The organism is Pseudoclavibacter sp. RFBG4, assembly GCF_002931515.1.
In the GTDB taxonomy this organism is placed as follows: domain Bacteria; phylum Actinomycetota; class Actinomycetes; order Actinomycetales; family Microbacteriaceae; genus Pseudoclavibacter.
In genome coordinates this window covers 53,408-102,672 of the sequence record NZ_PSYC01000043.1, presented here as the reverse complement: position 1 = coordinate 102,672, position 49,265 = coordinate 53,408, and the positions used below count along the sequence as shown (strand labels likewise).

The window sequence follows — 49,265 nt, the reverse complement described above, 5'->3', positions numbered from 1 at the left end:
GTACCGCCCGCTGACTGCTCATCGCTCATCGCTCATCGCCGATCGCGGACCCCCAGCAGATCGTTGCCAGTCGAAGTGCCGCCGTGCCGAATCACTGCCAGCGGAACGGCCTCTCTGGCGGAGACGCGAGCGGCACTTTGACCGGCACTGGTCGTCGAAGAGGCGAGCCCGGCGGCACTTCGACTGGCAACGATCTGCTGGGGGTCCGCGATCGGCGATGAGCGATGAGCGATGAGCAGTCAGCGGGCGGTACTCGGCATTCCGCGTTCGGCGGGCGACGTTCTGCGGTCTGCGGGCGACGTTCTGCGGTCTGCGGCCCGCTTCGTGCGTTCGGCGCACTGCGGTCGGATCTTCGGCATCAGGCTGAGGGAGTGGACTTTCTGCCCCCCCCGAGGTCCGCCGCAGGCTCGGGCATACGTTTCAGGCGGATGCGCCAGACTCAGCGCATGGAATTCCTCGACGTCCTGCGGCGCCGCAAGACCACCAACGGCCCGTTCCTCCCCGACCCCGTCAGCGAGGAGCATCAGCGCCTCCTCATGGAGGTCGCCGGCCGTGCCCCATCGCAGCTGAACAGTCAGCCTTGGCGGTTCGTGGTCGTCGAAGCGCGCGAGACGATCGAGGAGATCGCCAGCATCAGCGGCGAGAGCATGACCACGGCCATGAGCAACGGCACGTTCTTCGAGCGGTACAAGCCGTACTTCCGCTTCAGCAAGCAGGAGATGGAGGAGCGGCGAGACGGGATGCTGTTCGACAAGCTCCCCGCGCCCCTCCGGCCCTTCACGAGCCAGGTGTTCACGAAGCGCGGCCAGTTCCTCATGAACTCGCTGCGCGTCCCCAACACGCTCGGCGAGGAGAACCGCAAGCTCGTCGCGGGCTCACCGCTGCTGCTCGGTGTGATGCTCGACCGCGCCGAGTATCGGCCGGGGGAGCTGTCCTCGTTCTACTCGGTGTTCAGCATGGGGGCGGCGATGGAGAACATCTGGCTCACCACGGGTGAGATCGGGATGGGCATCCAGTTCGTGTCGTTCCCCATGGAGGTGCCGGGGCAGTGGGACAAGATCGTCGATCTCCTCAAGGTGCCGGACGAGTTCGAGCTCATGGCCGTCTACCGCCTCGGCTACCTCCCCAAGGAGCAGCGCCGCCCCGCCATCGATTGGTCGTCGCATCAGCGCAAGCTGCCCTCGCAGTACGTTTTCCGCGACACGTGCGAGACGCCGCAGCGAGGGTGGGACGAGGCCGCGCCGACGACGTAGGCTTTGCGCCGACTCTCGGGATGGAGAAGTCACTTCGTTCGGGGAAGTTCTCCAGCACGAAGTGACTTTTCCATCCCGAGAGTTTGGGTGAGCGGATGAGCGGGCCATGCGCCGGGTCAGCCGGGGCCCGGGCCGCTGCTGGCATCGGGGGCAGGTCCAGCGCTGGGTGAGTGGACTCGTCGCGCTCGTCGCGCTCGTCGCGTTCGTCGCGCCGCGCCGCGCGGTCAGGCGGTGCTGGAGTTCGCCAGAGCTGTCCGCGCCACCTCTCCCGCGAGCACGAGCTCGGCGACGGCTTCCATCTCGGGGCTCAGGAAACGGTCGGGACCGGCCCCTTCGGAGACGGCGGAGACGAGGCCGAGGACGGCGCCGGTGGCCCGGCCAGGCTCGAGGGGAGCGCGGAGCTGGAGCGCGCGGGATCCGGTGAGTACCTCGATGGCGAGCACCCGCCCGAGCCCGTCGACGGCGCGGCGCAGCTTGCGCGCTGCAGCCCAGCCCATCGAGACGTGGTCCTCCTGCATGGCCGATGACGGGATCGAGTCGACGGACGCCGGCACCGCGAGCCGCTTGAGCTCCGAGACGATGCCCGCGGCCGCGTACTGCGCGATCATCAGGCCCGAGTCGACGCCGACCTCGTGCGCGAGGAACGGCGGGAGCCCACGGTTGCGGGACGGGTCGAGGGCGCGGTCGGTGCGGCGCTCGGAGATGCTGGCCACGTCGGCGACCGCGATGGCCAGGAAGTCGAGGACGTACGCGACGGGCGCCCCGTGGAAGTTGCCGTTCGACGCGACCCGACCATCCAGCGTCACGACCGGATTGTCGACGGCGGATGCGAGCTCCCGCCCGGCGATCAGCGCGGCGTGCGCCACCGTGTCGCGGGCAGCGCCGTGGACCTGGGGTGAGCAGCGCAGCGAGTAGGCGTCCTGCACGCGGCCGTCCTCAGGCCCGCGGTGGCTGGCGACGATGGGGGATCCGGCGAGGAATCGGCGCAGGTTCGCGGCGGACTCGCCCTGGCCGAGCTGCGGGCGCAGCGCCTGCAGATCGGCGGCGAAGACGGCATCGGTCGCGAACTGGCTCTCGACCGACATCGCGGCGGCCAGGTCGGCCGTCGTGAGCAGCATCCGGATGTCGTGGATCGCGAGCAGCAGCATCCCGAGCATCCCGTCGGTGCCGTTGATGAGCGCGAGGCCCTCCTTCTCGCGGAGCACAAGCGGCTCGATGCCGGCGGCCGCAAGTGCCGAACCCGCATCCACTTCGGTGCCGCTCGCGTCGCGCACCGTGCCCTCACCGGTCGCGGCGAGAGCTAGGTGCGAGAGCGGGGCGAGGTCACCCGAGCAGCCGAGGGAGCCGTACTCGCGCACGGTCGGGGTGATGCCAGCGTTGAGCATGGCGGCATACGTCTCGACGACCACGGGCCGCACGCCGGTTCGCCCCGTCGCGAGGGTCTGCAGGCGCAACAGCTGCAGCGCTCGGACCACCTCGCGTTCAACCTCCGGCCCGGTACCAGCCGCGTGCGAGCGGACGAGGCTCGCCTGCAGCTGCACGCGCCGCTCGGGCGCGATGAACTTCGTCGCGAGCGCGCCGAAGCCCGTCGAGATGCCGTAGTGCGGGTTCGGGTCATCGGCGAGGCGTTCGATGAGGTCGCGGGTGCGAGCCACCTCGGCGAGCGCGGCCGGTGCGACGTCGACGCGCGCGCCATGCCTCGCGACAGCGACGACCTCCGCAGGCTCGAGCGGGTGAAGGCCGAGGGTGACGGGCCCGAGCGGTGCGGCCTGGCCCGAGCCGAGCTCGGCGGGGTTGGACGAGGTGCGGCCTGCGGCGGATGCGGGTGTGCTCATGACCTCGATTCCACCCCACCCGTTGCGCATTGTCAGCGCGGGGAGGACACTCGGTGTCTGTGATCCCAGACAGTAGGTCCGCGCTGGCCGGCCAGTTCGTGCGTGCGCTGCCGACGGTCGACTCGGTGTCCAACATGAGTGCTCATCCGGTGCTTTCTTGCCCTAGCCGGCGTTCCGGGCCGTCTTTTGCACTGATGTCGGTCACGGCTGCCCGGGAGTTGTGCCTGGCGGACGCGACGAACCCGGCGGAGTCGCCGGCGCGCCTGACCAACTTGAGTGCAATAGCTGCCGTCCGAGGGCGTTTGGCGCGGGTCGGGCCGCTTTTCGCACTGATGTCGGACACGCGCGCGGCCGAGCGGAAGTCGCTCGAGGGCATTGCCGGGATGGCCGCGTGACGGCGGCAGGCGGCAAGGCTGCTGCCGGCCGCGCCCAGGTGCCGGCGGCCGAGCAGACGCTCGCCATCCTCAGCTTCCTGAGTCGCCAGCGGGGGCCGGTTGCTGCGAGCACGATCGCGACACAGCTCGGTATCCCGCGCTCGAGCGTCTACCACCTGCTGACGACGCTGCTCGAGCACCGCTTCGTCGTGCATCTGCGCGGCGAGCGTCGCTGGGGTCTCGGCACGGCCGCGTTCGAGTTGGCTGGCGGATATGCGCGGCAGGAGCCGCTCGCGCGTGTCGGCCACCAGGTGGTCGCCGACCTCGTCGACCAGGTGGGGGAGAGCGCGCACCTCGCGGTGATGAGCGGCCGGGATGTGCTCTACATCGTCGACGAGCGCGCACCACGTCGGCCGGTTCTGGTCGCCGACGTGGGGGTGCGTCTGCCGGCGCACCTCACCGCGTCCGGTCGCGCGATGCTCGCGGCCCTGCCGCAGAAGCAGGTGCGTGCGCTGTTCCCGGATGCGTCCTCATTCGCGGATCGCACGGGCCGCGGTCCGAGGACTCCGCGTGAGCTGCGGGCCGTGCTCGACGGGGTCCGCAGCGGGTCGCCGGCGTCGGAGAACGGCGAGGTGTCGGTGGGGATGCGCTCGATGGGGATGCCAGTGCTCGACCACACTGGGTGGCCGGCGGCTGCGATCGCGGTCACCTGGTCGGAGGATCGCCCTCAGGATGAGCCGAGCCTGCGGCTGCTCCTCGAGGGGTCCGCGGCCGAGATCACCCGCCGCATCTTCGGCGGGTAGCCCGGCCGCGGGGACTCAGGTGAGGTGCGGCGGGTTGCTCGTGTCCGGTTCGTAATCCTTGGTCCCGAGCGGGTGCCGTTTGCGCTGCCGCGCGCTCTTGATGATCGTGATCAGGCCGTAGCCGCCGGCGAATCCGCCGACCCAGGTGAGGGCGTGCAGGTAGGCGGGTCCGCCCATGAGGTCTGCGATGACGGCGATCACGCCGAGCGCGAGTCCCGCGATGAGGTATCCGAGGGCGAGAACTTCTTGTCGTGTCATGTTCGTCTCTTCAGGCCAGGGAAGCGGATGGGGGTCACGGCGACGGAGCCGACCGCTTCAGTTGCCAGTGAATATACCTCCTGCGCCGGGCCCCGACGGAGTTTGGACGCGCTGAGCCGTCGGGGTGTGAGGATGGGGCGATGACACGCATCCTCATCACCGGTTCCACCGACGGCCTCGGATACGCGACTGCGGAGTCGCTCCTCGATCAGGGGCACGAGGTCATCGTGCACGCGCGGAGCGCGGCTCGGGCGGAGGCCGTGTCGGCGCTCACCGACCGCGGCGCGGATCTGGTGATCGCCGACCTCGCCGACCGCGGCGCGGTGCTCGACGCGACCGACGAACTCAACGAGGGGCGGGCCATCGACGCGGTCATCCACAACGCCGGCGTGCTGACGGGGCCGAGCCTGCTGCCCGTCAACGTTGTCGCGCCGTATCTCTGCACGGCTCTCCTGACGACTCCGAGCCGGCATGTCTACCTCAGCAGCAGCATGCACCGAGACGGCGTGGCACAGCTCGCGGGGCTCGACTGGTCGGGTGGTTCCGTGACGGCGAGCTATTCCGATACGAAGCTGCTCGTCGCGGCCTTCTCGGCGGGCGTCGCCGAGCTGTGGGCTCCGCGCGTGCTCGCCAACTCCGTCGACCCCGGCTGGGTGGCGACGAAGATGGGCGGGTCAGGGGCGCCAGATGACTTCGATCTCGGCCATGAGACGCAGGAGCGTCTGGCGGTCGACCCGAGCCTGCAGGTCACGGGCGGCTACTGGCACCACGGCGCCGAGCAGCAGCCGGCGGGCGGTGTGCGTGACGCGGACTTCCGTGCGCGCCTCATCGCGGAGCTGGCCGAGGTCACCGGGGTCGCCCTGCCGAAGCGCTGACGCGCGCACGGGCAGACTCGATCTCGCGCAGACGCGGGCCCGCGCATCCGTAACCAGGAAAGGAGGAACCTGGTGGATGCGGGGGCCCGCGCGGATCGTGCGAGTGCGGTGCTCAGCTCGCCGGTGGAGCAGCCGACGAGCTGGGCACTGCTCGGAGCGGAGTGATCTAGCCGCGGCCCTGCACTGCGTACGGGTTGAGGATGGCCTCTTCGGTTCCGGGGAGGATGCCCTCTTCGGTCGCGGTGGGGCGTCCGGCGTCCGGCGGGAACGACTCGGTCATCGAGATCGGCATGGCGCCGTTGCGGTAGAGGTTGTTGGAGCCGGTGGAGGGCTTCCAGTCGTTGGGCTCCCAGTCGGGGACGTAGTTGCGGTAGCCGCCCGTGTTGACCTCGATGCGCATGCCGCTTGGGTCGCGGAGGTAGAGGAAGCTCTGCTCGCCGATGCCGTGGATGGAGGGGCCGTACTCGATGGGGATGTTGTTCTCCATGAGCACGTCGGCGCCCTGGAGGAGCTCCTCGCGGGTGTCGACCCAGTACGCGTAGTGGTTGATGCGGCCGGGGCGCGACGAGCTGTCGAGGACGACGCCGAGGTCGTGCGACTTCTCGTTGGTGGTGAGCACGGAGAAGACCGTGACGGGGTGGTCGTCGAGCACCGTGTAGGCCATGATGCGGAAGCCGAGGACCTCGTTGTACCACTTCGCGAAGCCGCGAACGTCGGAGGCGGCGACGGTGACGTGGTCGAGCTGGCGAGGGCCGACGGCGTGCTTCGAGCGCTTCTCGGGGCGGTCGGGGAAGACGGAGGCGTGCTCGGCGTCTGCCTGGTACTTCTCGACGTCCCAGTAGAGCTCCATCGTGTGTCCGTACGGTCCGGTGAAGGTGTACGACTTGCCGTGGCCGACGCTGCGGTCTGCCCATTCGCCGTTCACGCCGGCGGCTTCGATGCGCTTGGCCGCCTCGTCGAGTGCCTCGGCGCTGGAGGTGCGCCAGCCCATGACGTTGAGGGCGGCCTCTGGGCCTTCGGCGATGACGAGGCTGTAGGTGTAGTAGTCGCCCCACGAGCGGAGGTAGACCTTGCCGTCTTCGCGTGCGACGACGCGCAGGCCGAATTCGTTCTCGTAGAACGTGACCGAGGCTTCGACGTCTGGCGTCGCGATCTCGATGTGCGAGAGGTGGGAGAGCAGTTTGATCATCGTCGATCCTTTTCGTCTGGTGCGGTGCGTCTGTGGCGGTTCTCGGCCGCGGCTTGCCTGTGCCGTCTCGGGCACAACACCACTTTCGTTCCGAACCCACATATCAGGGAAGCTGAAGTTCATGATGGCGAGCATCATCGATGTGGATGGTCCGCCCGCGGCTACCATTGCGGCATGTCCGGTGGCGGTGGTGACGAGCGCAGCGTGGCGCAGAAGCTGTTCGCGATCGTCGACGCGTTCGCGGCTCGTGAGGAGCTGACGCTCACGCAGGTCGCGGCGGCGGCGAACCTGCCGGTGTCGACGGCGCACCGCATGCTCGCATCCTGGACCGAGTGGGGCGGGCTCGAGCGCACGGACTCGGGCACCTACCGGGTCGGCATCAAGCTGTGGCGCCTCGGGGCGCGGCGGACGACGGTCGAGCGCTTGCGCGCCATCGCGCGGCCGTATCTCGAGGATCTCCTGGAGGCGACGGAGGAGAACGTGCACATCGCGGTGCGGGATGGCCTCGGCGCGGTGTACCTCGAGCGCATCTCGAGCCCGAACGCGGTGCGGGTCATCTCGGATGTCGGCACGCGCCTGCCCCTGCATGCGACGGGTGTCGGGCTCGTGCTGCTCGCGCATTCGCCCATCGAGGTCTTCGACGAGGTCGTCGCGTCGAAGCCGCGGCAGTACCTGCCGAACACGATCACCGAGGAGAAGGCGCTTCGGCGGCGGCTCGCGGAGATCCGGGCGACGGGCCTCTCCAGGTCGGTCGAGGAGATGACGCCTGGTGCGTTCTCGATGGCCGCTCCGGTGGTGGATGCGCACGGCGAGGTCGTCGCGGCGGTGTCGATCATCGCGCACGTCGAGCGGCTCGCCGAGCCGCAGTTCGCACTCGGGGTGCGGATGGCGGCGCGTGGGATCTCGGGTGCGCTCGGGCGTTAGGGACAGCCCCCGACGGGAGCTTTGTGGTGCACATGCTCGGGCACGACGGGGCGTGCACCACAAAGCAGACCGGGAGTTAGAACGCCGTCAAGACGTTCTTGAGATGCTCGACGCGAGGCGGCTCGGCGAGGTGTTCGCCCACGAGGGCTCGCCATTCCTGGAATTCGGGAGAATCCCGGAAGGTGACCATGTGGTGGTCGACGGACTCCCATCGCACGATGAGCCGGTATTCGGTGGCGTCCTCTGCGACAGATTCGAGCGCGAAGGTGCGCGCACCGGCAGTTCGCTGGAACAAGGGGGCTGCTCTTGCGACGGCGCGCTCGAACGCCGCCTGGTGTCCGTCATGGACTCTCAAGGTCGCGACTTCGGTGACAGAGTCGAGACCGGAGGGGCCAGCGCTGTCGGCCGATTCCCCGTCGATTCGCCCGTGCTCACCGCTGTCGATGAGCGTGCGTGTGGAATCGATCGATCCGTAGGTCCAGAGGATTCTCATGGGCTCGGTGGCCGAGATGTTCTCGAAGTGGTGGGGAATGTTCGCGGGCACGAAGGTGGTGTCAAAGGTGTTGAGCTCCGAGCGTTCACCGTCGATGTCGACGATGGCGCGGCCTTCGATGACCATGACGGATTCGGCGACGTTGTGGGTGTGGTGGCCGATCTGGGCGCCGGGGTCGAAGATCGTCATGCCGTTGAGGAAGGAAGTCGCGCCTCGGCCGTAGGTGACGAGGGGGATGGTGCGTGCACCACCGCCGCGATTCTTTGAGGGCAGCTCTTCCGGTCGAAAGACATGGGGCTGGTAGGAGCTGATGGGGCTCATTCGCTGACCGGTCCGATCCAGATCGTCTTGACGTTCACGAACTCGCGGATGCCGTATCCGGAGAGCTCGCGCCCGTAGCCGGATCGCTTGATGCCGCCGAAGGGCAGGCGCGGGTCGGAGGCGACCTGGCCGTTGATGAACACGGCTCCCGAGTCAACTCGTCGTGCGGTGGCTCGAGCAGCGTCGACGTCGCGAGAGAAGATCGTCGCCCCGAGCCCGTATTCACTGGAGTTTGCGAGCTCGACGGCCTCATCGATGTTGGCGACGCGAGTGACGGAAGCGACGGGGCCGAAGGTCTCTTCGTCGAACGCGGCGCTGCCCGGCTTGACGTGGTCGAGGATCGTTGGCGGGTAGAAGTAGCCAGGGCCGTCCGGGATCGCGCCTCCGATGAGCGCCGTTGCCCCGGACTCGAGCGTGCGCTCGACCTGCTCGTGCAGAGCGTCTCGGAGGTTGCCACGTGCCATGGGGCCGATCTGCGTTTCCTCGCGGCGAGGGTCTCCAACGACCAGAGCAGCAGCTTTCTCGGTGAAGAGTCTCACGAACTCGTCCGCGATGCTCTCGTCCACGAGGAAGCGCTTCGCGTTGACGCAGGACTGCCCGGTGGTGTTGAAGCGGGAGCTGACGGCAACAGTGGATGCGGCCTCGAGGTCTGCATCTGCTGCCACGATGAAGGGGTCGGAGCCGCCAAGCTCGAGGACCTGCTTCTTGAGGACGCTGCCCGCCTGCGCGGCGACGAGTGCGCCGACTTCGGTAGAGCCGGTGAGGGTGACCGCGGCGATGCGCTCGTCCTCGATGATGCCCTTGACCTCGGACGCGTTGATGATGAGCGTCGAGAAGAGTCCGGCTGGGGTGCCGGCCTCGTCCATGATCTTCTGGATGACGAGAGCACTGCCGGGGACGTTGTTGGCGTGCTTGAGGATCGCGCCGTTGCCAGCAGCGAGGGCGGGCGCTGCGAAGCGGAAGAACTGCCAGAACGGGTAGTTCCAGGGCATGATCGCCAGGACCACGCCGAGCGGATCGAACTCCACGCCGGAGGTTGTGGCGTTCGACTCGATCTCCTCGAATGCAAGGTACGACGCCGCGTGCTCGGCGTAGTAGTCGAGGGTCTTGGCGGACTTGAGGATCTCGCCGCGCGCCTCAGCGATGGGCTTTCCCATCTCATCGGTGATGAGTGCCGCGTATTCGTCGACACCGCTGCGAAGTGTCCCGGCGATGCGAGTGAGCAGCTGCGTGCGCTCTTCGAGGGGTGTCGTCCGCCAGGTCCGCTGCGCGGTGACCGCTGCGGTTAGAGCGCGGTCAACGTCCTCAGGGGTGTGCAGCGGGTAGTCGGCAATGTTCTGGCCGGTCGTCGGGTTGATAGCGGTAGGCATTGTTCTCTTCCGTTCTTCTTTGAAGTGAGTTAGCTGCGGTGGGGGAGCGCGATGCGCGCTTCGCTCGCGAGTTCCGCCAGGTCGTCCCAGGTGTTCGCGGGGAGGATGATGCCGCCAGCAGCGGCGTTCGCTGCTGCCGATTCGTCCTCGATCTCGCCGGGGTAGTAGATGCGTTCATGCCCCTGCGCGAGCGGGGTGTCGTGGACCTCGTCGATCATCTGCTGAACCCTGGATTGGAACTCGTCCGGGGAGCCCAGGGTTGCGACGTCGATGGCGAGGAAGAGGTGCCCAGCCCCGGAGGGCTTGTCCGCCTCGTACGGCCCGTGGACGCTCCGGCCAACTTTGCTCCCCGTGAGCGCGCCGGAAAGCACGTCCATCATGAAGCTGATGGCGTATCCCTTGTGGCCAGCCATAGGCAAGATCACGCCGTGTACGGCTTCGCCAGCGTCAGTGGTCGGAGCACCGTCCGGCGTGAGCGCCCAAGTGGAGGGAATCGGCTCTTCCCGCTGGCGGGCAAGGTAGATCTTCCCGCGCGCCACGGCGGTGTTCGCGATATCGAGCGAGATCACACCGTCGCCATTCGGTGCCGCGATCGACCATGGGTTGGTGCCCACACGCTTCTCGCGGCCACCCCACGGCGCCATCGCCGGGGACGCATTGGTGGTCAGGATGGAGACGCAACCGTCGTGCGCCGCGCGGCGGGTGAAGTACATGGCCGTCCCGAAGTGGTTCGAATTGCGAACGCCGACGGCGCCGATGCCATGCACGCGAGCCCGAGTCACGGCCTCCTTGCGTGCACGCTCAGTCAGGACCTGTCCAACTCCATCGTGCCCATCGATCAGGAGGAGACTGCCCGTGTCCACGAGCGTCGTGGGGGTTGCGGAGGCCTGCATCGCTCCGGTTCTCAGGCGAGCCACGTACCAGGGAAGGCGCAGCAGCCCATGCGACTGATGCCCCCACATATCGGCCTGCACCAAGCTGTCCGCGACCAGATCAGCGTCGGCTTCCTTCAAGTGGTGGAACTGGAGCACACTCGACGCGAAAACACGCCACACCGCGGCTTCAACGCGAACTCCCTGGGGGCTTATCGTCTGCATTCTTCGACCTCTCGGAACCAGCACCATCGTTGGTGCATGAGTTAGGGTACACCTTCAGGTATACCTAGCAAGAGGGAGAGTACATGTTCAGCGTCTGGGTCACGGTTGAAGTGCAGGAACAACACGTCAGCGAATTCCTGGCAGCGATCAGGGAGAACGCGGAGGCCTCCGTGCGCGACGAGGTCGGCTGCCTGGGTTTCGATGTCATCGAGATCGACCGAGAGGCTCGTCAGTACGGGTTCTACGAGATCTACCGCGACGAGGTCGCCTTCACCCTCGAGCACCGTCGTGCGGCGCACTATGCGACCTGGAAGGATGTGGCGGCTCGAGCCCTCGTCCCCGGCTCGCAGGTCATCACGACTGGCGACCGCTTCGTTGCGATCACGAGTCGCTGACGGCGATCAGCCGTCGATGTCCACCATCGCGTCAGGGCGGGTGGAGTCGAGCAAGGCGGTGAAAATCGCCTGATCCACGTGGAAGAGGTGGTTCATGCAGGCGGCCGCGGCTTTGTCTCCGTCGCCCTGCGCGATGGCGCGGCACATCTCGATGTGCTCTCGTACGGACTCCGCGAGACGGCCGACGTCGGCATGGGCAATTCTCCGCAGGCGGGAAGCGTGCGGTCGAAGCTCCGTGATCGCTCGAGCGAGGTAGTCGTTCGAGGTGAGCGACACCACGGTGTCATCGAACTTGCGGGTCAACTCGGCGAAACGGGCTGCGAACTCCGGGGAGTATGGCTCGTCCACGAGCTCGGCGAATGCCGCTTCAAGGTCGAGAAATCGCACGCTCAGCGCCGGGTCTTTCACTTGCCGTGCAGCAATCGCCTTCATCGCCGCCGGCTCAAGAATGCGTCGATAGTCGAACAGTGCTCGGGCGCTTCGCAACGAGAGCCGCGTCACCGTCGGGGCGCGTCGGGGCTCGATCTCGACGAGCTGATCCACTGCCAGCCGCCGGAGTGCTTCACGTACCGGCGTGCGTGAAGCACCGGTGTGCTCCACAAGCATCGCCTCGGGCAACGCCTGCCCAGGGGTGAATGTCCCGTTCTCGATGTCCTCACGCAGGTGGCGATACACGCGCTCGGTCTTCGCAAGCTGCTCCGGCACCGCACCGGCAGATGAATCAGCTGAACGGGGTTGCGTGATTTCGACCATGGGTACATATTAGGTTCTCAATAGGTATACCTGTGTGTATATACTCCGTGTACCTAGCCTGGCTGGGTTGTGTTGAGCAACCGCAGGCGACCTAGAGTCCCCGTATCGACAATGAGGAGCAACGATGCTCGTAGTCCTCGGCTTTCTGATGATCGCCGTCTTCATGTACCTCGTGATGAGCAAGAGGGCGACCCCCATCGCCACGCTCATCCTCGTCCCCCTGATCTTCGGGGCGTTCACTGGGGCTGGCCTCGGCATGGGTGACATGGTGATCGAGTCTTTGCTCAAGCTCGCACCAACCGCGGCACTGCTGTTCTTCGCAATCATCTTCTTTGGGACGATGATCGACGTCGGCCTCTTCGACCCACTGATCCGACTCATCCTGCGCTTCGTGAAGGACGATCCGGTGCGTCTGGTCATCGGGACCGCGCTGCTGACGAGCATCGTCTCGCTCGATGGGGATGGCTCCACCACCTTCATCATCGTCACCTCGGCGTTTCTGCCTCTCTACCTGCGTCTTGGGCTCAGCCCTGTCGTGCTCACCGTCGTCGCGGCACTTTCCAACGGTGTCCTCAACACCGTGCCGTGGGGCGGTTCGACTGCTCGCGCCGCGGCGGCCCTTGGGGTGTCGCCGATCGACATCTTCGTCCCCATGGCCCCTGCGATCTTCGCGGGCGTCGTCACCGTGCTGGTCCTCGCATACTTCCTGGGCCGTTCCGAGCGCAAGCGCATCGGCAGGCTGTCCCTGCCCGGCGAAGGCGGCGGCGTGTCACCCTCAGTCGACAAGAACTCCAGCCGGCAGCTCGTGCACAGCATCGCCGCCGCAGAGGGAATGCCCAAGACGGGCTCATCGGTGGTCATCGAGAACGACTTCGCTCGTGAGGTCACGGAGACCGGCACCATCCAGACCCGCCCCAACGCACGTCCGAGGCTGATCTGGTTCAACCTCGTCCTCACCCTGGCCGTCATGACGCTGCTTGTCATGGATGTCGTCGAGCCTGCCGTTATCTTCATGGCCGCCGCCGGTATCGCCCTTGTCGTGAACTTCCCGAAGATCAAGGAACAGTCCGCGCAGATCAAAGCTCACGCCGACAGTGTGATCAGTGTCGTCGGCATGGTCTTCGCCGCATCCGTCCTCACCGGCATCATGAACGGCACCGGCATGATCACCGAGATGGCCGCGTGGCTCGTCTCGATCATCCCGGACTGGATGGGATCGTTCATGCCCGTCATCGCGGGGCTGCTCAGCATCCCGCTCACGTTCATCATGACCAACGACGCGTTCTACTTCGGAGTGCTTCCGATCCTCGCGGAGACGGCGAGCCACTACGGGATCGCTCCCGTCGAGATGGCGCGCGCTGGGCTCGTTGGACAGGCGCTGCATCAGTCCAGCCCACTCGTGGCTTCCTTCTTGCTGCTCATCGGGCTTGCGAACGTCAACCTCGGAGACCACTTCAAGAAGGTCATCGTGCGGGGCATCCTCGTGGCGCTCGTGATGCTCATCGTGGGCGGCCTGATCGGTGCGTACCAGCTCTTCTGAAGACTGCTGCGGAAGCGAGCCACCGGTGCTTGGCGCGCCGGTGGCTCGTTCTGGTTCGAGCTGCAGTTCGCACTCGGGGTGGGGAGTTCTCACCTTGTTGCCCTCCGTGAACGTAGCTAGGCTAACTACATGACTTCCCTCGCTCCCACCTCCGCCTCTGAGAAGTCAGCCAAGCGCTCCACTTCGGACCGCTACTGGGACGCGTACCAGCGACGCACGCTCCCGAAGGAGTTCCTCGCCCTGTCCGTCATCGGCGCGACGCTCAGTGTCGGCTGCATCGCCGCCGTCTCCGCGTTCCTCTGATCGGGCCGGTGACCACAGCTCATGACTGACGTCTCAAGGAACCGCGAACAGAACTCGACGACGCGTGAGCGCCCCTCCGCGACTCCAGGGGACGAGGCCTCGGAGGCCGTCGACGAACTCCGCCGAGCGGAGGCGCGCCTCGGGCGGCGCCGCCAGGCGACCGGTGAGCTGAGCGAGACCCACCGGTCCGCGATGCGGTTCATCCTCGAGCGCACCGGCGAGGGGAAGCGAACGAGCCCCGGCGAGCTGGCCGACTGGCTCGACGTCACGAGCGCGTCGGCGACGATGCTCGTGCAGCGCCTCACCGAATCGGGCCTCGTGCGGACGGCGCCAGACCCGGATGACCGTCGACGCAAGATGATCGTTCCCGTCGACACCGACCTCGATGCCGACGAGATCGACCCCGTCTCCGGCCAGATCCGCAGCCTCTCAGAGGACCTCTCCCCGCAGGAGGCGAAGCTCGTCTCGCTGTACCTCGACCGCGTCACCGCGGTCGTCGACGGGGAGTCGTCGAACAGCTGACGCTTGGAGGCTGACCTTCGGCGCACGACCTCCGCATTCGGTGGCACAAGGCGGCAGCAGGTGACGGCGGACACCACGACGCCGCCCGAGGCCATCGCGATGACAGCTTCGGGCGGCGTCGAGGTATCCGCGGTGGATGCCTACGCTTCGGCGTCACCGCGGATCGGGAAGGAGACGCGAACGAGGCCTTCGACGGCACCGTCTGCGCGCACGAGCGTCACCGTGTCTCCGTCGACGCGGGAGGTCGCGCCGACGACCTCCGCCCCCGCGAGGTCGAGCCGATCGGACAGCGCCTCGAGGGCGACGGTCTCGCCGACAGGCAGATCCACGAAGGCGTTCGCGATGCCACCCGTGCGCGTCCACCGCACCCACGGAGTGTCGCTCTCTGCGCCGAGCATCGGATCCAGCGGGCGTGAGCCGAAGACGGCGTCTCCGTGCACCGCGTTCCAAGCCCCGAGCGTCTCGAGCGTGTGCCGCTGCAGCTCTGGCACCTCGCCTGAGGCCGTGAGTCCGATGTTCAGGAGGAAGTTGCCGCCGCGGGACACGATGTCGACGAAGTTCCGAATTGCGTCGACGCCGCTGAGCGAGTTCGACTCGTCCTCCAGCGTGTTGTGCCCGAACGAGAACCCGACGCCACGGCAGTTCTCCCAGGCGCCGTCACCTTCCTGGGCGCGTCCCTGCTCGTACTCGCTGGTCCGGAAGTCCCAGTGGGTCTCGCCCCACCGGTCGTTCGAGACCCCATCCGGACGGCTTGCGTAGAACTTCTCGAAGATGTTGACCAGGCTCTTCTCGCCTGGCGCCTTGCCAGCATCCGGCCACTCGATGTCGCCCCACAGCACCTCAGGCTGATACTTCTCGATGAGGTCCACGACGTGGTCGTGCGCGTAGTCGGCGTACTCCTTGTCGACGGGGCGTCGGTCTCCCTCGATGGGGCCATCGATGACGGCGGCGTCGGTGAAGTGCCAGTCGAGTCCGCCCGAGTAGTAGACGCCGAACCTCACGCCGCGAGCCTCGGCGGCGTCCTTGAACTCCGCGACGAGATCGCGGTGGGGGCCGCGCTGCACGGTGTTGCGGTCGCCGGTTCCCGGAGCGTCCCACAGCGCCACGCCGTCGTGGTGCTTCGTGGTGGGGACGAAGTAGCGAGCCCCGGTCGACTTCACGAGGTCCATGACCGCCCCCGCATCGAAGTTCTCCGCCTTCCACAGGTCGATGAACGCGTCATACGGGGCGCCGTCGAACACCTCCTGCTGATGCTGGTGCGCCGTGCTGCCCTCGATGCGCACCGTGTTGTAGTACCACTCGGCGTAGGGGTTGTGCCGGAACCAGTACTCCTCGTCGAACGTCCCGAGCGGACCGATCGGCTCGGCCCAGGCCGGCACCGAGTAAGGTCCCCAGTGCACGAAGATGCCCAGCTTCGCATCCTGGTACCACTCGGGTGTCTCGCGTTCGAACTTCTTGTAGGCCTCTGGGCGGACGGGCTCTGACTTGAACATTGCCATGGGAAGCGGCTTCCTCTCTGAAGCGGTTGCTGTTGCCTGGTTGGGTTGGGGGAGGGCCGTCGGCGGGTGACGGGAGTCGCGGTCAGCGGCCGCCCATGCCGGACGTGACGACACCTCGGACGAGGTGCTTCTGCAGCGCCACGAGCAGGACGGTCGTCGGGAGCATCGAGATGACGGACGCCGCCATGAGCAGATGCCACTGGGTGCCCTGCTGGCCGAAGAACTGCTGGAGTCCGAGCGGGATCGTCCCGAGGGCGCTCACATCGTTGACGATGATGAGTGGCCACAGGAACGAGTTCCAGTACGTGATGAAGGTGAAGACCGCGAGCACGGCGAGCGTGGACCGGGAGAGGGGCAACATGATGCGGAAGAAGATCGTCACCGTTCCGGCGCCATCGAGGCGGGCTGCGTCTTCGAGCTCCTGCGGCACCGTCATGTAGAACTGGCGGAGCAGGAAGGCACCGAGCGCGGTGAACGCCCAGGGGATGATGAGCGCCTCGTACGAGTTCACCCACCCCAGCGAGCGCATGAGCACGAATGCCGGCACGATGATGACCTCCTGCGGGAGCATCATGGTCGCCAGGAACACGGCGAACGTGGCGCCGCGTCCCTTCCACTTGAGCCGAGAGAACGCGTAGCCGGAGAGCGCGGCGACCGCGAGCGTGAGCGCGGTCCCGAGCACGGCGACGATCATGCCGTTCATCAGGTACTGGCCGAAGGGGGCGTACTCGAAGACCTCGACGAAGTTGCCCCATTCGAGGGTCGAGCCGAAGAGGCTCGGGGGAGTGGAGAAGATCTCGTTCGGCTTCTTGAGGGATGACCCGATCATCACGAGAAGCGGCGAGATGAAGATGAGCGTGACGATCCCGAGCAGCACGTAGCCGATGGCGGAACGGATGCGTTGACCTGCTCGGCTCGGTACTGCGGCCCTGCGTCGGACCTGGGTGGTGCCGCTACTCATAGTGCACCCACTTCTTCTGGCCGATGAACTGCACGGCGGTGATGACCAGGATCATGATGAACAGCACCCAGCCGGCTGCGGCGGCGAGCCCGAGCTGCTGGAACGTGAAGCCCTGGTTGTAGATGAACTGCACGAGCGTCAGCGTCGAGGTTCCGGGCCCTCCCTTCGTGAGGATGTAGGGCTGGATGAAGACCTGGAACGACGTGATGAGCGTCATGATCGTGGCGAAGAACACCGACGGCGAGATCAAGGGCAACTGGATGCGCCAGAAGATCGTCCAGGGGTTGGCGCCGTCGAGCTGTGCGGCTTCGATCTGGTTCTCGGGCACCGAGTCGAGGGCAGCCGAGAACACCAGCATGTTGTAGCCGAACCCCTGCCACACGCTCATGACGACGATCGCGGCCATGGCCCAGTTGGGATCGGCCAGGAAGTTCGGCAGCTCGATCCCGAAGAGGGTCTGCGACGTCGCGTCGAGCGTGCCGCCGGGCTCGTAGATGAGACGCCAGACGACCGCGTTGGCGACGATCGGCGTGACGGTCGGCAGGAAGAACAGCACCCGGAAGAACTGACGCCCCTTGATCCGCGGCGACAGCCATGCCGCCATGCCCATCGAGACGATGAGGTTCAGCGGCAGGTAGAGGACGACGAAGAGGAGCGTGTTGCCGAACGCGGCCCTGAAGGTCTCGTCGGCGAACAGGCGCTGGAAGTTGTCCATGCCGGTGAACGTCGGGCTGCCGATCATCGGCCAGTCGTGGAAGCTCATGACGAGCGCGATGACGATGGGGGTCAAGGTGAAGAGCCCGAGCCCGATCGCGTGGGGGGCAGCGAATGCCGGCCCCCACAGGTTCGGGCGCTGCCTGCGCGGCGGCGCCGGCTCCCGCTTCGCCTCGGTGGTCAAGGGAACCGCGGGCGTCGTCGCCTCCGGTTCAGTGGTGAGCGTCATGATCCGAGCTGCGTCGCGATCTCGGGCAGGACTTCATCCGCCGGCTTGTCGCCGTTCACCATCTGCGGCCCGTACTGCACGAGCAGCTGGTTGAACTGGTCGCCCTTCGCGGAACCGGGGAGGGGGATCGCCGTCTCGAGCGCCGCATCCATGGCCTCCTGGAGGCCGTCGATGCCGGCGTTGTCGAACCACACCTGCTGCGCGGCGGTGCGTGCCGGGAAGGCGCGGCCCTGCTCAGCGAGCGAGGTCAGCACCTCCTCGGAGGTCATGCCTGCGATGGCAGAGAGGGCGGCTTCCGGGTCTGCGCACTCCGAGGAGATGCCGAAGCCGCTGCCGGCCGAGAAGGTGCCTCCGCCGTTCGGGCCGGCAGGCAGTGTCGCGACGCCGATCTCGAAGTCCGTCTTCGCGTTGAAGTCGAGCAGCAGCCACGGGCCTCCGACGACGGAGGCGGCTGAGCCATTCACGAAGGCGTTGTCGTCCGCGGTGTTGTCCGGTCCGTTGGCAACTGTCGCGCGACCGTCCTGGACTGCTTCCGCGATCCATTCGACTCCTTCGCCGAAGGCTGAGTCGTCGAAGGTGAACTCACCGTTCTCATCGAGGACGCGGCCTCCGTTGTAGGCGAGCACGCTGCTCTCGAGGAAGAGGTCCTCGACCGTCGAAGCGAAGCCCACCTGGCCGGCGTCCTTGAGCTTCGCGGTGGCCGCGTCGAACTCGTCTGCGGTCCAGCCGGGCGCCGGGTCGGCGACGCCCGCCGCGGCGAAGGCGTCCTTGTTGTAGAAGAGCACCATGGGGCCTGTGTCATAGGGAATCGCGTACTGCTGGCCGTCGACCTGCATCGCGTCGAGGGCGCCCTGGTCGAATTCGGCGAGGTCGATGTCGGAGCCCGCGATGAGGTCGTCGAGCGGCAGGAGGCCGCTGTTGAACTGGTTGATGCGGAGGCTCTGCATCGAGACGATGCACGGGGCGGCGGAGGTGCCGAGCTGCGTGGACAGCTTCGTCCAGTAGTCGGCGAATGGTGCTCCCTGCAAGGTCACGTTCACCCCTGAGGCGGCGGCTCCTGCTTCGCCGACGGCCTGCCAGGCTGTCTGGTCTTCCGTGGATCCGATCCACATCGACCAGACGAGCCCGTCAGCGGATTCGGCAGAGTCTCCCGACGCGCATCCTGCGAGGGCCAGCGACCCGATTGCCAGGACGGCGGCGGCAGTCTTCGTGCGTCTCTTCATCGTTATCTCCTTTGATGTTGCGATGTTGGGGCGTGCGGCCCCGAAGCTTCGCCTGAGGCGATCTAATCATCCGATGTTTAGATGGTCAAGAGTGAGTTTGGGTCAATTCTCTGGATGGAATGCGGGTAAACATCGGTTCAACTCGCGGCTGGCGACACGCGGAGTCCGGCCATCCCGCCGTCGACCGCGAGGCTCGTGCCCGTTGTCGAACGTGCGGCCGGACTCGCGAGGTAGGCCACGGCCTCGGCGACCTCGTCGGCGTCCACCAATCTGCCCTGTGGCTGCCTCGCCTCGAGCGCGGCGCGCGCCGCGTCGGGATCGGCGGAGTCGGCGAGCAGCCGCTGAACCCACGGTGTGTCCGCGGTGCCCGGGTTCACTGCGTTCACGCGCACCCCGTCGGCGAGGTGGTCCGCGGCCATCTGCAGCGTCAGCGCCAGGAGCGCCCCCTTCGTCGCCCCGTAGACCGCGCGCTGTGGGAGGCCGGCAGTCGATGCGATCGAGCAGGTGTTCACCACCGCTGCGCTGGGCGAGCGGCGCAGGTGTGGCAACGCGGCTCGCGTGACCCTCACTGCCCCGAGCACGTTGATGTCGAACGCGCGGTGCCACTCTTCGTCGGAGTTGGTCTCGATCGTCCCGACCGTGCTGATGCCGGCATTGTTGACGACGATGTCGACCCGCCCGTGCTGCTCGACGACCCACTCCACGCCCGCCCGCACAGCCGCGTCGTCGCCGATGTCGACGACGGCGCCTCCCTCGCTCGGCGCGAGATCGAACGGCACGGCGATCGCCCCAGCTTCCTGGAGTCGCGTCACGATCGCGGCGCCGATCCCAGAGGAGCCGCCGGTCACGATCGCGACAAGGCCCTGCATGGATCCGCTCACACGATCACCTGCCGCTGCGTTCCGAGGCCATCGATGCTGAGCTCGACGACGTCGCCGACCTGCAGATACGGGAACCGTCCGGAAAGAGCGACCCCTTCCGGAGTGCCCGTGAGGACGACATCGCCCGGCTCGAGCGTGAGGTATTGGCTCAGCGTCCAGATGATGTGCGGGACATCGAAGATCATGTCGGCTGTCGAGGAGTCCTGCCTCGGCTCGCCGTTGACGAAGCTGCGAAGGCGCAGTGCTCGGAAGTCGACTTCGTCCGGAGTCACCAGCTCAGGCCCGAGTGGCGAGAACCGAGGGGCGGACTTGCCCTTGCTCCATTGCCCACCCGGGGCTTCGAGCTGCCAGGCCCGCTCGGAGAGGTCGTTGCCGATGAGGAAGCCGGCGACCGCATCCAGTGCTTCGTCGCTGCTCTCGAGGTAGCTGACGCGCTTCGAGATGACGACGCCGAGCTCGACCTCCCAGTCCGACTTCTGTGAGCCCCGCGGCAGGGGCACGTCGTCGAACGGCCCGGAGGCCGTGTTGGGTGTCTTGAGGAACATGACGACATCGCTCGGGGGTGCGGCGCCTGACTCTGCGGCGTGGGCTGCGTAGTTCATCCCGACGCAGATGATCGCCGATGGGCGCGCGACGGGAGTGCCCACGCGGAGTGCTTCTGCTCCGTCGAGCTCGGGGAGCTCCCCGGCCTCGTGCGCCGCTCGGACGCGAGCGATGCCACCGCGCTCGAAGAACCCGCCGTCGAGGTCTTCGGTGACCCCTCGCAGGTCGAAGTCCGTGCCGGCCGCGCGAAGGACGGGGATCTCTGCCCCCTCGTCACCCAATCGAAGAAAACGCATACATACGCTCCAAACATCTGAAGATTACGACCTCGGAGGGCCTACGACGCGGCTACTGTAACACTTGACGCGGTATTGATCCGATGTTTACAGTTCTCGGCAAGGAGGAACAATGAGCAAAGTTCAGTCACTGACGACTGTCGACGTCCGGTTCCCGACGTCTCTGACCGCTGACGGCACCGACGCGATGAATCTCGACCCCGACTACTCGGCGGCGTATGCGGTGATCGAGACCGACGCCGCAGACGGCCTCGCGGGCCACGCGTTCGCCTTCACGATCGGCCGCGGCAACGACGTGCAGGTGGCCGCCATCCGGTCGCTCGAGCAGTACCTCATCGGGCGGGACGTCGAAGAGCTGCTCGCCGATATGGGCGCCACCTACCGAGGGTTCGTGTACGACTCCCAGCTGCGCTGGCTCGGCCCCGAGAAGGGCGTCATGCACATGGCCATCGGCGCCGTCGTCAACGCCCTGTGGGACCTCAAGGCCAAGCGCGCCGGTGAGCCGCTCTGGCGGCTCCTGTCGCGCATGTCGCCAGAGGAGCTCGTGCAGCTGGTCGATTTCCGCTACCTGTCCGATGCGTTGACCCGCGAGGATGCGCTGCAGATCCTTCGAGCCTCCGAACCGGGGAGAGCAGAGCGGGAGGCGACCCTCCTGCGTACGGGCTACCCGGCCTACACGACGACCCCCGGATGGCTCGGCTACTCCGATGAGAAGCTTGCGCGACTCTGCAGGGAGGCGCTCGAAGACGGCTTCCCGCAGATCAAGCTCAAGGTGGGCGGAGACCTGGATGACGACATCCGGCGGATGCGCATCGCCCGCGAGATCTGCGGCCCCGACTTTCCCATCGCGATCGACGCGAACCAGCGTTGGGACACGCGGGATGCCATCGAGTGGATCACCGCGCTCGTTCCCTACGGGATCGCCTGGGTGGAGGAGCCCACCAGCCCGGACGACGTCCTCGCACATGCCGCCATCTCCCGCGCCATCGCCCCCATCCCCGTCGCGACCGGCGAGCACGCGCACAGCCGGGTCATGTTCAAGCAGTTCCTGCAGGCCGATGGCATGCAGGTCATGCAGATCGACGCAAGCCGTGTCGGAGGCGTCAACGAGAACATCGCGAACCTCCTGCTCGCCGCGAAGTTCGGCGTGCGTGTCTGCCCGCACGCGGGCGGAGTGGGGCTCTGCGAGGCTGTGCAGCACCTCTCGATGTTCGACTTCGTCGCCGTGAGCGGCACGATGGAGAATCGGATGATCGAGTTCGTCGATCACCTGCACGAGCACTTCGTGAGCCCGACTGTCCTCGAAGACGGGCACTACGTCACCCCGCTCGCCCCCGGCGCCGGAACGGAGATGCTCTCGCAGACCCTCATCGACTACGCGTTCTCTTCAGAGCCGGTCGTGGTCGCGTGATCGACCGGCTGGGCTTCGGGGCCGCCTCGCTCGGCAATCTCTACCGGGAGGTCAGCGACGAGCAGGCCTGTGCGGCTCTCGCGGCGGCATGGGACGAAGGCGTTCGGGTCTACGACACGGCGCCGCATTACGGGCTCGGCTTGTCCGAGCGAAGGCTCGGGGCGTTCCTGTCCGGCCTTCCTGCGGACGAGTACGTGCTCTCCACGAAAGTGGGGCGTCTCCTGGTGCCCAACCCGGATTTCGATGGCGGGACAGACGAAGCCGATGGGTTCGCTGTGCCCGCCGACCGCATCCGCCGGTTCGACCCGTCGAGGTCGGGCGTCGAGCGAAGTCTCCATGAGTCGCTCGAGCGGATGGGCGTCGACCAGGTCGATGTGGCCTACCTCCACGACCCCGACGTCTATGACCTCGACGCCGGCATCTCCCAAGGGCTGCCTGCTCTTGTGGAGTTGCGCGAGCAGGGTGTCGTCACGGAGGTCGGCATCGGCGTCAACGACGTCGGTGCGGCGCTCCGGGCCGTCGAGGAGAGCGACATCGACGTGGTCATGATCGCCGGCCGCTACACGTTGCTCGAGCAGCCGGCAGCCAGCGAGCTGCTGCCTCGTTGCCTCGCGCGCGGCGTGAGGGTGGTGACGGCTGCGGTCTTCAACTCCGGACTGCTTGCGACGGAGACCCGCGCGGCTGATGCGCACTACAACTATGGGGCTGTGCCAGAGGAGGTCGCCGCACGCGTCGACCTGCTCGCGCAGGTCTGCGAGAGGCACGAGGTGACGCTTCCCCAGGCCGCCATCCAGTTCCCCCTCCGCCACCCTGCAGTCTCGACGGTGGTCGTCGGCACCTCGCGGGCTGCCGCCGTGCGCGAGAACGCACGCCACCTGCGAGCATCCATCCCCGAAGAGCTGTGGCTCGAGCTCGAGCGGCTCGGCCTGATTCCTGCTCCAGCATTCGAGCGCTGACGCCGATGACCTGATGGCGGTGCCGGCTGGCACCGCCATCAGGTCATCGCCGCAGTCGATAGGCCCGCACCGCCGTCTCCGTCCCGACCTGCAGCCACTCGGCGTCCGACATTCGCGCGCGCACGAACTCCAGCCACTCGGCTGTCGTGAGTCCGGCGGCGCCGACGGCACTCACCGGCCAGTCGCTCCCGAACATGCAGCGGTCTGGGCCGAAGACAGCCAGCGCTGTATCGACGACTCGTCCGACCCGAGTGGTGAAGCTCGCCTGCGAGCTCGGGCCAGCCTCGGCAGACAAGCCGCTCAGCTTGACGGAGACGTTCGGCAGGGCGGCGAGCCCGCGCAGGCCGCGCTCCCAGGACGCCCAGCTCGCGTCGCGCTCGTCGTCGGCGAGCGGGGGCTTGCCGACGTGGTCGAGAATCACCGGTAGCGAAGCGGCGCGGGACACCGCGTCCGCCAGCTCCTCGAGCTGCCACCAGCGCACGCACGCATCGAAGCTCGCACCGCGCCGGGCGAGCACGCCAAGGCCCGAGACGAGTGCGTCTGACGCCGCGGCGCCACGGGGGAGGTCCTGCAGCAGGTGACGAACGCCGCGATAGAGCTCGAGCTGCCCGAGGGCGTCGAGGTGTGCCTCGAGTGCGGGGGCTCCGCGCAGGAGGTCTGCGTCCGCGACGATGCCGGAGAGCGCCGGCCAGCTCGGCGCAAGCGACTGCACCCAGCTGGCCTCCGTCAGCGCGTCTTCTGGGGCGGCGCCAGCCTGCACGAAGACGGCCGCGCGCACGTCGCCTCGCTGAGCGTCGTACTCTGCGGGCAGTCGCGAAGCGGAGAGGTCCGGCAGTGCGTCGAGCCAGTCGAACCGCACCCGTGCCCGGTCCCAGACGTGCACGTGCGCATCCACCGGCCCTGAACCGCGGACTCCGCTCATGTCAGCTGCGCCGCTTCTGAGTCTCGAGATCCCACATCAATTCGAGCGGCGAGTACCCGTCTTCGCCGTCGGGGCCTCGGAACAGTTCGACGAAGCGTCCGATGTCTTCCTGCCAGCGCGCGTTCGCGGCATCTCTGTCGAGTGCTGCGTTCGCCGCTTCCCAGTCGTCGCAGATCACGTCGTGGAACAGCCGATGCCCTGAGCGGTAGATGGTCCAGCTGCGGATTCCGACGCGGTCGAACGTCGCGACGAGCTCTGCGGGAATCACCGCATGGCTTTCGCGATACCGCTCGATGGCGCCCGGCTTGATCTCCGAGTGCAGCGCGACTCTCATCGGGCGTCTCGCAGCCAGCGCTCGACACCGGACACATGGGCGAGCGTGAGTGCCGCAGTGAGCTCCGCGTCTCCTGAGCGGAGCGCGTCCAGAATGGCCCGGTGCTCGTCGATCGTCCGGGCAACAGCCCCGGCCTGCGTGATGCCCCGCCAGACGCGGGCTCGCACGGTGCGGCTCGACAGCGAGTCGATGAGGCTCGTCAGGTACTTGTTCCCGGTGCTCTCGACGATGTGGCGATGGAATTTCAGGTCGTGCTCGATGAGCCCCTCGACCTCGGTGCCGTCACCGATCTCACGGAGAATCTCCTCGAGGTTCTCGAGCTGCTCGGGCGAGGCCTCCCGTGCGGCCACGGCCGCGGCCTGCGGCTCGAGCATGCGTCGCACTGCGAGGATCTCGAGCACGCTGTCATCCTGGTGCAGGTCGACGACGAAGTTCATCGCCTCGAGCAGCAGGCGCGGCTCGAGACTCGTGACGTACGTGCCGTCACCCCTCCGCACATCCAGGACCCGGATGACCTCGAGCGCCTTGACGGCCTCGCGAAGCGAGCTGCGCGACAACCCGAGTCGATCGCTCAGCTCCTTCTCTGGTGGGAGTTTGGACCCAGGCACGAGATCGCCGGAGACGATCATCTCCTTGATCTGCAGGATAGCTCCGTCGGTGACTGCCATGATCGGAGTGTAGCCGCATTCATCCGATGTCTGCTAGCTCGACGTGGGCGCGGTGTCCAGTGGCGCGAGGTGGCGCCCCGCGTGATCCGTCTCGGGGTGCGGATGAGAGGAGCGCCCCTCCGCAGACCAGCGGAGGGGCGCTCTCAAACGATGAGTTCAGGCGTTGACGGCGGGCTCAGGCGCTTTTTCGCCGAGCCAGGAGTCCAGCACCGAGCAGGAGCAGCGCACCGGCGGCCCCGAAGGCGAGCCATGGGAGGTCGGCGCCGGTGGTTGCGAGCTCGGAACCGCCGTCGGCCTCCGCGGAGCCCGGTGCGGATGGAGTCGCGCCTGGTCCCTGGCCCCCGGTGCCGGTCGTCTCCGTCGGCTGGATTGAGATCGGCGGCAGCGCGGTGGCGGTAGCCGTCACCGTTGGCTGCGAAGTGGCCGTGGGGTCGATCGTCTCCGGCGGAGTCTCCGACGCTGCTCGGAGCAGCAGCACGGAGAGCGTCGATCCACCTTCTGGCCATTCGTCCCGTGGCAGGTCGCGGTTCTGACCGAGGCTCTCCCACCGGAGGACGTATCGGCCATTGTCCGTGTTGCCGCCTCGGTCCTGCTGCACGTTCACCTGCAGTCCCGGATACGTGCCGGCGAGCTCTGCGACCTGCGCCGGGTACGGCGGGGTCGACACCTGGGTCACCGGCTGTTGATCTCTGTCGATGATGATGCTCATCGGCTCGCCTGAGCACAGGTAGTTGACCTGCACGTCGCCGTCGGACAGCACCTCGGAGCCCAGCATCTGCACCTCGAAGACGAGGCTGCCGCCGCCACCGAAGCTCCATCGCCCCTCCCAGTCGGACACCTGGTCGATCTTCCAGGCTGGGTCGGAGGCGGTGCGGTCTGGCGTGGCCGTGAAGACCTGCGAGTTCCCCGCTTCGTCGTACTTGTGGTAGCTGATCAGCACTTCATCGTCGGCAGTGAAGCCGATACGCGCGTTGCCGTTGAGGAGCCCTGCGTAGTCTGGAATCGGGTCGACGACGTCGCCGGCTCCATACGTGAATGGGGTGGTGAGCGGCTCGCCCTTGCTGTCCTGCCAGGTCACGAGGTCGTCGCTGCTCGCGTAGCTGAGCATGCTGTTCGTGGCGGCGTCTGGGGTATCTCGCCAGACCCAGAGCAGGTGGAACTTGCCGTCGGGGCCCAGCGTGGGGCCCTGATAGTAGGAGTTCCAGGTGCCTTCCGGGTTCTCGGTCGTACCGGCGCCGTCGAAGAGGGGCTGGTCGATCAGGCGCGACCATGACTGCGTCGTCTCGTCGAACAGGTTGAAGTAGGTGACACCCGAGCCCGAGCCGCCGTTTCGGTGGCTGAATACGAGGCTGCCGTCCTTGCGGTTGACGAACTCCGGGTAGGTCACGGAGTCTTCTGTCGCTGGGTCGACCATGGTCGGGACCGCGGTCAGGGTCGTCACGTCACCGGATGCATCGGTGCGGTAGTAGTTCAGCGCGACATCGTGCATGTTGCCGGCGACGTGGAGCGCACCGTCGCGGTCGAGGCCCAGCGAGATGTAGTTGTGGCTGTCCCACTCGAGCGTCTCTGGGAGGGGCTGGTAGATCCAATCGCCTGCGCTGGTCCCGTCGGCGTGGAGGGCACGCTGAGCGATGACCATCTCGCGGTCGTCGGTGTAGAAGCCGACGTATTGGCGATCGTCCTGGGTCAGGAGGTCCTGGAGGACGTACATGCCCGCCCAGGTGAGGCCGAGCTCCGATTCCTCGACGACGGTCTCGGAGGTGTCGGCGAAGTCGTATGGTGCGCCCTGGTCGTCGCAGACGAGCGGGCCGGGTGTTGGGGAAGTCGTCGCGGACGCGCTCGCCGATGGCAGTGGGGAGGCGCTTGCGCTTGCGCTTGCGCTTGCGGTGGGGGTGGAGGTCGCGGTCGCAGTGGGTTCTGCGGTTGAGGAAGCCGCGGGTGGTGGGGTGTCGATCGGGCCGGTTGTCGCCTGCGCGGGCGCGGCGAGCAGCGGCAGGCCGATGAAGGCGGCAGTGAGAACACTGGCGCTCGATAGCAGTGGGAGGCGGCGTGTGCGTTCAGCCATTGGGGCGGGACTCCTTCGTCTCGTGGTTCCTCGACTGTATCGTTTCAATCGTTGGGGCGGAAGGCCGGAGTCTCGAAAACAGGCCTATTGATCCGATGATTCTTTGAAGTGTGCAGTGTTCACCTGCAAAAATCGCACGAAAGCGGCCTTTCTGCCTCCCTGAGGTATGACCTCTCGCCGTGAGGTGTTGGTGTCGCGCCGCGCACAGAAAGAGCCCGCGGAGTCGGCTTGGACGTCCAAATCGAAGCCGATCCCGCGGGCCGGGCCGGCCGCTCGCAGAAGCGGCCGAGTCGTGAATTCTGTTGCGGCTAGCGGGTCTTCCCGAGCACGTGGATTGCTCCCGTGGTGACGCCGACCTCGAGCTTCTCGAGGGTCACCCCGCGGGTTTCGGGAACCTGTGTGATCGTGAAGAGCAACGCGACCGCTCCGATACCGGCGAAGAGGAAGAACACCCCGCTGATGCCCATCCCGGCGATCAGGCTCGGGAAGTAGAGCGCCAGGAAGCCGTTGGTCATCCAGCCGAAGAACACGGACACGCCGATACCGAGGCCGCGCATGTGCAGCGGGAAGATCTCCGCCAGGTACACCCAGACGGCGACGTTCAAGAAGGTCTGCATCGAGGCGACGAACGCGACGACGAGGATGAGGATCACGAACGGGCGGGCCGGGTTGCCGACCGGAAGCAGGAGCGACGCGGCGCCGATGAGCAGGTGGCAGGTCGTCGTCAGCGTGAGGCCGATCGCGAACGTCTTCCGGCGGTCCACGCGATCCATCATGTACAACGCGATGAACCCGCCGATGACGGCGACCACGCCGGGCGCGATGTTCGCGATGAGAGCGGCATCCGCTTCGAAGCCCGACTCGATGAGCACGACCTGGCCGTAGTACATGATCGAGTTGATGCCGGTCAGCTGCTGCATCATGGAGACGCCGATGCCGATGAGCAGGATGCGGATGAGCCACTTGTTCGTGAGCACCGCGCCGAGACCCACCTTCGCTTCGGTCTGCTCCTCCTTCGCGACCTGCTCGACTTCGCCGAGCTCGGCGATCGCACGCTCCTCGGAGCGCACCGTCTTGAGCACGGCGAGCGCTTCCGCGTGGCGCCCCTTCTCGACGAGCCAGCGCGGAGACTCGGGCATACGCAGCATCCCGAAGAAGAGGGCGATGGCGGGGATCGCGCAGACGGCGAACATGATGCGCCAGACCCCGTCGATGTGGCTGAGCGTGTTGCCGAGGATGGCGTTGATGACAAACGCGGAGAGCTGGCCCGTGACGATCGCGACCTCGTTGCGGCCCGTGATCGAACCGCGGATCTCGAACGGCGCCAGCTCTGCCAGGTAGACGGGCACGACGGTGGATGCGCCGCCGACGGCGAGCCCCAGCATGACGCGCCCCACGACGAGCAGCGCGAAGTTCGGCGACGCGACGACGACGACCGTGCCGAGGAAGAACAGCACGGCGAGGATGATGATTGTGCGGCGGCGGCCGATGGCGTCCGAGATGCGTCCGCCGAAGAGCGCGCCGAAGGCGGCGGCGAACACGAGGGAGCTGGTGACGACGCCCTCCGTGAAGGCATCGAGGCCGATCTCCGCGGCCATGGGGCGCAGCGCGCCGTTGATGACACCCGTGTCGTAGCCGAAGAGCAGTCCGCCGAAGCAGGCGACGATCGAGATGAGTCCGAGCCGCTTGCGGTACGGGCCTGGCGTGAGTTTGGGCAGGGTCGTCTCTGACGCTGATGCCCCATGCGTGGAAGTGATGAGAACTCCTTTGTCTCCGCGGTTCGTCGCGCTCCTGGCTGATCTCTGCGCGATTCTGACCGGGTCTCCCGGCCGATTGGAGGCAACCTTATACGTACTAGACGTCGAGCGCTAGTACGTAATAGTCTGTGCGTGCTGGGCGCACCCAGCAGCACAGTGTCGTGTCGGCACCGCCGTCCTCAGGAGAAGCACCATGTCCAAGACCCCCCTCATCCGTGTCGCGCTCATCGGCGCCGGCCGCATCGGCAGCAACCACGCCGCGCTCATCGCCCGCGACATCCCGAACGCCGAGCTCATCGCCATCGCCGACCCCGTCGAGGGGGCCGCGGCGAAGCTCGCCGAGACGCTCGGCGTCGAGCAGTCGTACACGGACGTCGCCGAGCTGCTCGCGCGCCCAGACCTCGACGCGGTTGTCATCACGGCCCCGCCCCGCTTCCACACGGCGCTCGTCGAGCAGGCCGCCGCGGCAGGCAAAGCCATCTTCTGCGAGAAGCCGACGGGTGTCTCGCTCGAGGAGCTGCGCCGCGTCGAGGCCGCTGTCGATCGCCACGACGTGATCTTCCAGGTCGGCTTCAACCGCCGCTACGCCAACGGGTTCCCCGAACTGCGCTCCGCCCTCGACGCGGGAGCCCTCGGCACGCCGCAGCTGCTGCGCTCGGTGACCCGTGACCCGGGCCTCGCGAACCCCGCGGCGATCCCGCCGTTCACGATCTTCCTCGAGACCCTCATCCACGACTTCGACACCCTCAACTTCTTCAACCCTGGCGCCCGCGCCACCCAGGTCTACGCGGTCGCGGATGCGCTCGTCGCGCCGGACTTCAAGGACAAGGGCCTCCTCGACACCGCTGTCGTCACGATCCGCTACGACAACGGCGCCATCGCAACGGCGGAGGCGAACTTCTCCGCCGCCTACGGCTACGACACCCGTGCCGAGGTCTTCGGCAGCGCCGGCATGGCGACCGCGGGTGAGCTGGCGGCGTCGAGCCTGCGCCTCTATGGCGCGGCGGGCGCATCCTTCGACACGGTGCGCGCCGACACGCAGCTCATGCGCGCCGCCTACACGGGCGAGCTGCAGGCGTTCGTCGACGCCGTCGCCGGCGTCGAGAGCCCCCGCCCCGGCACGGAGGCCGCGCTCGAGGCCATGGTCATCGCGCTCGCCTGCATCGAGTCGGTCAAGACCGGCGCACCCGTCGAGGTCGTCCGATGAGCGGGGCCGTCGCCGGCGCTGGCTCGGGTGCTGGCTCGGGCGCCGCCGAGTCGCCATTCGTGCTCGCCGCCTGCGCGGAGATGCTGTTCCTCGGCCTCCCGTTCGAGGAACGGGTGCGGCGCATCGACGAGGCCGGCTTCGAGGTCGAGATCTGGCGGTGGTGGGAGAAGGACCTGGATGCGCTCGTCGCGACCGGCGCGACGTTCGGCTCCATGTCTGGGTACATCCGCGGCGAGCTCATCGACCCGGACGGGGCCGACGCGATCGTCGCCACGGCGCGCGAGTCGCTCGAGGCAGCCCAGGTGCTGAATGTGCCGCGACTCGTGATCCACGGGACGGGCCTCGACGACAACGGCCTGCCCGTGCGCCCGAGTGCGCACACCACTCCGGCTGATTGGCTCGCCGCGCTGCGCACGCTGGAGCGCCTCGCGAAGCTCGGCGAGGAGTACGGCAAGGTGTTCACGCTTGAGAACCTCAACCACGCCGTCGACCACCCCGGCGTGCCGTTCAACCGGGCGAGCGACACGATCGCGCTCGTCGCCGCGGTGGACAGCCCGCACCTCCGGCTCAACCTCGACCTCTACCACGCGCAGATCGGCGAGGGAGACCTGGTCGACCTGTGCGGGCGCGCGCTGCCGTACATCGGCGAGATCCAGGTCGCGGATGTGCCCGGGCGCTGCGAGCCGGGAACGGGCGAGATCCACTACCCGCGGGTCGCTCGGGAACTCGACGAGCTCGGCTACCGCGGGGTCGTCGCGATGGAGGCCTTCGCGTCCGGTGACTCCGACCTCGCGCTCCGCAGGTTCCGGGAGGCCTTTAGCATCGAGGTATGAGCGACGTTGACGCACGAGACGCCCGCCGCCCGGCGAGACCGGGCGGCGGCAAGCGCGTCACGATGCGCGACGTCGCCGACGCGGCTGGCGTCTCGCAGCCGCTCGTGTCGATCGTCATGCGTGACGTGCCGGGTGCGAGCCCGGAGTCTCGCGCGCATGTTCTCGAGGTCGCGGCCCGTCTCGGGTACCGACGAGACGAGCGGGCGAGGATGCTCAAGCAGGGCCGTTCGCGCCTCGTCGGCATCGTCTTCCACGCGGCGCAGCCGTTCCACGGCGAGCTCATCGACGAGCTCCAGCTCGCGGCCCGGTCTGCCGGGTACAACGTGTCGCTCGCCGCGGTCACGAAGCGGCGGGGCGAGGCGGATGCGATCGAGGCGCTGCTGGGGGAGCGGGTCGAGGGGCTCGTCCTGCTCGGAGCGTCGCTGCCCGAGGAGCAGCTCGACCGCATCGCCGAGGAGGTCCCCGTCGTCACGGTCGCCAGCCAGTACTCGTCGGCGTCGTTCGACAGCGTGTCCATGGACGACGCGCGCGGCATGGAGCTGGCGGTGCGACACCTGCACGAGCGCGGGCACTCGCGCATCCTGTACCTCGGGGCGCCTGGCGTCTCGGGTGACGAGGTGCGCACGGCCACGTTCCTCGCCGCCACGACTGCTGCCGGACTCGGCGACCAGGTCGCGATCGTCGCAGGCGGAGCTTCCGAGGCCGCCGGCGCGAAGGTGATCGAGGAGGCGCTGGCGCGCTACCCGGACGCCACCGCGGTTGTCGCCTTCAACGACCGGAGCGCGCAGGGCGTCGTTGCCCAGGCGCGCCTCCTCGGCAAGCGTGTTCCCGAGGACCTGGCCGTGGTCGGCTTCGACGATTCCGAGCAGGCCGAGCTGCCGTACCTGCACCTCACGAGCCTCGCGCAGGACCCGGCGCAGCTCGCATCCGCGGCCGTCGAGATGGTGGTGGGGCGCGTCGACGCGAGCGCCGAAGGCGAGCAGCCGCGGAGCGGGGAGCACCGCATCCTGCCGACGAGGCTCGTCGTGCGCAGCAGCAGCGGCGGCACTGGCAACTCGGTCGAGCGGTCGAGGTGACGGATCGTCGGACGCCGGGTTTCGACGGGGCGAGTCCGTCCCGACCCAGAGGTTCGCTGCCCGGGCTGCGCGACGCGGCCCGCCGTCAGTACTTCTCGCTCGGCACCGGCGAGCTGGCCTCGGTCCTGACCTTCACGCTGCTGGGCGTGTGGGTCGTGCCACCCATCTTGCCGTCGGGCAGTGACGTCGCCGCGTTCTGGTCGGCGCTCGCACCCCTGCTGCTTGTGCTCCTGCACGGTGGTGCGTACTGGCTGCTCGCCCGCCGCTGGGTCGGCACCTCCAGGATGCCCGTCGGGCTCGCGCGCACATTCTGGGTGTTGAAGTGGCTGAACCTCGTGGTGCTCGTCGGCGGCCTCGTCGGCATCGTCGCCTGGTGGCCCAGCTCCTGGCTGTCCGCGGTGCTTGTCCTGTTCACATGGGCGTTCGGGGCCGTCGAGTACCTCAACTACTTCGTCGTGCGGCTGAGCTACCCGGCCCGGGCTTGGCTGCCAGAGGTGCGACGCTTCCGGACTCCGCGCTTGGTGAGGGATATCAGGCAAGCCACGCATCGGTAGGCTTCGCGGATGCCACTCGGTCGCGGATTTCGTGTGCTCTGGAGCGCGAACGCCCTGTCGAACCTGGCAGACGGCATCGCGTTCGTGTCCATGCCGCTGCTGGCCGCCTCGGTCACCGACGACCCGCGCCTCGTCGCGGGCTTGGCGACGCTCTACGCCCTGGTCCGCCTCCTGGTGGCGCTGCCCATCGGCGTCTGGGTCGATCGGGTCGACCGCCGGACCCTGATCATCGCTGCGAACGTGCTGCGCGGCTGCGCCCTGCTGGGGCTTGCACTCGCCATCCAGCTCGGCTTCTCCTCCCTCATGGTCCTGTATGCGGCGATGGCCGTGGTCGCGACGTTGGAGAGCGCGGCCGACAACGCCGCGTCGGCCATGCTGCCGTCGCTCGTCGACCGCGAGCGGCTCGATTCCGCGAACGGGAGGGTCGCGGCGGCGCAGCTCGTCGCGGACGAGTTCGCTGGCCCTCCCCTCGGGGGATTGCTCTTCGCCCTCGCCGCAGCAGCCCCTGTCTTCGCGATGGGTGGGCTGTGGGCCGTCGCTGGCCTCGTCGCCCTCGCGCTGCCGATTCGGCGACTGTCGAGGCCAGGAGTGGATGCGCGCGACGCACGAGGTTCGGTCTCCGTCGAGGTGCGCGAGGGCATCGCCTGGCTGGCACGCCACCGCGTCGTCGGCAGCCTTGCGCTCATCGGAGCGCTCGCGAGCGTCGGCTACATGCTGCCCTTCTCGATTCTCGTGCTGTTCGCCGAGGAGCGCCTCGGCCTGGACAGCACCGGATACGGCCTGCTGCTCGCCGCGTCGGCTCTCGGCGGCTTGCTCGGCTCCTTCCTCGCAGCCTGGCTTCGCACGTGGCTCGGCTACCGATGGACGATCGTGGCAAGTCTGGCGTTGGGGGCGCTGACGCTCGGTGGGCTGTGCCTCACGACGAACCCGGTCGTCGCCGGCGTGCTCTTGGCGCTCTACATCCTGCACGCGACGGTCTGGAACATCTGCTCGCAGTCCCTCCGCCAGCGCCTCATCCCCGACGAGCTGCTCGGCCGCGTGGGCGCCAGCACGCGCGTGCTCGGCCTCCTGGGGCTTGCCATCGGGGCGACGATGGGCGGGCTCCTGGGGGCGATCGACCTCGCAATACCGGTCGCCGCCGGGGCCGGAGTGTTCGTGGTCTGCAGCCTGGTTGCTGCTGGCGCGCTGCGGGGCGGTGTGTCCGATCGGCGTCCGGGGAGTTCCTCTCAGGCATCCGGAGAGCCGATGCGTCGATAGGGTCGCCCTATGTGGGAGACGGATCGCGACTGGCCCTGTTCTAGGAGTGCTGCCGTTCTTGCCAGGAGGGGTCGGCGATACCGGTCAGGACGCTGAGCACCGTGCGCTCGGCGAGCTTCGCGTCGATCGGCTGGTGGCCGAAGAACGCTCGGTAGTAGAGCGGCGCCGCGAGGAGGTCGAGGGTGAGCTCCATGTCGAGTTCCGCCCGAAGGTCTCCTCGCTCGATGGCGTGCTCGAGGACTGACCTGGTCGTCGCGCGGCGAGCCTCGAAGTACTCGCGGAGGAACAGTTCGCGGAGCTCCGGGTCGGCCTCCAGGTCGGCGAGGAGTCCCGGGAGCGCGCGGGTGATGGGGGAGTTGCTGAACCCGTCGGCGATGTTCGAGATGCCGCTGACGAGGTCGCAGTGCACGCACCCGGTGTCAGGAGTCGGTGTCGTTCCGAGCACCGAGATGAGCGTGTGCACGACGACGCCGGGCAGGCTCTTCCAGCGCCGCCGAAGCGCGGGCTTGCTCGTCCCGGCGGCTGCCGCGACGTTCTCCATCGTGAGCGAGCGGTACTGGCCGGTCTCGAGGAGGCCGATGACGGCCTCGGTCGCCCTGGCGTCGATCGTCGCGTCGCGGGGGCGGCCGTGCGGCAGTGATCGGGTCTGGGGCGCGGTGTGCGGCTCTGGTTGCGGCATTGCCTCACCGTACCCTACATTCATTACGTTCCGGTGTGGAATGTAATGAATGGGAGTGCGCATGCAGCAGGATGAATCGCGTTCGACGGCGGGGGCGACGACACCCTCAGGGGTCGAGGCCGGAGGTGTCTTCTCGCCCCGTCTGCGCGGGTCGACGATCGGGATCCTCGTGAGCGTCGGGGCGGTGGCCTTCGAATCGCTTGGGGTCGCGACCGTCCTCCCGACCGTCGCCGAGGAGCTGGGGGGCCTGCGCGGATACGGCTGGGGGCTCTCGGCGCTCATGCTCGCCAGCATCGTCGGCACCGTCGTCGCCGGGAGCGACATCGACCGGAGGGGGCCCGCGCGGGCAGTGTTGGTCGGAAGCCTGGTCTTCGCGCTCGGCTGCCTGCTCGCTGGTCTCGCCCCCGGGTGGGGAGTGTTCGTGGCCGCGCGAGCGCTCCAGGGATTCGGGGTCGGAGCGATCATGGCGTACGCCTACAGCCTGGTCGGCCTCGCGTATCCGCCTCGGCTCCAAGCTGTCATGTTCGCGTTCCTGTCGTCAGCGTGGACGATCCCGTCGCTCCTGGGCCCGGTCTTCGCCGGGGTGCTCACGACGGTGCTCGACTGGCGCGTCGTGTTCTGGACCATCGCGCCGATCACGATCCTCCTCCTCCCGCTCGTCTTGCCGGGTGCGCGCCGGGTCTCGGCAGGCCCGAGGGTGCGGAGTGGCCGGTTGTTCTCCGCGCCCGTCTGGTTCTCGGTGCTCCTCGCGGCCGGGACGGGGGCCGTGCTCTTCGGCCTCGAGGTGGATGCGCTCCCGTTGATGCTCGCGCTGCTTGTCGTGGGCCTGGTGGCCGCGGCCGTGGGGTTGCGCCGCACCCTGCCCGTGGGATCTTTCCGTGCGCGCCGTGGTGCGCCGGCCGGGGTCGTCGTGCGCTTCATCCTGTGCGGCGTGTATTTCGGGTCGGAGGCGTTCCTGCCCCTCGGGCTCACGAGCATCCACGGCCTCGACGTCACGATCGCAGGGCTGGGTCTCGCGGCCGGCGCGCTCGCCTGGACTGCCGGTTCGTTCGTGCAGGCGCGGATCGATGCGGCCAGGCCGGGGCAGCGCGCTCGCTCGACGAGGCTCGGGATGCTCGTCCTGCTGGGTGGCCAGCTGCTCATGGGGGTGGCTGTCGCGCTTCCGGCGGTTTGGCCGGGCTGGGCCGTCGTCGGCTGGGGCATCGCGGGAATCGGGATGGGGATCGCGTTCAACGCGTCGACGGCGGCAACCATGTCGGCCACGCCGACCTCGGCCGCGGGGAGCATCAGCGCGAGCCTGCAGCTCGCGCAGACCCTTGCGACGGCGGTCATCGCCGGACTCGGTGGGGCGGCCGTCGCGCGGCTCGGCGCCACGACGCCCGCGTTCCTCGCGGTTTTCGGGTCCACCGCCGCACTCGCCCTGATGGGTGTGTGGGTCGCGGGGCGCCTCAAAGGGCAGGCGGCCGAAGCCGGGGACCGACGCCAGTAGGAAGAATGGGGCGCCGCGCTGTCTGGAGAAGACCACGCGGCGCCGCGTTCATCTCGCTACCCCGGCGAGGCGCGCGCGATGTGCACCGCGAGGAAGGCCACTTCCTCGTCGGGAAGCTCCACGCCGTGCGTCTCGCGGATGAACGTTCGCACGCGTTCCGCGGTCGCGATCGCACGAGGGGCGCGCTCGCTGAGGTTCCGGAACAGGAAGTCGTCGCCGCCGAGCAGCTGGCCTGCGAAGAATCGCTCCGCGAAGAACTGCAGGTGCGTGAGGAACCGCGAGGCGTGGAGGTCCTTCCTGGAGACCCGGACGGCGGAGGTCATCGTCACGATGCTCGTGACCTTCGCGACCAGGTCGACGACGCGCATCGAGTCGACGCCGAGCTTGCCCGTGTCGGCGTTGACGAGGTGGAAGGCGACGTTGGCTGCCTCCTCCTCGCCGAGCCGCACGCCGAGGCGTCGTTCGACGTCGTCGAGGGCACGGACGCTCACGGCGTGGTGGTCCGGGTAGACGGTGCGCACCTCCCAAGCGAGCCGGTTCGTGAGGGCGATCCCCTTCCGGTAGCGCTCCACTGCGAAGTGGAGGTGGTCGGTGAGGGTGAGGTACACGTGCGGGTCGAGGGTGAGGCCCGCTCGACCGGCATCCGCAACGATCTCGCGGGTCAGCTCGACGTACTCTGCCGGGATCTGCGCGAGCAGCTCGACGAGGTTCCGGTGATCCGAGTCAGGGAGGGAGATGAACTCCTGGTCCGTGATCGTCGCCGAAACCTCGTCGCCCGGCTTCTGTCCGTACCCGATGCCCTTGCCCAGCAGGACGCGCTCGACGCCGCGGTCGTCGACGACGAGCACCACACTGGAATTGAGGACCTTCTTGATGGCGGGCACGGTGGTCTCCTTTGACGCCGCTTGGAGGGGAAGGGGCTAGCTGAGGTCTGCGCCGTTGGACTCGATGACCTGGCGGTACCAGTGGAACGAGTCCTTGCGTCGGCGCTCCAGTGTGCCATTCCCGAGGTCGTCGAGGTCGACGTGGATGAACCCGTACCGCTTGCTCATCTGCGACGTCGACGAGCTGACGAGGTCGATGGGCCCCCAGCTGGTGTAGCCGAGCAGGTCGACGCCCTCGTCCACAGCCTGGATCATCTGCTCGAAGTGCGCTCGGAAGTACTCGACGCGGTAGTCGTCGCGGATCCGTCCGTCCGCATCGACCGTGTCGCGCATCCCGAGCCCGTTCTCCACGATGAAGAGGGGCTTGCGGTAGCGGTCGTAGAGGTCGAGGAGGGAGATGCGCAGCCCGATCGGGTCGATCTGCCAGCCCCACTCGGACGAGCCGAGGTAGGGGTTCTTGACGCCGAGGACCGTGTTGCCGGGCGTGCGCTCAGCGTCGGGGTCGACGGATTCGGTCATCGACATGTAGTAGCTGAACGACACGAAGTCGGCGGTGTGCTCGCGCAGGAGCTCGACATCGCCGTCCTCGAACGGCACGGTGACGCCCAGCTCCTCGAGCTGGCGGAGCACGATCGGCGAGTACGAACCGCCGGCCTGCACATCCGAGCACATGTAGAGGAGGCGCTCCTTCGCACGCGTCGCGGCGACATCGTTCGGGTGGCAGGTGCGCGGGTAGGTCGTGAGCATGGTGATCATGCAGCCCATCTGCGCGTCCGGGTGCAGCTCTCGCAGCATGCGGGTCACGGACGCGCCGGCGATGAACTGGTGGTGGAGGGCCGTGTAGCAGGCCTGCGTGATCGAGGTGCCCGTCACGGTTTCCTCGATGATGCCGCCCGAGGTGAACGGGTGGCGTTCCATGCCGTCGATCTCGTTGAACGAGATCCACCGCTTCACGATGTGCCCGAACCGTTCGAAGCAGGTGCGGGCGAAACGCTCGAAGAGGCCGATCGTGGCCCGGTCGAGCCAGCCGTTGCGGGTGACCGCGAGCTCGAGGGGCGCGTCGAAGTGCGACAGCGTCACGAGGGGCTGGATGCCGTGGCTCTGCATCTCCTCGAACAGGTCGAGGTAGTAGGCGATGCCGTCCTCGTTGGGCTCGAGCTCCTCACCGGTCGGGTAGAGGCGCGACCAGAGGATCGACACCCGCAGCACGCTGAAGCCCATCTCGGCGAACAGGGCGAGGTCTTCCTTGTAGCGGTGCACGAAGTCGATGGCGCGCCGCTTCGGGAAGTACGTGGGGTCCGGGTCGCGCTTGGCCTCGGCGATGCTCTCGAGGGTGACGGCGTGCAGCGCGGCGAAGTCGTCGTTGTTGGCGTTCGGGTGGCGGCGGAGCACGTCGGTGACGACCCAGCCGCGGCCATCCTCGCCCCAGCCGCCTTCGGCTTGGTTCGCGGCGATTGCGCCGCCCCAGAGGAAGTGATCAGACAGTGCCATGTGCGGTCTCCTTGACGTTGGTGAGTGAGATGAGGGATGCGCCCCGGTTGACGTGCTGGCCGGTGTCGAACTGCGCGTCGCCCCCGGCCGTGTTGACGACGACGATGGGGGTGATCGTGTCGAGGCCGGCCGCGGCGATGGCGTCGAGGTCCGCGTCGATGACGGGCTGGCCCGCCTCGACCCGGTCGCCCTGCGTGACGTGCGTCGTGAAGGGGGCGCCTTCGAGGACGACGGTGTCCATGCCGACGTGCACGAGCACCTCGACACCGTCGTCCGTGCGGATGCCGATCGCGTGCTGCGAGTCGAGGAGGGACGTGACGGTGCCCGACACGGGGGCGACCACGCGCCCATCCGTGGGGCGGATCGCGACGCCGTCACCGAGCACACCCGTCGAGAAGACCCCGTCGCCGAGTGAGGCGAGCTCGACGACCTCGCCCTGCATGGGGGAGACGATCGTGAGCGCGCGAGGCTGCGACGCACTCGCTGCGGTATCCGTGTCCGCGTCCGCGCTCGCATCCGCATGCTCGTCGGTCTTGCCGAGCACGCGCAGGGTGCCGGAGTCAGAGTCCTTCCACAGCACGACGCCGACGATGAACGACACGGCCGCGCCGATCACGAGGCCGATGAGGGCGTGGATGAGATTCCATGGGTCGAGGGCGTCGATGAACATCGAGAAGCTCGCGAGGCCGGGGCTGACGATCGCGAAGGTGTCGACGAACGTGATGCCGAGGTACGCGCCTGAGGTGATGGCGCCGGCGAGCACCGCGATGAGGGCGCGCCGGTTCTGGAGGGTGACGCCGTAGAGGGCCGGCTCGGTGACGCCGAACAGTGCTGAGAAGCCCGCGGAGATCGCTGTGGCGCGGAGCACCTGGTTGCGGGTGCGGACGGCGACGGCGAAGCTCGCACCGGCCTCGGCGATGTTGTGCGCGAGGGAGGCGGTCAGGTAGAAGCTCTCCTTGCCGTACGTCGCCATCGTCGTGATCGTCGGCGGCAGGAGCGGCTTGTGCATGCCGACCGAGATTAGGAACGGCAGGATGGCGGCGAGGAGCGCGACAGCGATCCACCCGAAGGTGTTGTGGAAGTTGAAGAGCAGGCCGGCGAAGAGGTCGCCGATCTCGAACCCGAACGGACCGATGAGGAACACCGTCGCGGGAGCGACCACGAGGTAGCACATGAGGGGCACGTAGAAGGTGCGGATGGGCGGCCACGAGAACTTCGTGAAGAAGCGCTCAGCGCCCCAGAGCAGCAGCACCGCGAGGATCGCGGGGAACACCTGCGCGTTGTAGTTGACGACGGGCACGGGGATCCCGAAGAGCGCCGCGCCGCCATCCTGGGTCACGAGGGTCGTGAATCCGGGGAAGAGGAGCAGCGCGACGGAGCCGAGTGCCACGGGCCGGTTCACGTCGAGCTTCTTCGCGGTCGTGTAGGCGACGAGCAGCGGCAGGAACGCGAACACGGCGTCAGGAACGGCGGAGATGAGCGCGTACGAGTCGCTCTCCCGGTCGATCCAGCCGAGGGCGGCCGCGAGGACGAGGAGCGACTTGAAGATTCCCGCGCCCGCGATGGCGGGGATGATGGGCACGAAGACGCTGACGACGAAGTCCAGCACCTTGGAGCCGACCCGCTTGATCGTCCACGGGGTCCGGGGCTTCTCGGCCGCCGGAGCGGTCGGCGACCCAGAGCGGAGCTTCTCGACCGCTCGGTAGTACTCGAGGACCCGCCCTCCCACGATGATCTGCGTCTGGGGGCCGCGGACCACGCCGAGCACGCCGGGGATGGACTTGAGTGCCGCCTCGTCGACGGGGCTGTCGTCGCTGAGGGAAAACCTCAGGCGGGTCGAGCAGTGCTGCAGGGCAGACACATTGCTGCTCCCGCCGACGTGCTCGAGGATCTCTGCCGCCTCTGAGCTGATGTTCATGTTGTGCTCCTCCATTGGAACTCGGGGGACAGCTTCCGGGCAACAAAAAAGGACCCGACCGTAGCTCTGTAGAGCAACAATCGGATCCTGCCTGCATGACCAGTCACATGTCCGTTGCATGAATGTACACGGATCCTGGAGCGGTGTCCACCGGCGGTTCGGAGGTACACTCGGGCTCAGCAGGGTGTGTGCGTCGCACCCGCGCGCCAGGTGACCTTCGGGGCCTTCGCGATCCGACCGGTGAGCGATATCTGGAGTCCCCTTGACGAACATCCGCCCCAGGGAGCGTGCGCTGGCTGCGTTCGCGGCCATCGCCTTCGGCTTCGTGATCGCCGGCGCCAACAGCATCAACCCGCTGCTGCCCATGCTCCGGGTCGAGGTGCCCCTGAGTCCGCTCGGTGTGTCGCTGACGTTCGTGGTCTACGTGTCGGCGGCGGTTGCCACCCTCCTGGTCGTCGGCTTCTCGCGGCTGCGGGTGACACCCGGTGTAGCCGTGGTCGCGGCCCTGCTCATCGCGGCGCTCGCGAACCTGCTCCTCGCGTCCTCGAACGAGGTGCAGCTGCTCGTTGGGCGGGCAGCGACCGGGGTCGCGGTCGGGCTCGCGACGGGCGGTGCGGCCGGTCTGGTGGTGGATGCGCTCAAGGGCCGTGGGCGGGGGCTGGCCGCGACGGGGAACCTCGTCGGCGCTGTCGTCGGCACCGCGATCGCCCAGGGGGTTGCGGCGCTCGAGACCGTCGCCGGGGCGATGTCGATGTACGTCGCTGGCGCCGCGATAGCGCTCCTGCTCGCACTGGCGCTTGTCCTGTTGCTTCCCCGGGGCGTGCCACGGGCTGCGCGCAAGCGTGGAGTCGGGGCTCCGACTTCCCGTCGGCTGACGCGCGCCGACGTCCGGACGATCGCGCGCGCCGCGGTGGTCTGGACGGGGCTCAGCGCTGGTGTCGTGTACGCGCCGACGGTGTTCTCCGATGCCGCGATGCCGCTGGCGCAGTTCGGCGGCAGCGTCACCATGCTGGTTGCCGCGGCCGTCGCTCAGCTCGTGAGCGTGCCGCTCGGTCGGCTGCTCCCCGCAGCCAGCGGTCACCTCGCGTTCGCCGTCGGCTGTGCGCTCGCGGTCACGTCGGTGCTGCTCTCGAACAACCCGCTCGCGTTGTTCGCGATGGCGCTGCTCGGTGCGGGAGGGGCTGTGGCCTACCGGACGTCGCTGGTGCATCTGACGCGCGGAGCGGCCCCGAGTCAGCAGAGCTCGCTCGCGTCGAAGTTCGCCGTCGCCACCTACGCGGCATCCGCGTCGACGGTGCTGGCGATCGGTGTGCTCGGGAGTGCGATGCGGACCGAGGTCGTACTCGCGGTGTTCGCGACGCTGCTGAGCGTCGCGGCCCTCTGCATGCATCTGGGTGCGCCCCGGTTCAGAGACCTCGCCGACGGGCCCACCGGCAACGGAGCGCTCTGAGTCCTGGCGACGTCGGCCGCCGCGCGGCCAGCGCCTACCGGGCTGCCGCGCTGTTCGTCGCCAGTCCGATCAGCTGGGAGTACGTCGCGATCGCCTCGGCCTCCGTGATCGCCCCCTTGATGGTCGAGGCCGACAGGGACTCGCCCGCGCCGACAAGGGCGATGCAGAGGAGGTGGAGTTCCGGGTCGGGCATGAGGACGTGCGGCCGAAGGATCGCCTCGAACATCTGGACGCCCGTCTCCTCGAGCTCGCGGTAGATGCTGGCACGTTCTTCGTTGCCCGCCATCGCAGCCCCGACGGCGAAGAACTCGCTGCTCGCATCAGTCGCGCACCGGATGTACGTCTCGGAGAGGGCGTCGATCGTGGGCTCGTGGGCGAGGCCGTCCTTGGCCATTCCCTCTTGGAACGCCCGCTTCCGCTCCGCGTCGATCCACCGGTACAGGGCAGTCAGCAGCGACGAGCGTGACTCGAAGTGATCGTAGACGACGGGCTTCGACACGCCCCCGTGCTGGGCGAGGGTGCCCAGCGTCAGGGCGTCTACCCCGTCCTGCCGCACGATGGCCAGCGCCTTCTCCAGCAAGTCCTGGTGGCGAGCGTCCCAGGGGAGGCGACGCTTCCGTGGTTCCTCGAGAGCCGGTGTTGCTTGGGTCGTCATTAAGCTACCTTCAGTAGGTTACTGTTGCTACAGAAAGTAGCTTACCGAGTTGCGGGTGCCAGCAGGTGGCGTCCAGCTCGCCGATGAGAGGAACCGCCATCACTTCGCAGCCCGTCCACTCAACTCCTCATGCCGACAGTGATGCCGAGGCCGATGGGGCGTCGAACTCAGCGTCGAAGCGGGCGGTGCCTCCTCGCGTCTTCATCTTCGGCATCTCAGGCAGGGTAGGCCGGCTGCTCGCGGCCCGCCTCCAAGGTCAGGGCGTGCCCGTTTCGGGTCTCGTTCGGACGCGGCAGCAGGCTGCAGCGCTCGAGCGGGCCGAGGCGTCGCCGCTGCTCGGTGACCTCGGAGCCTCCACCGCAGACGAGCTCGGGGCGATGATCCGCGACTGCGATGTCGTCGTGTACGCCGCTGGCTCGAATGCTGGCCCCCAGCGCGTGACGGACGACATCGACCTCGCCGCCCTCGGTCGCGTGGCGGAGGCGGTCGAGCGCGTCCGAGGGGTGCGACTCATTCTTCTCTCCGTGCTTCCCGAAGCGTGGCGTGAACGAGCGTTGAGCGACGACGAGGAGCACTACTTCGCGGTCAAGAAGCGGGCAGAGGTGAGCCTGACCCGACAGGATGTCGATTGGGTGATCCTCCGCCCATCGCTCTTGACGGATGACGCTGGAGACGGGGAGGTCTCCCTCGGGCCCGCAGAGGAGCACGGTGAGATACCCCGCGAGGACGTGGCCGCTGTCCTCGAGGCGCTGGTGCTCGAGCCGTCCATCAGGCGGCAGATCCTAGAGTTGAACGAGGGGCAGACGCCGGTCACCGAGGCTGTTCGCGGGTTCGCGCGCGACGTCTGAGATCTGGACTCACCGAGGCAGGTGGGTGTGGTCGCCTAGCGGCGCCGGAAGTCGCCGGCGACGGGGCAGTCGAACGGGTCGCGAGCGTGCAGCCCCACCCGGTTGAGGTACTCGATCACGATGCGGTACGACTCCAGGAGCGAGGTCTCCGTGTACGGCACGTCCTGCTCTTCGCAGTAGGCACGCACGATCTCGCGAGCGCGGGCGAGGTGCGGCCTCGGCATGCTCGGGAAGAGGTGGTGCTCGATCTGGTAGTTGAGTCCGCCCATGAGCGCGCTGGCCCACCAGCCGCCCCGCACGTTGCGGGAGGTGAGGACCTGCCTGCTGAAGAAGTCGAGCTTCACGTCGGCGGGGATGAGCGGCATTCCCTTGTGGTTGGGCGCGAACGACGCCCCCATGTAGACCCCGAAGACCGCCATCTGCACGGCGACGAAGGCGAACGCCATGCCGAGCGGGAGCATCCAGAAGATCGCGCCGAGGTAGATCACGAAGCGGACCGCGATCATCGTCAGCTCCACCCACCGACCCGTGATCTTCTCCCTGGCGAAGAGCGACTTGATGGACCGGAAGTGGAGGTTGTAGCCCTCGAACGTCAGCAGCGGGAAGAACAGGTACCCCTGCTTGCGGGTGATCAGCGCCAGCAGACCCCGTTGCTCGCTCGCCGACTCCTCCGTGAAGGAGATCGTGTCGAAGTCGATGTCGGGATCCTTCCCCTTCTTGTTGGGGTTGGCGTGATGACGGGTGTGCTTCGTCATCCACCAGCTGTAGCTCATCCCGACGATGCCGGCCGCCAGGAAACGACCGAGCCGGTCGTTCGCCCGCCCCGAGGTCAGGACCTGGCGGTGGGAGGCTTCATGCGCGAGGAACGCGAACTGCGTGAAGATGACCCCGAGGGCGGCAGCGATGAGCAGCTGGAACCAGCTGTCTCCGAGCAGAATGAACCCAGCGATCGCAGCGGCGAGCGCGACGAGAAGGCCTGCCGCGAGGGCGCCGTAGAACCCGAGCGTGCGATCGAGGAGCCCCTGCCCGCGGATCGCCTTCGAGACTGCGCCATAGCTCTGCGTGATCCGGGGAGTCTTCTCTCCCTTGGTCGTCCGGCGAACTGCGCCGTAGCTGCTTGGGGTGAGTTTTGACTCAGGCGACTGCACGGCCGGCTCCTTGCTCGGTCGGCACGAGGCGTCAGGCGACCCTCGTGACATGGCTGGCAATTCCGAGCAAGGATTTTAGTAGAACGGTGACGGCGGAGCTAACCGGTCACTCCGCGTTGGCGACTTCAGGCACGGACAGGGCCCACGCGTTCATGGCGTCGAGGACCGTCCGCAGCTGCTCACCGACCTCGGTCAGCTCGTAGACGACCCTCGGCGGGATCTCCGGGTAGGACGTCCGTGTGACAAGCCCGTTGGCCTCAAAGCGCCGCAGCCGGTTCGTGAGCGTGTGCGCACTGATGCCGGGGAGGCGGTCCTTGATCTCGGTGAATCGGAGGGGGCCGTGGAGCAGTTCCCGCACGATCAAGGTGGCCCATGGCCCCTCGAGAAGTACGAGGAATCGGGCGACACCGCACTCGGGGAGATCGTCGCATCTTGACATGAGTTTGAGCATATCCCTTTAGTGCAGTTGACGTAACCGATGCATCCTGTGCACTAATGGACGTATGACCTACTTGATTCATGGCGCCACTGGTGCCCAGGGCGCCCCCGTCATCGCAGCCCTCGCCCAGGCCGACCTCGATGTCACTGCCGCGGTTCGCACACCGAGCTCCTATGCCGGCCCGGGAACGGCGGTTGCCGTCGACTTCACCGACGCCGCCTCGCTGGCCGACGCGTATCGCAGAGTTCAGGGGATCTTCGTCCACCTGCCGATCGGATCGCCTGCCGACCAGCTGTCGGCAGCGAACGCGGTCGCCGACGCCGCCGAGGCGTCGACTCCGGCCCGAGTCGTGGTCTCCACGAGCGGGTACACGCTGGAGGACCCGGAGAGCGCGCTCGCCGTGCTGGTGCGCAGGCTCGAGGAAGCCGAGATCTCGACCGCCATCGTGCAGCCCCGCCTCTACCTCGAGAACCTCCTGCTGCCGTTCGTCGTCGAGTCGGTGCAGGAGCGTGGCATTCTCAGCTACCCCATCCGTGCGGACTACGCGGTCTCCTGGAGCTCCCACCTCGACGTCGCTGACGTCGTCGTCGGACTGCTGCAGGACGACGCGATCACCGGAATCGTCGGCGTCGGCGCCCTCCCCGGTCTGCTCGGCGACGATCTCGCGCAGAGTTTCGCAGCGCACCTTGGTCGTCCGGTCAGGTTCGACAGTCGTGATCCGGATGCGTTCGGAGAGGACCTCGCGCGTGTCATCGGTCCCGGTGCTGCGCCCGTCGTCGAGTCCTACAAGTGGCGAGCCACGCAGCCCCACGAGGTCATCGACGAGGCGACGAGCGCGCAGCGGCGCCTCGGCATCACGCCTCGCTCCGTCACAGAGTGGCTGGGGCAGCTGGGCGTCTAGTCCAGGCGTCGCCTCCAGGTCGGGCGGCTGGCCCAGCCTATCCGTCGCTGAGGCCAGCCGCCCCAGGTCCTTCTCGGTCAGCGCTTCTTCGGCATGACTAAGACAGGGGCTTTGTGCGTCGGAGTTCGACGAGCGCGCGTGCGCTGCCCTCATCCGCGATCTTGCTGGCGCCGTCCGCACGCCAGCCCTGTCGCTCGTAGAAACCGATCGCCCGCTCGTTGCCAGTCAGCACCCACACGTAGGCGTCCGAGTGGCCGGCTGCGCGGAGTTCTTGTTCGGCGCGCCGGATGAGCGAGGCGCCGACCCCCGTCGACCAGTGGTCTGGATGCACGTACAGGCCACCGAGCTCCCCTCGGTGCCCATCGTCGGGGTCTCTCCCGGGCCCGAGTGCGGCCCAGCCGACGATGCGTTCCCCGTCCTCGGCGACGAGCAGCCGATGCGGGCGCACGGCGTCCTGGTCCGTCGCATCGCCGCGCAGGGAGGCGGCGATCCACCGTGTCCAGCCGGCGGTGCGCTGCTCGACGCTCAGGGCGGCCAGCACCTCCGAGGGGACGAGGCCCGCGTAGGCCGCTCGCCACGAGTCGACGTGCACGATGGCGACTGCCCGCGCATCAGCTTCGGTCGCCCAACGCAGAGTGCCGCCTGTCATGCGATCACGCTATCGCTGATCGGGTCACCGGTTCCGAGGGGACGCTCTGCGAGCGTGCTCGGCCAGATAGGCGTGGCCCACCCAGGAAATCCTGCGCAAACGAACCACTGCGGACGGTGCGCTTCTCAGGCCCTCCAGACGCCGACATCGCGCCAATCGCCGGGAAACCCCATCTCACTGACATCCCGCCCGGGCAGCGCCGCGAACCCGCGCTCGACTTCCGACGCGACCTTGAGTGCCCAATTCGAGTCGGGCGCGGCAGCTGTCAAGATCTGCGCGATGACCGCGAGCGCTCCGTAGAGATCTTCGCTCTGTCCAGGAGGAAGGCTCTCCAACTCTTCGATGGTCCTCATCGCCCCTGTCGCAGCCGGGACGAGGGAGCGGTTCCAAAGGCGTCCATGATGGGCAGAGATATTGCGGACGACCGTCAGCTGCTCGAGCCACCGGGCGAACGGATGATGCTTGACGGCTTTGCCGCGTTGCCTGTGCGATAACCGGTCAAGTCGGAGACGAATACCCATGCCTTCAGCCACATCGAACTGGTCTGTTGCGCGCATTCCGTCGTAGAGCATCGATACGTCCGAGAAGTCGAGGACGTCGACGAGCACCCAGATCGGAATCACCCCAGCGTGATTCTGCATGTGATGGTTGATGAACATCGATCTGCGGGCCGCCCGCTTCACCCGTTCGTGCGTCTTGTCGACCCACGACGAGTGGTTGAAGGCATCCCGAAACAGGGACTTGTCCTCGTAGGACAAGGGGCCGTAGCGCCCGAGGACGTAGCTGACCTGACTGCGGAGCGCTACTTCGACCCGCTCGAGCCCGACGTGTACAAGAGAGCGAAGTTTGCGGTCAAGCTCGTACAGTGCCGCAACCTCTGAGAACTTGGTCCCCGGTTGGAACTGATCGGATCGTGAGGGCGCGCCCTCAGCGGTTGTCTCGAATCGACGCGACGTGTACCAGTACCCGCTCAACCGGTAGTAGTTGATCGACTTCAGCCACTGCTCGGGGTTGCCGTCGAGCTCCATGCCCCGGCTCTTGAGGAGCTGAGCCTGCTCTCCGATCGTGAGGTACTTCTTCGGTGAAGGTGACACTCTCGGCATCCTCTCGGACAAAAAAATCCAGCCCACACCGGTGGACCGGGCGGGCTGAACGATTGCACCTAACTTAGCAGGGTTCGGCAGGGAGGCGTTAGCGCCCAGATACGCGAGACCCGTGGGTTCCGAATCGTCTCGGTGGCGGGATGCTCAGCGCAGCACTCCGCAGGCGGTGACCACGCGAAGCAGGACCTGTCCTTCGGTTCCAGCTGGGTAGCTCAGGAGGTACGACCCGGTCTCGTCTTCGATCAAGGTGTGCGAGCCAGTCGCAGGCCATGTGGAGCCGTCGGCATACTCGACCGTCTCACTCGCGGTGCCCGTGGAGGTCACGGCGTCGCCATACTCCTCTTGGAGTTTCGTGACGGTGTTCACGAGGTCGGTGGACGAGAACGTCGTCGCCCACACCCAACGACCGATTCTGGGTTCCTCGCCGGCGCAGGCTGAGACGTTGGGATCAGCTTCGATGAGCCCCGTTGCTTCCGGGAACTCCGCGACCATCCCCTCGGCCACCTCCAGCGATGCGTCGCGTACCTCGTTGAGGGAGAGCTTGAACTTCGGCGGCTCCGGTTCCGTGGGCGCAGTGGGCGAGCATCCAACGAGTGCTGCGAGCACGAGGGGGACGAGCAGCACTGGAGTGAATCGACGGAGGCGCATACCGGCATTCTCCTCCAGAGTTCGGATCATCGGTCATCGGCAGAGCTGTCGAGCTGGGCCAGATCGGGCCGGGTGCGCGTCGGATCTAGTGCTGGCCGGGCAGCGCCCACCGGCGGCGGAGGTAGTCGGCGACGAAGATGTTGCCGAGGAGCGGCAGCGCAGCGAAGATGATCACGCCGACAACCCACGCGCCTGTCCCGCGGAAGACGAAGATGCCGATGGTGGAGACGGCGATCACGGCGACAGACGCGAGGATGCCGTTCCTGCGCACTCGCGACGACCAGTGCTGGCTCGCGCCGATCATGATGAGTCCGGCCACCCAGCCGAGCACCGGCACCAGGTACCAGCCGGCGATGAGGGCGATGGACATGATGATCGGGTACGCGCGGCTCGGCCCGGTCCCTTCGGGCGAGGGCGTCTCCGCCATGGCGTCGGCTGCGATCGTGCTCGGTGCCCCGAGCTCTCGGATGCGGACTCGAGTCTCGTCGGCATCGAGGCCGCGGAGCGTGTCCGCGATGTCGTTGAGCACCTCGTCCCGGACCTGGGGTGTCCCATCGCGAAGCGCTGCTTGGAGCTCCTTCAGGTAGCTGCCTGCGATTTCGTTCTGCGATTCGAAAGGCTTCATCGGTCTCCTGCTTCCGTCTGGTCGCGTGAGCGGATGCTGTCGCTCGCGGTCGTGGTGGTGGTCGTTCGTGATTGCGTGACTTCCTCCACGGCGGAGGCGAACGGCGCCCACTGGGACCTGAACTGCTCCAGCTCGGCGTGTCCCTGACTGGTGATGGCGTAGTACTTCCGGGGTCGCGCCGAGTCGGAGTCGTCGGCGTGCGCGGCGATCAGCTCGCGTTCGCGCAGTCGGGTCATCAACGGGTAGAGCGTTCCGATGCTGCCGATGAGCCCGAGGGAGACCAGTCGTTCTGAGATCAGCCACCCGTACATGGGCCCCTGTTGGAGGAGTCCGAGGACGCAGTACTCGACGACGCCCTTGCGAAGTTGCGCACCGACTGAGGTTGTCATGCATTGCACTTTACTTTGTAATGCAAGGTATTGCAATGCATGTTGTCTGATGCAGGCGCCCCGGACCGCAGGAACGTGGTCAGCGCAGTTCGCGCGCCCGGTAGAAACGTGCAGCGAGACCGGTGCCCACGGTGATGCCGATGACACCGACGGCGGCGCACGCCGCGACGATGCCCTCGAGGGGCAGGGCCGAGAAGGTGTCGTCGCCGAGGATGCCGGTGGCCTGGCCCACCCAGGCTCCGCCCGCGATGACGACCA

General features: G+C 67.6%; 51 protein-coding genes (1 of these 51 cut by a window edge). 20 read left to right on the top strand and 31 right to left on the bottom strand.

Annotated elements, in window-relative coordinates:
• Positions 1-446: 446 nt before the first annotated feature.
• Positions 447-1,253, top strand: coding sequence for a nitroreductase family protein (locus C5E10_RS16255; RefSeq protein WP_104332521.1), 807 nt, complete (start codon positions 447-449; stop codon positions 1,251-1,253).
• Positions 1,254-1,477: 224 nt separating this feature from the next.
• Here the strand turns inward: C5E10_RS16255 and hutH are convergent, their stop codons facing one another.
• Positions 1,478-3,088, bottom strand: coding sequence for a histidine ammonia-lyase (hutH, locus tag C5E10_RS16250; protein ID WP_104332520.1), 1,611 nt, complete (start codon positions 3,086-3,088; stop codon positions 1,478-1,480).
• A gap of 53 nt (positions 3,089-3,141) precedes the next feature.
• On the opposite strand from hutH, the gene C5E10_RS19230 reads away from it, so the two are divergent.
• Both C5E10_RS19230 and C5E10_RS16240 read left to right on the top strand, forming a co-directional pair.
• Positions 3,142-3,483 (top strand): hypothetical protein, encoded by a 342-nt coding sequence (locus C5E10_RS19230; protein WP_104332509.1) that lies wholly within the window; start codon positions 3,142-3,144, stop codon positions 3,481-3,483.
• Positions 3,480-4,265, top strand: a complete 786-nt coding sequence (locus tag C5E10_RS16240) for an IclR family transcriptional regulator (RefSeq protein ID WP_258071183.1) — start codon at positions 3,480-3,482, stop codon at positions 4,263-4,265. The genes C5E10_RS19230 and C5E10_RS16240 overlap by 4 nt, the downstream gene beginning before the upstream one ends.
• A 15-nt stretch (positions 4,266-4,280) precedes the next feature.
• On the opposite strand, the gene C5E10_RS16235 is transcribed toward C5E10_RS16240, so the two are convergent.
• Positions 4,281-4,523, bottom strand: a complete 243-nt coding sequence (locus C5E10_RS16235; RefSeq protein WP_104301148.1) for a hypothetical protein — start codon at positions 4,521-4,523, stop codon at positions 4,281-4,283.
• A gap of 140 nt (positions 4,524-4,663) precedes the next feature.
• On the opposite strand from C5E10_RS16235, the gene C5E10_RS16230 reads away from it, so the two are divergent.
• The gene (locus C5E10_RS16230) at positions 4,664-5,398 is read left to right on the top strand and encodes an SDR family NAD(P)-dependent oxidoreductase (protein WP_104332508.1); all 735 of its coding nucleotides are present in this window, start codon (positions 4,664-4,666) and stop codon (positions 5,396-5,398) included.
• A 166-nt stretch (positions 5,399-5,564) separates the two neighbouring features.
• On the opposite strand, the gene C5E10_RS16225 is transcribed toward C5E10_RS16230, so the two are convergent.
• Positions 5,565-6,587, bottom strand: coding sequence for a VOC family protein (locus C5E10_RS16225; protein WP_104332507.1), 1,023 nt, complete (start codon positions 6,585-6,587; stop codon positions 5,565-5,567).
• Between the two features lie 174 nt (positions 6,588-6,761).
• Here C5E10_RS16225 and C5E10_RS16220 point away from each other — a divergent pair, with 174 nt between their 5' ends.
• A complete protein-coding gene (locus C5E10_RS16220; protein WP_104332506.1) occupies positions 6,762-7,511 on the top strand; it encodes an IclR family transcriptional regulator in 750 nt (249 codons plus the stop codon).
• A gap of 76 nt (positions 7,512-7,587) precedes the next feature.
• On the opposite strand, the gene C5E10_RS19320 is transcribed toward C5E10_RS16220, so the two are convergent.
• The 3 genes from C5E10_RS19320 to C5E10_RS16205 are packed head-to-tail and all read right to left on the bottom strand — an operon-like array spanning position 7,588 to position 10,819.
• Positions 7,588-8,325: a cupin domain-containing protein gene (locus C5E10_RS19320; protein ID WP_219820389.1), complete on the bottom strand. Its 738-nt coding sequence runs from the start codon at positions 8,323-8,325 to the stop codon at positions 7,588-7,590.
• On the bottom strand, positions 8,322-9,695 hold the full coding sequence (locus tag C5E10_RS16210; protein WP_104332505.1) for an NAD-dependent succinate-semialdehyde dehydrogenase: 1,374 nt from the start codon (positions 9,693-9,695) through the stop codon (positions 8,322-8,324). Before C5E10_RS16210 ends, C5E10_RS19320 begins: the two co-directional genes overlap by 4 nt.
• Before the next feature lie 29 nt (positions 9,696-9,724).
• Positions 9,725-10,819 carry an Ldh family oxidoreductase gene (locus tag C5E10_RS16205; protein WP_219820388.1) on the bottom strand — a complete coding sequence of 365 codons (1,095 nt, stop codon included), beginning with the start codon at positions 10,817-10,819 and terminating at the stop codon, positions 9,725-9,727.
• A 56-nt stretch (positions 10,820-10,875) separates the two neighbouring features.
• On the opposite strand from C5E10_RS16205, the gene C5E10_RS16200 reads away from it, so the two are divergent.
• Positions 10,876-11,187 (top strand): putative quinol monooxygenase, encoded by a 312-nt coding sequence (locus C5E10_RS16200; protein ID WP_104332504.1) that lies wholly within the window; start codon positions 10,876-10,878, stop codon positions 11,185-11,187.
• A gap of 6 nt (positions 11,188-11,193) precedes the next feature.
• Here the strand turns inward: C5E10_RS16200 and C5E10_RS16195 are convergent, their stop codons facing one another.
• The gene (locus C5E10_RS16195) at positions 11,194-11,940 is read right to left on the bottom strand and encodes a GntR family transcriptional regulator (RefSeq protein WP_104332503.1); all 747 of its coding nucleotides are present in this window, start codon (positions 11,938-11,940) and stop codon (positions 11,194-11,196) included.
• A gap of 124 nt (positions 11,941-12,064) precedes the next feature.
• On the opposite strand from C5E10_RS16195, the gene C5E10_RS16190 reads away from it, so the two are divergent.
• From C5E10_RS16190 to C5E10_RS16185, 3 genes are all read left to right on the top strand, one after another.
• Complete coding sequence (locus C5E10_RS16190) at positions 12,065-13,480, top strand: CitMHS family transporter (RefSeq protein WP_104239922.1); 1,416 nt, start codon at positions 12,065-12,067, stop codon at positions 13,478-13,480.
• Positions 13,481-13,609: 129 nt separating this feature from the next.
• Positions 13,610-13,783: a hypothetical protein gene (locus tag C5E10_RS19220; RefSeq protein WP_181058150.1), complete on the top strand. Its 174-nt coding sequence runs from the start codon at positions 13,610-13,612 to the stop codon at positions 13,781-13,783.
• 21 nt (positions 13,784-13,804) lie between these two features.
• Positions 13,805-14,305, top strand: coding sequence for a MarR family winged helix-turn-helix transcriptional regulator (locus C5E10_RS16185; protein ID WP_104239921.1), 501 nt, complete (start codon positions 13,805-13,807; stop codon positions 14,303-14,305).
• A 140-nt stretch (positions 14,306-14,445) separates the two neighbouring features.
• On the opposite strand, the gene C5E10_RS16180 is transcribed toward C5E10_RS16185, so the two are convergent.
• The 6 genes from C5E10_RS16180 to C5E10_RS16155 all read right to left on the bottom strand — a co-directional run bounded on the left by C5E10_RS16180 (position 14,446) and on the right by C5E10_RS16155 (position 20,651).
• A complete protein-coding gene (locus tag C5E10_RS16180) occupies positions 14,446-15,804 on the bottom strand; it encodes an alpha-L-fucosidase (protein ID WP_104332502.1) in 1,359 nt (452 codons plus the stop codon).
• 82 nt (positions 15,805-15,886) lie between these two features.
• On the bottom strand, positions 15,887-16,765 hold the full coding sequence (locus C5E10_RS16175) for a carbohydrate ABC transporter permease (RefSeq protein ID WP_104307326.1): 879 nt from the start codon (positions 16,763-16,765) through the stop codon (positions 15,887-15,889).
• Positions 16,758-17,708, bottom strand: a complete 951-nt coding sequence (locus C5E10_RS16170; RefSeq protein WP_104239918.1) for a carbohydrate ABC transporter permease — start codon at positions 17,706-17,708, stop codon at positions 16,758-16,760. Before C5E10_RS16170 ends, C5E10_RS16175 begins: the two co-directional genes overlap by 8 nt.
• Positions 17,705-18,931, bottom strand: a complete 1,227-nt coding sequence (locus C5E10_RS16165) for an ABC transporter substrate-binding protein (protein ID WP_104307327.1) — start codon at positions 18,929-18,931, stop codon at positions 17,705-17,707. The genes C5E10_RS16170 and C5E10_RS16165 overlap by 4 nt, the downstream gene beginning before the upstream one ends.
• A gap of 137 nt (positions 18,932-19,068) precedes the next feature.
• Positions 19,069-19,800 carry an SDR family NAD(P)-dependent oxidoreductase gene (locus tag C5E10_RS16160; protein ID WP_104332517.1) on the bottom strand — a complete coding sequence of 244 codons (732 nt, stop codon included), beginning with the start codon at positions 19,798-19,800 and terminating at the stop codon, positions 19,069-19,071.
• Between the two features lie 8 nt (positions 19,801-19,808).
• Positions 19,809-20,651: a fumarylacetoacetate hydrolase family protein gene (locus C5E10_RS16155; protein ID WP_104332501.1), complete on the bottom strand. Its 843-nt coding sequence runs from the start codon at positions 20,649-20,651 to the stop codon at positions 19,809-19,811.
• A gap of 112 nt (positions 20,652-20,763) precedes the next feature.
• Here C5E10_RS16155 and C5E10_RS16150 point away from each other — a divergent pair, with 112 nt between their 5' ends.
• Entirely contained in the window at positions 20,764-22,062 is a 1,299-nt protein-coding gene (locus C5E10_RS16150) for an enolase C-terminal domain-like protein (protein ID WP_104332500.1), read from the top strand.
• Positions 22,059-23,018, top strand: a complete 960-nt coding sequence (locus C5E10_RS16145; RefSeq protein WP_104332499.1) for an aldo/keto reductase — start codon at positions 22,059-22,061, stop codon at positions 23,016-23,018. The genes C5E10_RS16150 and C5E10_RS16145 overlap by 4 nt, the downstream gene beginning before the upstream one ends.
• A gap of 43 nt (positions 23,019-23,061) precedes the next feature.
• On the opposite strand, the gene C5E10_RS16140 is transcribed toward C5E10_RS16145, so the two are convergent.
• From C5E10_RS16140 to C5E10_RS16120, 5 genes are all read right to left on the bottom strand, one after another.
• The gene (locus C5E10_RS16140; protein ID WP_104332498.1) at positions 23,062-23,940 is read right to left on the bottom strand and encodes an amidohydrolase; all 879 of its coding nucleotides are present in this window, start codon (positions 23,938-23,940) and stop codon (positions 23,062-23,064) included.
• A gap of 1 nt (position 23,941) precedes the next feature.
• Positions 23,942-24,274 (bottom strand): L-rhamnose mutarotase, encoded by a 333-nt coding sequence (locus C5E10_RS16135; RefSeq protein WP_104332497.1) that lies wholly within the window; start codon positions 24,272-24,274, stop codon positions 23,942-23,944.
• Positions 24,271-24,942, bottom strand: a complete 672-nt coding sequence (locus C5E10_RS16130) for a FadR/GntR family transcriptional regulator (protein ID WP_104332496.1) — start codon at positions 24,940-24,942, stop codon at positions 24,271-24,273. The genes C5E10_RS16135 and C5E10_RS16130 overlap by 4 nt, the downstream gene beginning before the upstream one ends.
• Before the next feature lie 175 nt (positions 24,943-25,117).
• Positions 25,118-27,007, bottom strand: a complete 1,890-nt coding sequence (locus C5E10_RS16125; RefSeq protein WP_219820386.1) for a BNR repeat-containing protein — start codon at positions 27,005-27,007, stop codon at positions 25,118-25,120.
• A 308-nt stretch (positions 27,008-27,315) separates the two neighbouring features.
• Positions 27,316-28,818 carry a sugar porter family MFS transporter gene (locus C5E10_RS16120; protein WP_104332495.1) on the bottom strand — a complete coding sequence of 501 codons (1,503 nt, stop codon included), beginning with the start codon at positions 28,816-28,818 and terminating at the stop codon, positions 27,316-27,318.
• 139 nt (positions 28,819-28,957) lie between these two features.
• Here C5E10_RS16120 and C5E10_RS16115 point away from each other — a divergent pair, with 139 nt between their 5' ends.
• From C5E10_RS16115 to C5E10_RS16095, 5 genes are read left to right on the top strand one after another with little or no spacing between them, the layout of a single operon-like run.
• Entirely contained in the window at positions 28,958-29,971 is a 1,014-nt protein-coding gene (locus C5E10_RS16115) for a Gfo/Idh/MocA family oxidoreductase (RefSeq protein ID WP_104332494.1), read from the top strand.
• On the top strand, positions 29,968-30,804 hold the full coding sequence (locus C5E10_RS16110; protein WP_104332493.1) for a TIM barrel protein: 837 nt from the start codon (positions 29,968-29,970) through the stop codon (positions 30,802-30,804). Before C5E10_RS16115 ends, C5E10_RS16110 begins: the two co-directional genes overlap by 4 nt.
• Positions 30,801-31,880 carry a LacI family DNA-binding transcriptional regulator gene (locus C5E10_RS16105; protein ID WP_104332492.1) on the top strand — a complete coding sequence of 360 codons (1,080 nt, stop codon included), beginning with the start codon at positions 30,801-30,803 and terminating at the stop codon, positions 31,878-31,880. The genes C5E10_RS16110 and C5E10_RS16105 overlap by 4 nt, the downstream gene beginning before the upstream one ends.
• Complete coding sequence (locus C5E10_RS16100; protein ID WP_258071182.1) at positions 31,877-32,434, top strand: hypothetical protein; 558 nt, start codon at positions 31,877-31,879, stop codon at positions 32,432-32,434. The genes C5E10_RS16105 and C5E10_RS16100 overlap by 4 nt, the downstream gene beginning before the upstream one ends.
• Before the next feature lie 9 nt (positions 32,435-32,443).
• Entirely contained in the window at positions 32,444-33,691 is a 1,248-nt protein-coding gene (locus tag C5E10_RS16095) for an MFS transporter (RefSeq protein ID WP_104332491.1), read from the top strand.
• Between the two features lie 40 nt (positions 33,692-33,731).
• Here C5E10_RS16095 and C5E10_RS16090 read toward each other — a convergent pair whose 3' ends face one another.
• On the bottom strand, positions 33,732-34,370 hold the full coding sequence (locus tag C5E10_RS16090; protein WP_104332490.1) for a TetR-like C-terminal domain-containing protein: 639 nt from the start codon (positions 34,368-34,370) through the stop codon (positions 33,732-33,734).
• Between the two features lie 61 nt (positions 34,371-34,431).
• On the opposite strand from C5E10_RS16090, the gene C5E10_RS16085 reads away from it, so the two are divergent.
• A complete protein-coding gene (locus C5E10_RS16085) occupies positions 34,432-35,859 on the top strand; it encodes an MFS transporter (RefSeq protein ID WP_258071181.1) in 1,428 nt (475 codons plus the stop codon).
• Positions 35,860-35,915: 56 nt separating this feature from the next.
• Here the strand turns inward: C5E10_RS16085 and C5E10_RS16080 are convergent, their stop codons facing one another.
• The 3 genes from C5E10_RS16080 to C5E10_RS16070 are packed head-to-tail and all read right to left on the bottom strand — an operon-like array spanning position 35,916 to position 40,152.
• Complete coding sequence (locus C5E10_RS16080; RefSeq protein ID WP_104332488.1) at positions 35,916-36,743, bottom strand: PRD domain-containing protein; 828 nt, start codon at positions 36,741-36,743, stop codon at positions 35,916-35,918.
• Between the two features lie 36 nt (positions 36,744-36,779).
• Positions 36,780-38,234 carry a family 1 glycosylhydrolase gene (locus C5E10_RS16075; protein ID WP_104332487.1) on the bottom strand — a complete coding sequence of 485 codons (1,455 nt, stop codon included), beginning with the start codon at positions 38,232-38,234 and terminating at the stop codon, positions 36,780-36,782.
• Entirely contained in the window at positions 38,221-40,152 is a 1,932-nt protein-coding gene (locus tag C5E10_RS16070; protein ID WP_104332514.1) for a glucose PTS transporter subunit IIA, read from the bottom strand. The genes C5E10_RS16075 and C5E10_RS16070 overlap by 14 nt, the downstream gene beginning before the upstream one ends.
• 262 nt (positions 40,153-40,414) lie before the next feature.
• On the opposite strand from C5E10_RS16070, the gene C5E10_RS16065 reads away from it, so the two are divergent.
• The gene (locus C5E10_RS16065) at positions 40,415-41,602 is read left to right on the top strand and encodes an MFS transporter (protein ID WP_181062808.1); all 1,188 of its coding nucleotides are present in this window, start codon (positions 40,415-40,417) and stop codon (positions 41,600-41,602) included.
• A 34-nt stretch (positions 41,603-41,636) separates the two neighbouring features.
• Here C5E10_RS16065 and C5E10_RS16060 read toward each other — a convergent pair whose 3' ends face one another.
• The gene (locus C5E10_RS16060; RefSeq protein WP_104332485.1) at positions 41,637-42,257 is read right to left on the bottom strand and encodes a TetR/AcrR family transcriptional regulator; all 621 of its coding nucleotides are present in this window, start codon (positions 42,255-42,257) and stop codon (positions 41,637-41,639) included.
• 185 nt (positions 42,258-42,442) lie between these two features.
• Between C5E10_RS16060 and C5E10_RS16055 the strand changes: the two genes are divergently transcribed.
• A complete protein-coding gene (locus C5E10_RS16055; RefSeq protein ID WP_219820384.1) occupies positions 42,443-43,105 on the top strand; it encodes an NAD(P)H-binding protein in 663 nt (220 codons plus the stop codon).
• A gap of 35 nt (positions 43,106-43,140) precedes the next feature.
• On the opposite strand, the gene C5E10_RS16050 is transcribed toward C5E10_RS16055, so the two are convergent.
• Together C5E10_RS16050 and C5E10_RS16045 are read right to left on the bottom strand one after the other, a co-directional pair.
• Positions 43,141-44,253 (bottom strand): acyl-CoA desaturase, encoded by a 1,113-nt coding sequence (locus tag C5E10_RS16050; RefSeq protein WP_258071180.1) that lies wholly within the window; start codon positions 44,251-44,253, stop codon positions 43,141-43,143.
• A 106-nt stretch (positions 44,254-44,359) separates the two neighbouring features.
• Positions 44,360-44,692 (bottom strand): helix-turn-helix domain-containing protein, encoded by a 333-nt coding sequence (locus tag C5E10_RS16045; protein WP_104332513.1) that lies wholly within the window; start codon positions 44,690-44,692, stop codon positions 44,360-44,362.
• Positions 44,693-44,756: 64 nt separating this feature from the next.
• Here C5E10_RS16045 and C5E10_RS16040 point away from each other — a divergent pair, with 64 nt between their 5' ends.
• Positions 44,757-45,593 (top strand): SDR family oxidoreductase, encoded by an 837-nt coding sequence (locus C5E10_RS16040; protein WP_104332482.1) that lies wholly within the window; start codon positions 44,757-44,759, stop codon positions 45,591-45,593.
• A gap of 97 nt (positions 45,594-45,690) precedes the next feature.
• On the opposite strand, the gene C5E10_RS16035 is transcribed toward C5E10_RS16040, so the two are convergent.
• The 6 genes from C5E10_RS16035 to C5E10_RS16010 all read right to left on the bottom strand — a co-directional run.
• Positions 45,691-46,242 carry a GNAT family N-acetyltransferase gene (locus tag C5E10_RS16035; protein ID WP_104332481.1) on the bottom strand — a complete coding sequence of 184 codons (552 nt, stop codon included), beginning with the start codon at positions 46,240-46,242 and terminating at the stop codon, positions 45,691-45,693.
• A gap of 125 nt (positions 46,243-46,367) precedes the next feature.
• Positions 46,368-47,336, bottom strand: a complete 969-nt coding sequence (locus C5E10_RS16030; RefSeq protein WP_258071179.1) for an Abi family protein — start codon at positions 47,334-47,336, stop codon at positions 46,368-46,370.
• Positions 47,337-47,489: 153 nt separating this feature from the next.
• Positions 47,490-47,993: a hypothetical protein gene (locus tag C5E10_RS16025; RefSeq protein WP_104332480.1), complete on the bottom strand. Its 504-nt coding sequence runs from the start codon at positions 47,991-47,993 to the stop codon at positions 47,490-47,492.
• 85 nt (positions 47,994-48,078) lie between these two features.
• Entirely contained in the window at positions 48,079-48,618 is a 540-nt protein-coding gene (locus C5E10_RS16020) for a hypothetical protein (protein ID WP_104332479.1), read from the bottom strand.
• On the bottom strand, positions 48,615-49,007 hold the full coding sequence (locus tag C5E10_RS16015) for a PadR family transcriptional regulator (protein ID WP_104239880.1): 393 nt from the start codon (positions 49,005-49,007) through the stop codon (positions 48,615-48,617). The genes C5E10_RS16020 and C5E10_RS16015 overlap by 4 nt, the downstream gene beginning before the upstream one ends.
• Positions 49,008-49,086: 79 nt before the next feature.
• Positions 49,087-49,265: the end of an ABC-2 transporter permease gene (locus C5E10_RS16010; protein WP_181062806.1), read on the bottom strand. It continues 460 nt past the right edge of the window; only the last 179 of its 639 coding nucleotides appear in the window; the start codon falls outside the window, past its right edge — the gene reads right to left on this strand; the stop codon is at positions 49,087-49,089.

Excerpts from the sequence above, each read along its gene's own strand:
- C5E10_RS16125 (WP_219820386.1), bottom strand. The coding sequence starts at position 27,007 with ATGGCTGAACGCACACGCCGCCTCCCACTGCTATCGAGCGCCAGTGTT.
- hutH (WP_104332520.1), bottom strand. The coding sequence starts at position 3,088 with ATGAGCACACCCGCATCCGCCGCAGGCCGCACCTCGTCCAACCCCGCC.
- C5E10_RS16155 (WP_104332501.1), bottom strand. The coding sequence starts at position 20,651 with ATGCGTTTTCTTCGATTGGGTGACGAGGGGGCAGAGATCCCCGTCCTT.
- C5E10_RS16040 (WP_104332482.1), top strand. The coding sequence starts at position 44,757 with ATGACCTACTTGATTCATGGCGCCACTGGTGCCCAGGGCGCCCCCGTC.
- C5E10_RS16035 (WP_104332481.1), bottom strand. The coding sequence starts at position 46,242 with ATGACAGGCGGCACTCTGCGTTGGGCGACCGAAGCTGATGCGCGGGCA.
- C5E10_RS19320 (WP_219820389.1), bottom strand. The coding sequence starts at position 8,325 with ATGAGCCCCATCAGCTCCTACCAGCCCCATGTCTTTCGACCGGAAGAG.
- C5E10_RS16195 (WP_104332503.1), bottom strand. The coding sequence starts at position 11,940 with ATGGTCGAAATCACGCAACCCCGTTCAGCTGATTCATCTGCCGGTGCG.
- C5E10_RS16160 (WP_104332517.1), bottom strand. The coding sequence starts at position 19,800 with ATGCAGGGCCTTGTCGCGATCGTGACCGGCGGCTCCTCTGGGATCGGC.
- C5E10_RS16090 (WP_104332490.1), bottom strand. The coding sequence starts at position 34,370 with ATGCCGCAACCAGAGCCGCACACCGCGCCCCAGACCCGATCACTGCCG.
- C5E10_RS19220 (WP_181058150.1), top strand. The coding sequence starts at position 13,610 with ATGACTTCCCTCGCTCCCACCTCCGCCTCTGAGAAGTCAGCCAAGCGC.
- C5E10_RS16255 (WP_104332521.1), top strand. The coding sequence starts at position 447 with ATGGAATTCCTCGACGTCCTGCGGCGCCGCAAGACCACCAACGGCCCG.
- C5E10_RS16170 (WP_104239918.1), bottom strand. The coding sequence starts at position 17,708 with ATGACGCTCACCACTGAACCGGAGGCGACGACGCCCGCGGTTCCCTTG.
- C5E10_RS16110 (WP_104332493.1), top strand. The coding sequence starts at position 29,968 with ATGAGCGGGGCCGTCGCCGGCGCTGGCTCGGGTGCTGGCTCGGGCGCC.
- C5E10_RS16045 (WP_104332513.1), bottom strand. The coding sequence starts at position 44,692 with ATGTCAAGATGCGACGATCTCCCCGAGTGCGGTGTCGCCCGATTCCTC.
- C5E10_RS16020 (WP_104332479.1), bottom strand. The coding sequence starts at position 48,618 with ATGAAGCCTTTCGAATCGCAGAACGAAATCGCAGGCAGCTACCTGAAG.
- C5E10_RS16135 (WP_104332497.1), bottom strand. The coding sequence starts at position 24,274 with ATGAGAGTCGCGCTGCACTCGGAGATCAAGCCGGGCGCCATCGAGCGG.
- C5E10_RS16015 (WP_104239880.1), bottom strand. The coding sequence starts at position 49,007 with ATGACAACCTCAGTCGGTGCGCAACTTCGCAAGGGCGTCGTCGAGTAC.
- C5E10_RS16075 (WP_104332487.1), bottom strand. The coding sequence starts at position 38,234 with ATGGCACTGTCTGATCACTTCCTCTGGGGCGGCGCAATCGCCGCGAAC.
- C5E10_RS16190 (WP_104239922.1), top strand. The coding sequence starts at position 12,065 with ATGCTCGTAGTCCTCGGCTTTCTGATGATCGCCGTCTTCATGTACCTC.
- C5E10_RS16225 (WP_104332507.1), bottom strand. The coding sequence starts at position 6,587 with ATGATCAAACTGCTCTCCCACCTCTCGCACATCGAGATCGCGACGCCA.
- C5E10_RS16085 (WP_258071181.1), top strand. The coding sequence starts at position 34,432 with ATGCAGCAGGATGAATCGCGTTCGACGGCGGGGGCGACGACACCCTCA.
- C5E10_RS16070 (WP_104332514.1), bottom strand. The coding sequence starts at position 40,152 with ATGAACATCAGCTCAGAGGCGGCAGAGATCCTCGAGCACGTCGGCGGG.
- C5E10_RS16180 (WP_104332502.1), bottom strand. The coding sequence starts at position 15,804 with ATGGCAATGTTCAAGTCAGAGCCCGTCCGCCCAGAGGCCTACAAGAAG.
- C5E10_RS16105 (WP_104332492.1), top strand. The coding sequence starts at position 30,801 with ATGAGCGACGTTGACGCACGAGACGCCCGCCGCCCGGCGAGACCGGGC.
- C5E10_RS16025 (WP_104332480.1), bottom strand. The coding sequence starts at position 47,993 with ATGCGCCTCCGTCGATTCACTCCAGTGCTGCTCGTCCCCCTCGTGCTC.
- C5E10_RS16095 (WP_104332491.1), top strand. The coding sequence starts at position 32,444 with ATGCCACTCGGTCGCGGATTTCGTGTGCTCTGGAGCGCGAACGCCCTG.
- C5E10_RS16175 (WP_104307326.1), bottom strand. The coding sequence starts at position 16,765 with ATGAGTAGCGGCACCACCCAGGTCCGACGCAGGGCCGCAGTACCGAGC.
- C5E10_RS16235 (WP_104301148.1), bottom strand. The coding sequence starts at position 4,523 with ATGACACGACAAGAAGTTCTCGCCCTCGGATACCTCATCGCGGGACTC.
- C5E10_RS16150 (WP_104332500.1), top strand. The coding sequence starts at position 20,764 with ATGAGCAAAGTTCAGTCACTGACGACTGTCGACGTCCGGTTCCCGACG.
- C5E10_RS16200 (WP_104332504.1), top strand. The coding sequence starts at position 10,876 with ATGTTCAGCGTCTGGGTCACGGTTGAAGTGCAGGAACAACACGTCAGC.
- C5E10_RS16165 (WP_104307327.1), bottom strand. The coding sequence starts at position 18,931 with ATGAAGAGACGCACGAAGACTGCCGCCGCCGTCCTGGCAATCGGGTCG.
- C5E10_RS16220 (WP_104332506.1), top strand. The coding sequence starts at position 6,762 with ATGTCCGGTGGCGGTGGTGACGAGCGCAGCGTGGCGCAGAAGCTGTTC.
- C5E10_RS16210 (WP_104332505.1), bottom strand. The coding sequence starts at position 9,695 with ATGCCTACCGCTATCAACCCGACGACCGGCCAGAACATTGCCGACTAC.
- C5E10_RS16130 (WP_104332496.1), bottom strand. The coding sequence starts at position 24,942 with ATGGCAGTCACCGACGGAGCTATCCTGCAGATCAAGGAGATGATCGTC.
- C5E10_RS16185 (WP_104239921.1), top strand. The coding sequence starts at position 13,805 with ATGACTGACGTCTCAAGGAACCGCGAACAGAACTCGACGACGCGTGAG.
- C5E10_RS16140 (WP_104332498.1), bottom strand. The coding sequence starts at position 23,940 with ATGAGCGGAGTCCGCGGTTCAGGGCCGGTGGATGCGCACGTGCACGTC.
- C5E10_RS16205 (WP_219820388.1), bottom strand. The coding sequence starts at position 10,819 with ATGGTGCTGGTTCCGAGAGGTCGAAGAATGCAGACGATAAGCCCCCAG.
- C5E10_RS16230 (WP_104332508.1), top strand. The coding sequence starts at position 4,664 with ATGACACGCATCCTCATCACCGGTTCCACCGACGGCCTCGGATACGCG.
- C5E10_RS16115 (WP_104332494.1), top strand. The coding sequence starts at position 28,958 with ATGTCCAAGACCCCCCTCATCCGTGTCGCGCTCATCGGCGCCGGCCGC.
- C5E10_RS16060 (WP_104332485.1), bottom strand. The coding sequence starts at position 42,257 with ATGACGACCCAAGCAACACCGGCTCTCGAGGAACCACGGAAGCGTCGC.